The organism is Marivita sp., assembly GCF_048006345.1.
GTDB lineage: Bacteria > Pseudomonadota > Alphaproteobacteria > Rhodobacterales > Rhodobacteraceae > Marivita.
The window spans coordinates 3326721-3384391 of record NZ_CP180351.1 but is presented as its reverse complement, the minus strand read 5'-3'; the positions used below and the strand labels follow the sequence as shown (position 1 = coordinate 3384391).

Annotated in this window: 42 protein-coding genes and 1 pseudogene (2 of these 43 cut by a window edge); 23 read left to right on the top strand and 20 right to left on the bottom strand. The window is 60.6% G+C overall.

Annotated elements, in window-relative coordinates; all coding sequences use genetic code 11:
* From ACMVPR_RS16540 to ACMVPR_RS16500, 9 genes are all read left to right on the top strand, one after another.
* Positions 1-911: the 3' portion of a hypothetical protein gene (locus ACMVPR_RS16540; protein WP_416883777.1), read on the top strand. The gene continues 727 nt to the left of window position 1, outside the view; the window shows 911 of its 1638 coding nt (coding positions 728-1638); the start codon falls outside the window, past its left edge; its stop codon occupies positions 909-911.
* Between the two features lie 70 nt (positions 912-981).
* Positions 982-2661, top strand: a complete 1680-nt coding sequence (locus ACMVPR_RS16535) for a hypothetical protein (RefSeq protein ID WP_416883776.1) — start codon at positions 982-984, stop codon at positions 2659-2661.
* Positions 2662-2789: 128 nt separating this feature from the next.
* Positions 2790-3626 (top strand): glycosyltransferase, encoded by an 837-nt coding sequence (locus ACMVPR_RS16530; RefSeq protein WP_416883775.1) that lies wholly within the window; start codon positions 2790-2792, stop codon positions 3624-3626.
* A 50-nt stretch (positions 3627-3676) separates the two neighbouring features.
* Positions 3677-4984 (top strand): oligosaccharide flippase family protein, encoded by a 1308-nt coding sequence (locus ACMVPR_RS16525; RefSeq protein WP_416883774.1) that lies wholly within the window; start codon positions 3677-3679, stop codon positions 4982-4984.
* A gap of 106 nt (positions 4985-5090) precedes the next feature.
* Positions 5091-11567: an SDR family NAD(P)-dependent oxidoreductase gene (locus ACMVPR_RS16520; protein WP_416883773.1), complete on the top strand. Its 6477-nt coding sequence runs from the start codon at positions 5091-5093 to the stop codon at positions 11565-11567.
* Between the two features lie 5 nt (positions 11568-11572).
* Positions 11573-12592 carry a glycosyltransferase family 2 protein gene (locus tag ACMVPR_RS16515; RefSeq protein ID WP_416883772.1) on the top strand — a complete coding sequence of 340 codons (1020 nt, stop codon included), beginning with the start codon at positions 11573-11575 and terminating at the stop codon, positions 12590-12592.
* Positions 12593-12595: 3 nt separating this feature from the next.
* Positions 12596-17170, top strand: coding sequence for a MupA/Atu3671 family FMN-dependent luciferase-like monooxygenase (locus tag ACMVPR_RS16510; RefSeq protein WP_416883771.1), 4575 nt, complete (start codon positions 12596-12598; stop codon positions 17168-17170).
* Complete coding sequence (locus ACMVPR_RS16505) at positions 17167-18123, top strand: hypothetical protein (RefSeq protein WP_416883770.1); 957 nt, start codon at positions 17167-17169, stop codon at positions 18121-18123. The genes ACMVPR_RS16510 and ACMVPR_RS16505 overlap by 4 nt, the downstream gene beginning before the upstream one ends.
* A 186-nt stretch (positions 18124-18309) precedes the next feature.
* On the top strand, positions 18310-19644 hold the full coding sequence (locus ACMVPR_RS16500; RefSeq protein WP_416883769.1) for a GumC family protein: 1335 nt from the start codon (positions 18310-18312) through the stop codon (positions 19642-19644).
* Positions 19645-19647: 3 nt separating this feature from the next.
* Here the strand turns inward: ACMVPR_RS16500 and ACMVPR_RS16495 are convergent, their stop codons facing one another.
* The 6 genes from ACMVPR_RS16495 to ACMVPR_RS16470 all read right to left on the bottom strand — a co-directional run bounded on the left by ACMVPR_RS16495 (position 19648) and on the right by ACMVPR_RS16470 (position 27331).
* Positions 19648-20808, bottom strand: a complete 1161-nt coding sequence (locus ACMVPR_RS16495) for an exopolysaccharide biosynthesis protein (protein WP_416883768.1) — start codon at positions 20806-20808, stop codon at positions 19648-19650.
* A gap of 135 nt (positions 20809-20943) precedes the next feature.
* Positions 20944-23052 carry an NAD-dependent epimerase/dehydratase family protein gene (locus ACMVPR_RS16490; RefSeq protein WP_416883767.1) on the bottom strand — a complete coding sequence of 703 codons (2109 nt, stop codon included), beginning with the start codon at positions 23050-23052 and terminating at the stop codon, positions 20944-20946.
* A gap of 13 nt (positions 23053-23065) precedes the next feature.
* A complete protein-coding gene (locus tag ACMVPR_RS16485) occupies positions 23066-24034 on the bottom strand; it encodes a glycosyltransferase (protein ID WP_416883766.1) in 969 nt (322 codons plus the stop codon).
* Positions 24031-25287 (bottom strand): glycosyltransferase family 4 protein, encoded by a 1257-nt coding sequence (locus ACMVPR_RS16480; RefSeq protein WP_416883765.1) that lies wholly within the window; start codon positions 25285-25287, stop codon positions 24031-24033. Before ACMVPR_RS16480 ends, ACMVPR_RS16485 begins: the two co-directional genes overlap by 4 nt.
* Positions 25284-26216 carry an NAD-dependent epimerase/dehydratase family protein gene (locus ACMVPR_RS16475; protein WP_416883764.1) on the bottom strand — a complete coding sequence of 311 codons (933 nt, stop codon included), beginning with the start codon at positions 26214-26216 and terminating at the stop codon, positions 25284-25286. The genes ACMVPR_RS16480 and ACMVPR_RS16475 overlap by 4 nt, the downstream gene beginning before the upstream one ends.
* Positions 26204-27331 (bottom strand): Gfo/Idh/MocA family protein, encoded by a 1128-nt coding sequence (locus ACMVPR_RS16470; protein WP_416883763.1) that lies wholly within the window; start codon positions 27329-27331, stop codon positions 26204-26206. Before ACMVPR_RS16470 ends, ACMVPR_RS16475 begins: the two co-directional genes overlap by 13 nt.
* A 265-nt stretch (positions 27332-27596) precedes the next feature.
* On the opposite strand from ACMVPR_RS16470, the gene ACMVPR_RS16465 reads away from it, so the two are divergent.
* Complete coding sequence (locus ACMVPR_RS16465) at positions 27597-28382, top strand: WecB/TagA/CpsF family glycosyltransferase (RefSeq protein ID WP_416883762.1); 786 nt, start codon at positions 27597-27599, stop codon at positions 28380-28382.
* Between the two features lie 6 nt (positions 28383-28388).
* Here ACMVPR_RS16465 and ACMVPR_RS16460 read toward each other — a convergent pair whose 3' ends face one another.
* The 3 genes from ACMVPR_RS16460 to ACMVPR_RS16450 form a co-directional block, all read right to left on the bottom strand.
* Positions 28389-29027 (bottom strand): ATP-binding cassette domain-containing protein, encoded by a 639-nt coding sequence (locus ACMVPR_RS16460; protein ID WP_416883761.1) that lies wholly within the window; start codon positions 29025-29027, stop codon positions 28389-28391.
* Positions 29020-30663 (bottom strand): ABC transporter permease, encoded by a 1644-nt coding sequence (locus ACMVPR_RS16455; RefSeq protein ID WP_416884674.1) that lies wholly within the window; start codon positions 30661-30663, stop codon positions 29020-29022. Before ACMVPR_RS16455 ends, ACMVPR_RS16460 begins: the two co-directional genes overlap by 8 nt.
* Before the next feature lie 82 nt (positions 30664-30745).
* Complete coding sequence (locus ACMVPR_RS16450; protein WP_416883760.1) at positions 30746-31951, bottom strand: ABC transporter substrate-binding protein; 1206 nt, start codon at positions 31949-31951, stop codon at positions 30746-30748.
* A 161-nt stretch (positions 31952-32112) separates the two neighbouring features.
* Between ACMVPR_RS16450 and ACMVPR_RS16445 the strand changes: the two genes are divergently transcribed.
* From ACMVPR_RS16445 to ACMVPR_RS16415, 7 genes are all read left to right on the top strand, one after another.
* Positions 32113-32718: a CDP-alcohol phosphatidyltransferase family protein gene (locus ACMVPR_RS16445; RefSeq protein WP_416883759.1), complete on the top strand. Its 606-nt coding sequence runs from the start codon at positions 32113-32115 to the stop codon at positions 32716-32718.
* A gap of 175 nt (positions 32719-32893) precedes the next feature.
* Positions 32894-34411 (top strand): 2,3-bisphosphoglycerate-independent phosphoglycerate mutase, encoded by a 1518-nt coding sequence (gpmI, locus tag ACMVPR_RS16440; protein WP_416883758.1) that lies wholly within the window; start codon positions 32894-32896, stop codon positions 34409-34411.
* On the top strand, positions 34408-35538 hold the full coding sequence (locus ACMVPR_RS16435) for a murein hydrolase activator EnvC family protein (protein ID WP_416883757.1): 1131 nt from the start codon (positions 34408-34410) through the stop codon (positions 35536-35538). The genes gpmI and ACMVPR_RS16435 overlap by 4 nt, the downstream gene beginning before the upstream one ends.
* Positions 35535-36872 carry a S41 family peptidase gene (locus tag ACMVPR_RS16430; RefSeq protein ID WP_416883756.1) on the top strand — a complete coding sequence of 446 codons (1338 nt, stop codon included), beginning with the start codon at positions 35535-35537 and terminating at the stop codon, positions 36870-36872. The genes ACMVPR_RS16435 and ACMVPR_RS16430 overlap by 4 nt, the downstream gene beginning before the upstream one ends.
* A gap of 54 nt (positions 36873-36926) precedes the next feature.
* Positions 36927-37409, top strand: coding sequence for an RNA pyrophosphohydrolase (locus ACMVPR_RS16425; RefSeq protein WP_292264340.1), 483 nt, complete (start codon positions 36927-36929; stop codon positions 37407-37409).
* Positions 37409-37888 (top strand): hypothetical protein, encoded by a 480-nt coding sequence (locus tag ACMVPR_RS16420; protein ID WP_416883755.1) that lies wholly within the window; start codon positions 37409-37411, stop codon positions 37886-37888. The genes ACMVPR_RS16425 and ACMVPR_RS16420 overlap by 1 nt, the downstream gene beginning before the upstream one ends.
* 27 nt (positions 37889-37915) lie before the next feature.
* Positions 37916-38773: an MBL fold metallo-hydrolase gene (locus tag ACMVPR_RS16415; protein ID WP_416883754.1), complete on the top strand. Its 858-nt coding sequence runs from the start codon at positions 37916-37918 to the stop codon at positions 38771-38773.
* A 13-nt stretch (positions 38774-38786) separates the two neighbouring features.
* Here ACMVPR_RS16415 and ACMVPR_RS16410 read toward each other — a convergent pair whose 3' ends face one another.
* The 3 genes from ACMVPR_RS16410 to ACMVPR_RS16400 are packed head-to-tail and all read right to left on the bottom strand — an operon-like array spanning position 38787 to position 41800.
* Positions 38787-39563: a transglutaminase-like domain-containing protein gene (locus ACMVPR_RS16410; protein WP_416883753.1), complete on the bottom strand. Its 777-nt coding sequence runs from the start codon at positions 39561-39563 to the stop codon at positions 38787-38789.
* A gap of 60 nt (positions 39564-39623) precedes the next feature.
* Positions 39624-40400, bottom strand: a complete 777-nt coding sequence (locus ACMVPR_RS16405) for an NAD(P)H-dependent oxidoreductase (RefSeq protein WP_416883752.1) — start codon at positions 40398-40400, stop codon at positions 39624-39626.
* Between the two features lie 56 nt (positions 40401-40456).
* Positions 40457-41800, bottom strand: coding sequence for a lytic murein transglycosylase (locus tag ACMVPR_RS16400; protein WP_416883751.1), 1344 nt, complete (start codon positions 41798-41800; stop codon positions 40457-40459).
* Between the two features lie 278 nt (positions 41801-42078).
* On the opposite strand from ACMVPR_RS16400, the gene ACMVPR_RS16395 reads away from it, so the two are divergent.
* Positions 42079-43137 (top strand): NAD(P)H-dependent flavin oxidoreductase, encoded by a 1059-nt coding sequence (locus ACMVPR_RS16395; RefSeq protein ID WP_416883750.1) that lies wholly within the window; start codon positions 42079-42081, stop codon positions 43135-43137.
* A 386-nt stretch (positions 43138-43523) separates the two neighbouring features.
* Here ACMVPR_RS16395 and ACMVPR_RS16390 read toward each other — a convergent pair whose 3' ends face one another.
* A complete protein-coding gene (locus ACMVPR_RS16390; RefSeq protein ID WP_416883749.1) occupies positions 43524-44231 on the bottom strand; it encodes a helix-turn-helix transcriptional regulator in 708 nt (235 codons plus the stop codon).
* Positions 44232-44330: 99 nt separating this feature from the next.
* On the opposite strand from ACMVPR_RS16390, the gene ACMVPR_RS16385 reads away from it, so the two are divergent.
* Positions 44331-45053: a glutathione S-transferase family protein gene (locus ACMVPR_RS16385; RefSeq protein ID WP_416883748.1), complete on the top strand. Its 723-nt coding sequence runs from the start codon at positions 44331-44333 to the stop codon at positions 45051-45053.
* Here the strand turns inward: ACMVPR_RS16385 and rnr are convergent.
* Genes rnr through dapE form a run of 3 tightly spaced genes read right to left on the bottom strand, consistent with a single transcriptional unit; the run spans position 45028 to position 48938 of the window.
* Entirely contained in the window at positions 45028-47316 is a 2289-nt protein-coding gene (gene rnr / locus ACMVPR_RS16380) for a ribonuclease R (protein WP_416883747.1), read from the bottom strand. The two genes, ACMVPR_RS16385 and rnr, sit on opposite strands and share 26 nt — an antisense overlap.
* Positions 47317-47364: 48 nt before the next feature.
* Positions 47365-47793 (bottom strand): GNAT family N-acetyltransferase, encoded by a 429-nt coding sequence (locus tag ACMVPR_RS16375; RefSeq protein WP_416883746.1) that lies wholly within the window; start codon positions 47791-47793, stop codon positions 47365-47367.
* The gene (gene dapE / locus ACMVPR_RS16370) at positions 47790-48938 is read right to left on the bottom strand and encodes a succinyl-diaminopimelate desuccinylase (protein WP_416883745.1); all 1149 of its coding nucleotides are present in this window, start codon (positions 48936-48938) and stop codon (positions 47790-47792) included. The genes ACMVPR_RS16375 and dapE overlap by 4 nt, the downstream gene beginning before the upstream one ends.
* A 324-nt stretch (positions 48939-49262) precedes the next feature.
* Here dapE and ACMVPR_RS16365 point away from each other — a divergent pair, with 324 nt between their 5' ends.
* Positions 49263-51860 (top strand): Hint domain-containing protein, encoded by a 2598-nt coding sequence (locus ACMVPR_RS16365; RefSeq protein ID WP_416883744.1) that lies wholly within the window; start codon positions 49263-49265, stop codon positions 51858-51860.
* Here the strand turns inward: ACMVPR_RS16365 and ACMVPR_RS16360 are convergent.
* Complete coding sequence (locus ACMVPR_RS16360; RefSeq protein WP_416883743.1) at positions 51857-52207, bottom strand: hypothetical protein; 351 nt, start codon at positions 52205-52207, stop codon at positions 51857-51859. The two genes, ACMVPR_RS16365 and ACMVPR_RS16360, sit on opposite strands and share 4 nt — an antisense overlap.
* Positions 52208-52320: 113 nt before the next feature.
* Here ACMVPR_RS16360 and ACMVPR_RS16355 point away from each other — a divergent pair, with 113 nt between their 5' ends.
* Positions 52321-52716 (top strand): rhodanese-like domain-containing protein, encoded by a 396-nt coding sequence (locus ACMVPR_RS16355; RefSeq protein WP_416883742.1) that lies wholly within the window; start codon positions 52321-52323, stop codon positions 52714-52716.
* 27 nt (positions 52717-52743) lie between these two features.
* Here ACMVPR_RS16355 and dapD read toward each other — a convergent pair whose 3' ends face one another.
* Positions 52744-53571 carry a 2,3,4,5-tetrahydropyridine-2,6-dicarboxylate N-succinyltransferase gene (dapD, locus tag ACMVPR_RS16350; protein ID WP_292264356.1) on the bottom strand — a complete coding sequence of 276 codons (828 nt, stop codon included), beginning with the start codon at positions 53569-53571 and terminating at the stop codon, positions 52744-52746.
* A 193-nt stretch (positions 53572-53764) separates the two neighbouring features.
* Here dapD and ACMVPR_RS16345 point away from each other — a divergent pair, with 193 nt between their 5' ends.
* Entirely contained in the window at positions 53765-54838 is a 1074-nt protein-coding gene (locus ACMVPR_RS16345; RefSeq protein WP_416883741.1) for a hypothetical protein, read from the top strand.
* Between the two features lie 13 nt (positions 54839-54851).
* Here ACMVPR_RS16345 and ACMVPR_RS16340 read toward each other — a convergent pair.
* Positions 54852-55769: pseudogene (locus ACMVPR_RS16340) on the bottom strand (threonine/serine dehydratase); the annotation flags it as partial.
* Positions 55770-55847: 78 nt separating this feature from the next.
* On the opposite strand from ACMVPR_RS16340, the gene ACMVPR_RS16335 reads away from it, so the two are divergent.
* Positions 55848-56690, top strand: coding sequence for a TIGR00730 family Rossman fold protein (locus ACMVPR_RS16335; RefSeq protein WP_292264358.1), 843 nt, complete (start codon positions 55848-55850; stop codon positions 56688-56690).
* Here the strand turns inward: ACMVPR_RS16335 and ACMVPR_RS16330 are convergent.
* A protein-coding gene (locus ACMVPR_RS16330) for a hypothetical protein (RefSeq protein WP_416883740.1) crosses the window boundary here: on the bottom strand, positions 56638-57671 show its 3' portion. Its footprint extends 1030 nt past the window's final position; 1034 of the gene's 2064 nt are visible here — the last part of the coding sequence; its start codon lies beyond the right edge, outside the window; the stop codon is at positions 56638-56640. The two genes, ACMVPR_RS16335 and ACMVPR_RS16330, sit on opposite strands and share 53 nt — an antisense overlap.

The following is a 57671-nucleotide window of genomic DNA, read 5'->3' as shown; positions in this document are numbered from 1 at the left end:
TTTGGGATCCGGTTGAAGAGGAGCGCCAGAATTGGACGCAATTTGAAGAGATGTTTGATGCAACTGCGGATCCGGGCGCGCTCAGGTTGGGTGACTGCAATCCGTTCGATGACCTGCTGATCGCGGCAATGAAACATGAGGCGGACGTGCCCAACAGCGCCAAGATCGACCTTTTGAATGCCTTTTCGGTTTTGCCCGTTGGACTGCAGCTCCGACTGTATCAAAGGTTGACCTGGCTTGTCGGGGAGTCGGGGGACACCCTCTTTCCCGGACTATCGCGCCATTTTGCTGCCGAATTGGCCATGGCGGAACGTGTGCCTGTCGACCAAGACAAGAGTGGTCCCGATATTGACCCAGACAGACTTGCTGCCATTTCGATCGAATTGCGGGGAACAGATCACGAAAAACAAAGCTGGCAAGCGTCCTTTGCATCTTATCTGGCGCATCAGCGGTATTTCGATGCCCTTCATGACCTTGCCGACGACCCGCCTTTGACTGCACCAGAGCGCAGTCTTGCCGTCTCGGAACTCGTCGATCATTTGGTGACGCATGCCGACAGCATCACTTTTGTTCAGATCGCGCTTGCGGTCTTGCCCGACCTCGACCCAGCGCCGTCCGAAGCAGCACTCAACAGAGTTGCAGATCGCCTTGCGCTGGAAGGGTTCACGTCAGTAGCGCAGACCGCGACAGAGGCATTTCCAGACGCGGTTTTGGGTTCTGCACCCAAACCTGATGATGCGGGGGAGCTTTTGCCAAGCGTGGAGCGCGACACGTCCCCAAGCATTGGACGGGACACGCCAGTTGCGTTGCCGGTGGGAGTCACCGAGAACTTGACAGTTGCCCTTGCGCGTCAAAGGGCCGAGGCCGCGCAAGCGTTGCGCCAGTCGCTTGTCGATACGCTATCGAGGTAGATTTGTCGAAAAACAGAAGAGATATCGAATCAGCTCTGATATTCGGATGTGAACAAGGATCGAGGCGCGCATGTTCAAAAAATCTCTAGCGGTGTTCCTGCTTTTGGCCTGCCTTTCCCTGTTCGGAGGGATCGCTAACGCTCAGGCCGCAACCGGGAAGACTGGAATTGCGTTTGGTTTGAACGGTATTGCCGACTGGTCCACACAACATCCATTTCTTGACGTCATGAAAACCGGGCGACCCTGGATCGGGCATCTGCCGAACCAGTGGGGTGGCGTGGAATTCGAAGACATGATGGCTGACGGTGTTTTTGATGACACCGGCTGGCCGCAACGCATTCCCGAAGGCGTGACACGCTTGGAAAGCCTTGTTCTTACCGATCAACCGCCAGAGGCGCATCACCTGTCCGGACGGTATGTCCTGACCTATGACGGTCAGGGGGATCTGACTGTGACGGGACGGGCGCGTGTGATCAAACGCGAACCTGGGCTTCGCATTTTCAGTTACGCACCTGGCCCTGGCGCGGTTGGAGTCGCGATCGATGCGACTGACCCCGCGGACCCCATCCGGAACATTCGCATTGTCCCCGAAATACACATGGATGCGTTCAAGGCGGGTGCGGTGTTCAATCCAGATTGGTTGGACCGGCTCGAAGGGGTTGCACAACTGCGTTTCATGGACTGGATGTTCACCAACGGCTCACCGATCAAGACGTGGGAGGAGATGCCGAAAGAGACCGATTTTTCATATGTCTGGCGAGGTGTTCCACTCCCTGTGATGATTGACCTTGCCAATCTGATTGGGGCCGATCCCTGGTTCAACATACCGCATCTCGCCGAGGATGATCTGGTCCGGCGTTTTGCGGAATTGGTCAGGGCTGATCTGGATCCCGGCCGTATCGCCTATGTCGAATACTCCAACGAAGTGTGGAACTTTCTTTTTGAACAAGCCCGTTGGTCTGGCGAACAGGCCGAAGCACTGTGGGGCGCCAGCGATGATGGCTGGATGCAGTATTACGGGCTTCGCGCCGCGTCCGTCATGGCGATCTGGACCGATGTGTTCGGCACGGACGCACCACGTCGTTTAAGGCGCGTGGTGACCGTTCAAACCGGCTGGCCAGAGCTGGAACAAGCCATTCTGGTTGGTGCGCGTGCGCAGGAGGAACTGGGGTTCAAACCCGTGGATATGTTCGATGCCTATGCTGTCACCGGGTATTTCGGATATGAACTGGGGGAGCCTGAAACGCTGGAAGACGCCCTTGAAAACGCGGCCGCACAGGCAGAGGCCGATGGAAAGGCGCGTGGGTTGGCGCGTGTGGCTTTGCGCGAATACATTTCCCAAAACCGGTTCAATGGGATGGACGATCTTGCTGCGGAACGGGTTCGCAACGGGTCACTCAAGGAAATGACGGACACCCTATGGCCCTATCACGCCGGTGTTGCAGCACGTTATGGGTTGCAACTCGTGATGTACGAGGGCGGCACTCATGCTGCTGTTCAGTGGGAGGCGGTCGATAACGAACGGCTTGTCGATTTCCTGATCGCCTTCAACTACTCGGAACAGATGGCAGACCTGTATCGGGATGCGTTGGATGCCTGGGCAAGTCTGACGGACAGCCCGTTCAACGCCTTTGTCGACGTTGCAGCGCCGAGCAAGTGGGGAAGCTGGGGTGCGTTGCGACACCTGAATGATGACAATCCGCGGTGGCGCGTGTTGCGGTCAATGGATGCGGTGACAAACGAGAATTAGGGCACGCTTTTCCCGCTATCCTTAAATTTGACAATATCCTATGCAACGTCGCGCCATCCGCAGGTTCCTGGAAGTATAGGAAGTTCCTCGTTATGCCGCCAAACTCACGCGGTCCCACAGCCGAGTCCTTGCCGGTACTCAGTGTCCTGATCCCGGCCTCGAATGAAGAGGCTCTGATCGGTCAGTGCCTTGAAAAGGTCTTGCAGAGCGCTTGGCCCCATGCCGTGCCGTTCGAGACAATTGTGATCTCGAATGGCAGCCGCGACCGGACCGCCGAGACCGCGCTTGAGATGCGACCGCGCTTTGCGGAAAAGGGGCTTGTTCTGCAAGTGCTCGACCGCAAGGAAGGTGGCAAGCTGGGTGCGTTGAATGCTGGTGACCATGTGGCGCGTGCGCCGATCCGAATTTATCTCGATGCCGATGTAGAAGTTTCCGAAGGATTGATCAGCCAGATTTACACAGCGCTTGATACGCCGCAGGCGCGCTATGCCAGCGGCACTCTGATCCTTGCGACGCCAAAAACCTGGGCCACCCGCGCCTATGCCCGCATCTATGCACAGGTGCCATTCATGAAACATGGGGTTCCTGGGGCAGGTGTCTTTGCTGTCAACGCGGCGGGCCGGATGCGGTGGGGCACGTTTCCCAACATCATCTCTGACGACACATTTGTCCGGCTGAGTTTCCTGCCAGAAGAGCGTATTGCCGTCCCGGCGACCTATACCTGGCCGCTGGTCGAGGGGTGGAGCAATCTGGTTCGGGTCCGGCGTCGTCAGAACGCAGGAGTGGATGAAATCCGGGAGTATTATCCCGAATTGCTGCGCAACGATGACAAGCCCGACTTCCCGATCCGCGAAAAGATGAAGCTGGCACTACACGATCCACTGGGATTTGCCGTTTATTCCGGTGTCGCGCTGGTCGTTCGTTTGACCGGCGGCAATGCAAACGGTTGGACCCGGGGACGGTAATGCAAGCGCTGGTATCAAAATTTCGTGGCAGCTCGCTTGACGCGCGCTTTATGCGCAGCTCTGTTTTCACGCTTGGCGGATACGCCATGGCGCAGGTCTTGCGTCTTGCCTCGAACCTGATCCTGACGCGCCTCCTTTTCCCCGAGGCATTCGGCATGATGGCGCTTGTGTCAGTGATCATGCAGGGCCTCGCCATGTTCTCGGATGTTGGGGTCAGCCCGTCGATCATGCAGTCAAAGCGCGGAGATGATCAAAAATTCCTCGACACCGCATGGACGATTCAGGTCATTCGGGGGGTCCTTTTGTGGCTCACAGCCTGTCTCTTGGCGATACCTGTCGCAACTCTCTATGGCGAACCGCTGCTGGCGTGGATCCTGCCTTGTGCGGGGATCACCCTGTTCATTACGGGGTTTAACCCGACCCGGCTTGATAGCGCGAACCGGCATCTGCTGATGGGGCGCTTGACGGGTCTCGACCTTTCTGTCCAGGCGGTGACCGTAGTAATCACCATCGCCCTCGCCTGGTATCTCGAATCCGTCTGGGCGCTTGTCATCAGCGGTATCATCTCGTCTATTCTGGTGCTTACCGCGTACAACGTTTTTCTGCCCGGTCAGCGCAACCGTTTTCAGTGGGAACGCGAAGCGGCGGATGAGCTGATCAGCTTTGGAAAGTGGATATTTCTCAGCACGATCTGCGGTTTTCTCTACATGCAGGGTGACAAGCTGCTGATCGGCAAATTCCTGACGCTTGAGCAATTCGGCATCTACAATATCGGCTTTTTCCTTGCGAGTTTTCCATTGCTGATGGGCAGCATGATGACCCGGAAACTGCTGATCCCGCTCTATCGGGAACGTCCGCCATCCGAGAGCATGGAAAATTTCCGGAGCTTGCAAAAAATGCGGTTTTCGCTGACCGCAGGAATGATGGCACTGACGGGGGGCCTTTCGGTTGCTGGGGTCGTTTTGATCGATATCATGTATGATCCGCGATACCTGATGGCCGGTGCGGTGGTGGTTCTGATCGCGGCAATGCAAATGCCGCAGATCCTGGTGATGACGTATGAACAAGCCGCGCTTGCGTCCGGCGATTCGCGCCGCTTTTTCGTTCTCTCGGCTGCACGCGCCGTCCTGACACTTGGATGTCTCTATGTCGGGCTGCGCTTTGGGGGCTTGTTCGGGGCGCTTATTGGGCAGGGCATCGCAGGATTGGCCGCCTATCCGTTTGTTGTTTGGTTGGCCCGACATGCGCGGGCATGGGATCCGAAACACGATGTCGTCTACGCCTGCGTTGCTGCGGCGATCATCGTCTCGGCCTTGTGGTTCAATTTCGATGCGGTCGCCGAACTCGCGGCGCAATGATGCAGGATAGTGGTTTAACTAAAGAGTAGGGCTGCCATGCGGCTGCACGCCCAACTTTGATCATATTTATGTAATACTGACCGTAAGCTGGGAATAGGGTACGGCCATGACGAAAGAAACAACCGCACCGCATTCGGTCGCGGATGCAAACATCGCCATTGTCGGCATGTCCGCCCACCTGCCAGGGGCGGCATCGCTGGCGGAATACTGGCGAAACTTGCGGGACGGTGTATCGTCGATCCGCCGCTTGACCGATGACGAACTGACCGAGGCAGGAGTGCCGCCGGGCCTGTTGCGGCACCGTGATTACGTGCCATTCGCGGCGCGGCTCAATCAATTCGACCATTTCGATGCAGAATTCTTTGGTCTGTCCCCCAAGGACGCCGCGATCATGGATCCGCAGCACCGCCAGTTTCTGGAATGTGCATGGGAGGCTCTTGAGAACGCGGGGCACATGCCGGATCGCCATGACGGTCGTATTGGGGTGTTCGGCGGCTGTGGCATGGGAAGCTATTTCTACTTCAATCTGTGCTCCAACCCCGATCTGGTCGACAGCACTGGTATGTTTCTGTTGCGCCATACGGGCAACGACAAGGACTTCCTGACCACCCGTGTCAGCCACATCTTCGATCTGGACGGACCGTCGGTCAGCGTGCAGACGGCGTGTTCGACGTCATTGGTGGCGACGCATTATGCCTGCCAGTCGCTTCTCAATGGCGAATGCGACATCGCTTTGGCGGGTGGGGTGACCATCGAACTGCCGCAGGGTCAGGGGTATCTTTACAAGGAAAACGAAATCCTCTCGCCGGACGGCCAGTGCCATGCATTCGACCATCGGGCACAGGGCACTGTATTTGGCTCGGGCGCGGGGGTTGTGGTGTTGCGCCGCTTGTCTGATGCGCTGGCGGATGGCGACCATATCTGGGCGGTCATCAAGGGCAGCGCAGTCAACAATGACGGTGCGGCCAAAGCGGGCTATCTGGCCCCCTCGGTGGAGGGACAGGCTGACGCCATTGCAGAGGCACACGCCATCGCGGGCGTGACAGCCGACAGCATCGACTATGTCGAATGCCATGGCACAGGCACCTATCTTGGTGATCCGATTGAGGTGGCTGCCCTGACGCAGGCCTTTCACGCCACAAGCGACAAGGTCGGGCATTGCCGGATCGGATCGGTCAAGACGAATATCGGGCATCTTGATACCGCGGCCGGCGTGGCCAGCCTGATCAAAGCGTCGATGGCCTTGCATCATCACCAGATGCCGCCCAGCCTTGGGTTTGAAAAACCGAACCCGACCATTGATTTTGAACACTCGCCGTTCCGGGTCAACGACCGCCTGACAGATTGGCCCAGGGGCGATCACCCCCGCCGCGCCGGTGTGAACTCTTTGGGTGTCGGCGGCACAAATGCGCATGTGGTGCTTGAGGAAGCGCCCGAAGCGCAGCAATCCGAAGCCAGCGACTGGCCGTTCCAGATCCTGACTGTTTCTGGTCGCACCAAGGCGGCCCTTGACGCGAACACTGCGCGTCTGGCCGCGCATCTGCGGGCCAATCCGGAACAGGCACTTGCGGATGTTGCGTGGACGCTGAAGAAAGGCCGCCGCGCCTTTGAAAAGCGCCGCGTCGTTGTGGCGCGAGACCACCTTGAGGCGGCGATGCTGCTGGAGCAAACCGACCCGCGCCGCTTTCATTCGCATGACGCCTTGTCGCGGCCTGATGTGGTGTTCCTGTTCCCCGGCGGCGGTGCGCAATACGCCGGTATGGCGCGCGATCTTTACGAGACTGAGCCGGTCTTTGCGGAATGGATGGATCGCGGATTGGACCATCTGGAAACGCTCGAATCGCGAGACATCCGGGCATTGTGGCTGCCTGAACCGGGGCATGAGGCGCAGGCCAATCAGACCCTGCGGCAACCGTCGTTGCAATTGCCGCTCATCATGATCGTCGAATACGCGCTTGCACAGCTTTGGATGAGCTGGGGTATCCAGCCGACCGCTGTGGCCGGGCACTCCATGGGGGAAAACACGGCGGCCTGTGTCGCCGGGGTGATGTCCTTTAAAGATTGCATCGGCCTTGTGCACCTGCGCGGCACACTGTTCGACACGGTCGAAAAGGGTGGCATGCTGTCGGTTGCGCTTCCTGCTTCAGAGCTGAAACCATTGCTGGGCGATGCGCTTGATCTTGGAGCCGTCAACAGCCCGGGGCTCAGCGTCGCGTCAGGACCCAGCGCCGCTTTGATGACGCTGGAAACGGAACTCAAGCGCCGGGACATCGACTTTCAGCGCATCCCGATCGACATCGCGGCGCATTCCCGGATGCTGGACCCGATCCTTGATCGGTTCCGGGCCTACCTGCAGAAGATCACTCTGAATCCGCCACAAATCGCGATCACATCGAACGGCAGCGGCGAGATGATGACCGAGGCCGAGGCGACCAGTCCAGATTACTGGGTGTCGCATCTGCGTGGCACAGTGCAGTTCGCCAAATGTCTTGATACTCTGTCCAACCGGCAAAATCGGATATTCCTCGAAGTGGGACCGGGCAAGGCCCTGTCTGCCTTGGCGCGGCAATGCGAAGGTATTCAAGCAAATCAGGTTCTCTCCAGCCTGCGTCATCCGGACGAAGAAATCGAAGACGATCGCCACATGCTCGAAGTGCTGGGCCGCATCTGGGCTTTGGGCGGGGATTTCGATTGGGATCAATTCTGGGGTGAGGCACGGCGCAACCGAGTGCCCTTGCCCACATACGCCTTCCAGCGAACCCGCTATTTCATCGAACCGGGGCAGCCACAGACACAGTCCGTGTCGAGCTTCCTGACCCGGATCGACGGTGTCGAGAATTGGGGTTGGAAAACGGCGTGGCGGCCAAAATACGCCGCTGCACCTTTGGACGTGCGCAGCGAACTGGCCAGCGCGGACCTGCAAAGCTGGCTTGTGTTCATGGACGATTCCGGCGTTGCCTCGGCAGCAGCAAAACGCTTGCGCGCCGCGGGCCATTCCATTGTCGAGGTCTGGCCGGGCGACAGTTTTGCGCGGCTTGATGATACCACCTACGTGCTGGCCCCCGAACGGGGCCGCGAAGGGTATGATCTGCTCTTCCGCGATATGATGTCCCGTGGTCTGGTGCCCAGCCGCATCGCGCATTTCTGGGGCGTCACCAAGGACACCAGCCATCGCCCCGGGTCCAGCTTCTTTCACCGCATGCAGGAGCACGGCTTCTATTCGTTGATGTTCATCGCTCAGGCGATTGCCGACGATACATTACCGAAACCAACACAGATCACCGTGTTCACGAACGGCGCGGCCTCGTTCGGAGATGAAAAACTGGTCTCGCCGGAAAAGGCGATCATCGCCGGACCGGTTCGCGTGATCCCGCGCGAGGTGCCCGGGCTTGCCGTGTCCTCGGTCGATCTGGTTCTTCCCGTCAAACCGACAAAGTCCTTGTTCAGGCGGATCGCTGATGAAGAAGGGACGCGCCGCGCGTGGGAGGAACTGACCGACCAGATCATCGAAGAGATGATCGCCGATCCCGCCTCTGTGAACGCCGTGTTCCGATCCGGGCGTCGCTATGAACAGACGCTTCACAAGACGGCACTGAAACCCGCCAATGACACGTCCATCCGGCCCGGTGGGACATACCTGATCACCGGTGGATTTGGCGGCATCGGGCTGACGGTTGCCAAGGCGCTGGCGGCGCAGAAATGCCGGCTGATCCTGACTGCCCGGGGCGACATGCCCAAGCGCGATGTCTGGGATCGGTATCTCGAGCGCCATGCGCCTCAGGACAAACTGTCCCGTCGCATTCGCGCCGTTCAGGAGCTCGAAGCGCTTGGCGCCATCGTCCATGCGCATGCGGCCGATATCTGCAACCTGCCCGATATGACGGTTGTCGTCGAAGACACCATCGCTCGGTATGGCCGTATCGACGGCGTCATCCATGCAGCCGGGGTGATGGAGGATGCGCCCCTTCTGGCAAAATCGACGGGGTCCATCGAAAAGGTGTTCTCGTCCAAGATTTACGGCACCAAGGTGCTGGATCAATTGTTCCCTGACGGCTCGACGGATTTCATCGTGTTGTTTTCGTCGTCTTCGACGCAAACCTCGCCGGCCGGTCAGATCGATTATGTTGCGGCGAACGAATACCTTAATGCCTACGCGCAGTCCCGGCTCGGCGACACGACCCGTGTTCTTGCGATCAATTGGGGCATCTGGGCCGAAGTCGGTATGGCGGCGACCACCCTCGCTGACCGTATCGGCGACACCGACCCCATTACCTTTACGCCGGTGGATTTGCCATTACTGGACAAGACGGGCTTTGATCCGTCGGGGCATCGCATTTTCGAAGCGCGGTACACCAGTGAAGATTGGTTTATCGACCAACACCGCACGAAACAGGGCGACGCGCTTTTCCCCGGTGCCGGTTATCTGACCCTTGCGTCAAAAGCGCTGCGTGGACAGGGCGAGAACAGCAGCTTTGCCATCCGCAACATGACCTTTCTCAGACCCTTGCATGTGCCCGAGGGGGGGCACCGTGATATCCGCATTCGGTTGTCCCGGCGGGATGACGGGTATCACATGGACGTGTTGGGCAGTTGCACGCTGGACGGACGAAACGGCTTCACGCCAATTGTCACCGCGGATCTGTCCCTTGTTCCCGAGGCGCAGCCAAAACCCATCGACCTGTCTGCCATTCGCGCGCGTTGCGGTGCTCCGCGCACAGCAAGCACAGGCAACAAGCTTGCGGCTGCGCAGGAAACGCAGTTGTCCTTTGGACCGCGTTGGAAGGTTCTGGACAGTTGCGCCTATGGAAAGGGCGAAGGCATTGCCGATCTTTCGCTCAATGCAGCGGCATCGGGTGACACGGACCTGCACTTGCACCCCGGTTTGCTGGATATCGCGACAGGCTGGGCGATGGAACTGATCGACGGATATCGCGCGGACAAGCTGTGGGTGCCAGTGTCATATGACAATGTGCGCGTCTATCATCGCTTGCCCGAACGTGTTGTCAGCTGGGTTCGCTCGTCCGGGAGCAACCGCAACGCGGATGAAACCGCATCCTTCGACATCACGATCGCCATGCCCGACGGAACGGTTTGCATCGAGATCCAGGATTTTTCGATCAAGCGCCTGTCAGACATGTCCGCCCTCTCGGCGCCGGTCAAAGTCAGTGCGTCAGAGTTCGAGCCTGCTGATTTCAGCAAATCGAAGCAGCCGCTGTCTCCGGCTGAGGAACGCTTCCAGCATAACCTGTCGCAAGGTATCCTGCCTGAAGCAGGGGCAGACGCTTTCCTTCGCGCGCTCGGTCGGACAGAGCCGCAGATCTTCGTATCGTCTTTGGACATGGATGCGCTGATCGAACAGGCCGGAATCACCACCGATGCGAAATCCGATGCGCAGAAATTCGACCGTCCGCAACTGAGCGGCGATTACGTTGCGCCGGAAACCGAAATCGAGCGAACGCTGGTCGGGATTTGGGAAGACCTGTTGGGCGTTCAGAATGTCGGCGTCGAAGACAGCTTTTTCGACCTTGGGGGCCATTCGCTGATTGCGGTGCGTCTGTTTGCAAAGGTCCGAAAGACCTACAGCGTCGATTTCCCAATCTCGATCCTGTTCGAGGCACCGAACATTCGAGCCTGTGCGTCCCTCATCAAAGAGCGGACGGGCATCACCGACACCACCCAGAAGAGCGACGCGAAACCCAAACCCAAGACGCGTCGTTTCAAGCATATCGTTGCGATGCATGATGGCGAGGGTGGTCCGAAGTCACCGTTCTTCCTTGTCGCTGGCATGTTCGGCAATGTGCTGAACCTGCGGCACCTTGCACAGCTTTTGGGATCGGACAGACCGTTCTACGGTCTTCAGGCTCGAGGGCTCTACGGGGACGAAACCCCGCATATGTCCATCAAGGACGCAGCGCGCGACTATATCGCCGAAATGAAGCAGGTGCAGCCGGAAGGCCCATACTATGTCGGCGGCTTCTCTGGCGGCGGGATCACCGCATACGAGATCGCGCACCAGCTTCAGGCCATGGGTGACGAAGTGGCACTGATTGTGCTGCTCGATACGCCTTTGCCGCAAAGGCGGCCTTTGGCCCGCACCGATCGTCTGCTGATCCAGATGCAGGAAACCCGCCGCAAAGGCCTTGCCTATCCCTATGTCTGGCTGCGCAATCGCATCCGCTGGGAAATCGAGAAACGCAAGACGACGGTGGAAACGCGGGCCGCGCACAGCTTCCACAATGCCGAGATTGAACAGGCCTTCCTGCAGGCGGTTGCCACCTATGAGGTCAAGCCGTGGTCGGGTCGCATCGCCCTGTTCAGACCGCCATTGGTCGGCACATGGACGGTATCGGGCGGTAAGCTTGTGAACCACGAACGGGCATATCTCTTTGATGACAACGATTGGGGACAACACACCCCGCAGATCGAAGTATTCGAAGTGCCCGGCGACCACGACAGCATGGTCCTTGAACCAAACGTGCGGGTTCTTGCCAGCTATTTGCGTAACGTCATTACCACGACCGAAGCCAGCCTTGGTGGCAAGGGTCGGGTGTTTTCATTCAAAGCCACCGAGGCAGCGGAGTAACCTGCATGACGGACATCGTTGTCGTTGTTCTTAACTACAAGACACCGGATCTGGCCGTGCTTGCCGCACAGTCGGCCGCCGCAGCCATGGCTGACTGTGGGGGCGCGATTGTACTTGTCGACAACGACTCTCCCGATAGCTCATTCCAGCGCATGATCGACGCGACCCGATCCGTGGAATGGCCCGCGCATCTTGATGTTCAGGTGTTGCAATCTGGTCGGAACGCCGGCTTCGGCGCAGGCAACAATTTCGGGATTCATGCTGGTCTCGAAATCTGCCCGACGGCGGAATTCATTTACATCCTGAACCCGGATGCCCAAGTCGAGCCAAACGCGATTTCGGCGCTGGTGGACTATATGAACGACCATCCCAAAGTGGCCATCGTCGGCAGCTGGGTCTATGGCGAAGACGGCGCAGATCATTGCAGCGCGTTTCGCTTTCCCGGTCTTGCATCAGAGTTCGAGTCCTCTGTGCGTCTTGGCCCTGTCACGCGTCTGTTGAAAAAGCACGTCTTGCCGTTGCACATCCCCGAAACTTCTGGCCCCGTCGGATGGATCCTCGGTGCGTCGATGTTGGTTCGGAGAAGTGCGCTGAACGAAATAGGCCTCTTTGACGAGACGTTCTTTCTGTATTTCGAGGAAACCGACCTGTGTCTGCGCGCCCACCGCGCAGGACACGAGGTGCATTTTGTCCGCGAAAGCCGTGTCTGCCACATCGGCTCAGTGTCGACCGGCATGGGCACTTGGCAGCGCACTCCGTCCTATTGGTACCAAAGCCGTTGGTATTACTTCAGCAAGAACCACAGCCGGGCCTATGCCATCAGCGCGACGGCCCTGATGGTTCTGGGGACGGTCCTGTGGCGTTTGCGGCGGACCATCGAAGGCAAACCCAAACCAGGGGCGAAGCACTTTCTCCGGGATATGGTCGTACATGACCTGCGGGCGTTGCTGCGTCCGACACCAGATGCGTCCATCCGTGCCATCGGTCTGCCCTCCGAGACTTCCTTACAGACAAGCGTTGATTGATCCATGACCCATTTTGACTGCATCGTTATTGGCGACGAAAGCCTGACACTCCACTGTGCAGAGACATTGGTCTCGCAGGGGCACAGGCTGGTTGCGTTGGTGACGGACGACAAGGACCTGTCAAAATGGGCCAAGACCCGAAATCTTCGCTGCGAACCCCACGGTCCTGATATATCCAACCGGCTTGCCGGAACTGAGGTTGATTGGGTTCTCAGCATTGCAAATCTCAAGATTTTGCCAAGGGACATTCTGTCACTCGGTCGCAAAGGCGCGGTCAATTTCCATGACGGACCCTTGCCGAAGCGCGCCGGGCTGAACGCGCCCGTTTGGGCTTTGATGGAGGGTGAAAACACCCACGGGATCACGTGGCACCTCATCGATGATGGCGTGGACACAGGCGATATCCTCGTTCAGCGCGAGATCGAGATTTCGCCCCATGACACGGCACTGTCCCTCAACACCAAGTGTTATGAAGCCGGGTTGACCAGCTTTCCGGATCTGCTGAAGGAACTGACTGAAGGTCTGCCCGGACGTCGCGTGCAGGACGTGGCCCAGCGCAGCTACCACGCCCTGACAGATCGCCCTGAAGCGAACGGCATTCTTCGGTTCGACGACACGTCGGGCAAGGCCATGCGGTTGATTCAGGCGCTTGACCATGGCTCTTACTGGAACCCACTCTGCACGCCTAAACTGCTCATCGGGGAAGTGATCCTCAATATCGGTCACGCCGCCCAGACCGAAAGCAGGGCGGCCCCTGGAACTGTCATTGCCGTTGACGAGGCCAGCCTGACGGTCGCCTTTGCGGACGGTGCGTTGCGTTTGTCTGGATTGACTGCCGTCGATGGAAAACCGGTTGTTGCGACAGATCACGCCAAAGTCGGAGAAGTTCTTCCGTCCCTGTCCGATACTGACCGTGCCGCGATCTCCGAACGGATGCGCCCGGTGGCCAAAGCTGAAGGCCGTTTGAGGCGCGCGCTTTCCAGTGCGGTCCCGCTTTCGCTGCCCTTCAGTCGTACAGAGAAGACAGCGATCACAACGTACGATACGTCGATCCCGCAAGCCCAATTCGCTCCTGCGCTTCGGCGTCTTGCAGAGCGCCTTTCGCCTGCCGCCGGGACGGTGATTGCGCTGTCCAACGCGACACTTATGGAAAGCAGCCGGTTCGGGTTGATCAGCCCATGGGTTCCGGTCGCTGTGGACGCACTTGATGATGGGGTGCCGACTGTCGAAGCAGGCTTTGCTACCGACCTGCCCCGGCGCGATCCGCGGCTCTCCTCGGTGAGGACTCCCGCACTTGGAATTGCGTTGAAGTCCGGGCCGATCCCCGGCGCTGCGATCACCTTTGACCTGACCGGCGCTTCCGTTGCCGCACATGTGGACGAAGGCAGGATCGCGCCGGATTTTGCTGCGGTTCTGATCCGCCGGCTGGAATGGATTGCAGAGAACCTGACAACGGGCAGCGCACAGGCAGACACTGTGGGGTTGCCGCCAGATGAACTGCACGCCATCCTGTCCACGTTCAATGCAACGTCGGTCCCTTCACATGGACCGACGACCATGCATGCCGCATTCGAAGCCCAAGTCGCCCGCACGCCTGATGCCATCGCCCTCGTGTTCGAGAACAGCGAGATCACCTTTTCCACGTTGAACGAACACGCCAATCGCGTCGCGCATACGTTGCGGGGTATCGGTGTCCGTCCCGACACGATGGTCGGCCTGCATTGCAAGCGCGGTCCCGACCTTGTCGCTGGGGCGCTGGGCATTCTCAAGGCCGGGGGTGCTTATCTGCCGCTTGATCCTGACTACCCGCAGGACCGTCTGGCGCATTACCTCAGCGACAGCAACGCGACCGTTGTCATCACCGAGCACGCACTCCGCGACGAGCTACCCAAGACGGACGCAGAGATCCTTGTGATCGACCGTGACCCCCGACTTGCATCCGCCCCGACGCAAGACCCGGACCCGGTCGCTACACCCGAGAATCTGGCATATGTGATTTACACCTCAGGCTCGACCGGGTTGCCCAAAGGGGTGATGGTCGAACATCGCAACGTGATCAACTTCTACGCCGGCATGGATGCCGTTGTTTCGGATCGCGACCGTGCGGCGTGGTTGGCGGTCACCAGCCTGAGTTTCGATATCTCGGTCCTTGAACTCTTTTACACGATGGCGCGTGGCATCAAGGTCGTACTGCCAAGCACCAGTCAGCGTGGCATCATCTCTGGCGGTGCTGCGCGCAAGCGCGGTGATGGGATGGATTTCTCCATCTATTACTGGGGCAACGACGATGGTGTCGGACGGGACAAGTACCGCCTGCTTCTTGAAGGCGCGAAATTTGCGGATGAAAACGGCTTCTGCGCGGTCTGGACGCCGGAACGCCACTTCCATGCGTTTGGTGGCCCCTATCCGAACCCGTCGGTCACTGGCGCTGCCGTTGCGGGTGTGACCAAGAATATCGGCGTCCGTGCAGGTAGCTGTGTTGCGCCACTCCACCATCCGGCCCGCATCGCCGAGGAATGGGCCGTCATCGACAACCTGACCAATGGCCGGGCAGGTCTTGCTATCGCCAGCGGTTGGCAGCCTGACGATTTTGTCCTGCGTCCTGAAAACACGCCCCCGGACAACAAACCCGCGATGTTCGACGCGATAGACAAGGTGCGCAAACTCTGGCGTGGCGAAGCTGTGGCCTTCCCGCGCAAGGACGGTCAGATGCACGAGGTCGTCACGCAACCGCGCCCGGTGTCAAAGGAATTGCCCATCTGGGTGACCACGGCAGGCAATCCCGAGACATGGCGCGAGGCAGGCGCGAACGGGGCCAATGTTCTGACGCACCTTTTGGGCCAATCCATCGACGAGGTGGCTGACAAGATCACACTCTATCGCCACGCGCTGCGCGCAGCAGGGAACAACCCGGATGACTTTACCGTCACTCTGATGCTCCACACCTGTCTGGCCGAGACTCGGGATCAGGCTCGTGAAATCGCGCGCGAACCGATGAAAGACTACCTGCGCTCGGCGGCTGGTCTGATCAAGCAATACGCTTGGGCGTTCCCGGCCTTCAAGAAACCTGAGGGTGTGAAAAACGCCTTTGAACTGAACCTGGGTGATCTGAGCGAAGATGACCTCGAAGGCATCCTGGATTTCGCGTTTGAGCGGTACTTCAACGACTCCGGTCTGTTCGGCACCATCGACGATGCCTTGGCCCGCGTTGAACAGCTCACGGCAATCGGCGTTTCGGAAATTGCGTGTCTGATCGACTATGGCATCGAAACCGATCAGGTGCTGGCGGGTCTCAGACCTCTGGCCGAGGTCGTGCGCCAATCTGCGCCGTCGCTTGATCACGAAGACACCGACTTCTCGATTGCCGCAATGTTGGCACGTCACAAGGTGACCCACATGCAATGCACCCCGTCCATGGCGCGGATGATTGCGATGGATGATGATGCGCGCGCGAACCTGCGCGGTCTCAAACACCTCTTCCTCGGTGGTGAGGCCCTTCCCGGTGCATTGGTTGCAGACCTCGCCAAAGCCAGCGAGGCGACCATCACGAACATGTACGGTCCAACGGAAACGACGATCTGGTCGTCGTCTGAAGTTGCCACTTCTGACGAGGCGACTGTCAATATCGGACGTCCGATCGCCAACACCCAGCTTTACGTTCTCGACGACGCGTTGAATCCGGTCGGGATCGGCGAAGAGGGCGAGCTTTGGATCGGCGGCGACGGTGTGACCCGTGGGTATTGGCAGCGCGAAGAGATGACCGCAGACCGGTTCCGCGGCAACCCGTTTGCGCCGGGTCGGATGTACCGCACCGGCGATCTGGTCCAGCGCCGTCCTGACGGGCGGTTGAACTTCCTCGGACGTGCCGACACCCAGGTCAAATTGCGCGGCTTCCGGATTGAACTGGGTGAGATTGAAAGCGCAATTCAGGCCTTCCCGGGGATCACCAATGCCGTTGTGCTGGCCCGCGAAGACACACCCGGCGATGTGCGTCTGGTGGCCTATGTCACCGCCACCACCGAGGTTGACACCAAGAGCCTGCGCACAAGCCTTATGGCCCGTTTGCCCGATTACATGGTGCCAGCACATGTGATGACGCTGGATGCCTTCCCGGTCACGCCAAACCAGAAGATCGACCGCAAGGCGTTGCCAGCACCAACCGTCATTGATGTGCGCCCCAGGCAAAAAGTGGCAGCGCCCGTTCCGTCCTCGGGACAGGCGGACGAGGCGCTACGCTTGCGCATCGCCGCGATCTGGACCGAGGTGCTGGGCGTTCAGTCGATTCAGCCCGAAGACAACTTCTTCGATCTTGGGGGTCATTCACTCTTGGCGGTTCAGATGCACCGCAGCTTGCGCGACCGGTTGGACGTGGCCAAGCTGTCGATCACCGACATTTTCCAGTTTCCGACCCTGTCGGCTTTGGCGGATCGCGTGGCCAAGCTGGGCGGAACCGAGCAGCCTGCCCGTGGTCCGGCCGATGTCACACCGATGGCACGACCGGAACAAGCGGATCGCGCCCAGATCCGTGCCGATGCAATGGCCCGACGCCGCGAAATGCGGGCTCGGCGGCAAGCGTGACCACGTCCGGCACCAAATTGATCATCGCAGGATTGGCCGCGCTGGCCTGCGGATTTGCTGCGTGGTCCTATCTTGGCGGCCCCCGAGCCCTGACCTCCGAAGAACTGGCAGCACGGTACGAGGCCCCTTTGCCGCCGCCCAATGGGTCTTTGACGGTGTTTCATCTTGGACACTCGCTTGTCGGCCGGGACATGCCCGCGATGCTGGCGCAACTGGCACAGCACGACTATGCCTCGCAACTTGGATGGGGCACGCCGCTCAAGGCACATTGGGAACCTGATGAACCGATCCAGGGATTTGACGTCGAGAACGCGCATGATCATTTCCGCGATGCGAAAGAAGCACTGGCCAGCGGCGACTACACTGCCTTCGTCTTGACCGAGATGGTCGAAGTCGAGGCGGCCATCGAGTATTTCGATGCTCCGGTCTATCTCGAGAAATGGGTCTCTGCAGCGCGTGATGGCAACCCGGACATCCGCGTGTTTCTCTACGAAACATGGCATGACCTCACCGACCCGCAAGGCTGGCTGACGCGGCTTGATACGGACCCGGAGCGGTACTGGGAAGGCATATTGCTCGCGCAAGCCATGGCCGCCAACCCAGACGACGGCCCGATCCACGTGATCCCGGCAGGTCGCGTGATGGCCGAGCTTGTTCGAAGGATCGAAGCGGGATCCGGTGTTGACGGCATCACGTCACGCGAAGACTTTTTTGCGCGACTGGACGATGGTTCGATTGATCCGATCCACATCAACGATCTGGGCGCTTATCTTGTCGCGCTCACCCATTATGCAGTTCTGTATCAACGCTCGCCGGTGGGTCTGCCAGCGCAGTTGGATCGCGCCGATGGGACCCCGGCAATCGCACCAGGGCCGGACTTGGCGGACCTCATGCAGCAGACCGTTTGGGATGTGGTGTCGGCCTTGCCGATCACCGGGATTCCGCAGAACTGAGCGTAAGTTTCATGCGGCGCGCCGCGAGGAAACCCGGCAGAACAGAAACGCGTTGTTTCCATATCTTTCGTTTTTAGCTGTCGCAATTCTGCCTTGATTTGGCTAAATTATGTCTTGTCCAAGGCAGCCTGCCACAGGTTGACTCGACTTGGACAAGGCGGGGGCCTTGGTACTGGAGCTGAAGGCTTGCTGTATTTTCAGTCGTTCGAAGAGGTGTTCTCTGCGCTCAAGCGGCGCATGGGGCTTATTATCCTGATCACCTTTATCGGGTGCGTGATTTCGCTTGTCGTCGCTTTGTCGAAGATTCCAGTCTACAACGCCATCGCGGTCGTACAGATCGAAGACGCGCAGGTTGCAGGTACCAACACAAGTGTCGGTGCCATGATCGACAACCGCGCCAGCCTTGATGCGCTCCGCACTGTGCGGCTGATCGAACAGCGCGTGATGTCCCGTGGATCACTGGTCGAGATCATGGACAAATATGATCTGTTCACCGACATCCCGAATATGACGCTGGCAATGCGTCTTGATGCAATGCGTCGCTCCGTGACCATTGAGCCGATTGGCGGGGGCGAGCCTTGGCAACCCGTGCAGTCCGTGTCCGGTATGGTCATCACAGCCAATCTCAGCGATCCGCAAAAAGCTGCGGACGTGGCGAACGAAATTCTGGCGCGCGTCATGCAGGAGGCCCGCACCCGCAGCGTTGGTCGTGCCGAGACCGAGCTTGAGTTCTTCAACATCGAAGAGGCCCGCATCCGCGAAGAAATCGCCGCGTCCGAAAACGTGATTGCGCAATTCAAGTCCGCGAATGCCGAAGTGCTGCCCGCCAACATCACCGTTTTGCAGGGCGAATTGACAACGCTGAACGCCTCTCTCCTGAACTTGCGTCAACAAATTCTCAGCCTCGAATCCAACTCCGCCCGGACGCGTCCCGAAGCGCTTGAGCGTGAGGTCAGCTTGCTGCAGGACCAGATCAACCTGATCGAAAGACGCACGGCACAGATCAACGGTTTGCTGGTGCGCGCGCCCGCGGTTGATCGCGAGTTGGCGTCGCTGCAGCGCGAGCTGACCCAGCTCAACGAGCAGTTCACTGTCATCTCCCGCCGCAAGGCAGATGCCCAGATGAGCCAGAGCCTTGAGGAACAGCGCCAGCTTGCGCGTTTCGAAGTGCTTGAACCTGCAATTGTCCCGGTGTTCCCGGTGTCGCGCAGCAAGCGCTCCATCGCGATGATGGGTGGTGTGGCAAGTGTCATGTTGGCTGTTGGCGTTGCGTTCGTTCTTGAAATGTTGAACCCGCCGATCCGCAACGCCGCTCAGATGGAGCGCGTGCTGGGGATTCGTCCTGTGATTTCGGTGCCTGTTTTGGAAACCGGAAAACCGATGCCGACCAAGACAAAGCGCAAAGGCTGGAAGATCGTTCTGGGGATCGTGATCGCATTGCTCTTGGGCTTGATCGGTCTCGTGGCCAAACCCATTGCGGCCTTGACCGGGTTCAACCTGTCGCCGCGCAACGCGCAGTAACGATCAATACGGGTAATCGCTGCTCTCGACGTGTTCCGCCTTGTTCAGGACCACGCCAAGCAGCGGAATCCCGTCACCAAGGCGGCGTTCGGTTTCCTTGATGTCATTCGCCTTGGTCATTCCACCCGCTGCAACGATCAGCAACGCGTCAATATGCGGGCGCATCGCGATCACATCGTCGTTCAGAAGGGCAGGCGGCAAATCGAACAGCATAACATTCGGTTTGAACTGCCGTTCGATCTCGTCCAACACTGCACGTGTCGACGGATCCTGAAGCAATTCCGCAGCATAGGGTTCCACGATCCCATTGAACCCGATGGCCACATGCGATCCGGCGGCAATCGAGTTGGGTGCGAAGCCCTGAAGATGCGCCTCGGGAGAGATGTCCCCGCGCAGCATGTCGCCAATCGCACCGGTGTCAGACACGCCGAAAATCTTGTGCAGGCTTGGGCTGCGCATATCCAGATCAAGCAAAACGGTGCGGCAGTTTTCCTGCCGTGACAGGCTGATCGCCAAGTTTGCTGCGGTAAAGGTCTTGCCGCAATCCTTGGTCGGAGAAGTGATTGCAACGCGCTTCCACCCGTTTTCGGACAAGGCCTGCAACATCCGCGTGCGCAAGATGTCGAACCGCGTGTGCGACGGATCCTGACGTAGCGCGGTGATCACGTTCCGCTCGGCCAGGCGCTGCGGATCAAGCTGGAACCGGTCAATGGCTTTCCAAGACGCTTCCGGGTCAAACACAGGCGCTGGAGTTGGTTTCGGCTCCGGCGGGCGGGCCAGAACCAACGGTGTCTTTGGCTTCGCGGCGCGTTCTATCTGGGCCAGTTTGGCTTGCTCGGCGTCGCGTTTTTTCTGCGCCTCAAGCTCTGCTTGGCGGGCTTGACGTTTCGCTTCCAATTCGGCGTCCCGTGCCGCCTTGGCCTGGCGGGCTTGCTCCTCCGCTGCCTTTGCGGCGCGCGCGCGCTCTGCCTCACGTTCGGCCTCGCGCAGTCGCTTGGCCTCAAGCTCTGCCTTGCGCTGCAACAGCGCTTCTTTTTCAGCGATCAGCGCTTCAAGCTCTTCAAGCGTGTGATCGACCGGCTGTTCCGCGATGCGCTGTGGCTGTTCGACAACCGCCACCGCCCCGCGCCGTTTGCGGCGTTGGAACTTTGGCTGTTCTGTCATGTCTCAGCCTCTTTGCGCGGCATCGATTTTTCCGGTCCTGTTTCGACGCGACCTAAGCCGCGTTCTCGATCTGTGACAGTGCATTCTGTCAAGAATACGTCCGATTTGAGGGGATTGTTTATCAAATGAAGGCGATCAGAACCCGAACAGATTGGCTTTCCCGATCGCCTCTTCGATGAAACGGGCCTTATCCTGTTCCGGTTTCCACCCCAATTCCGTCTTCGGTTTGGTGTTCACGAAGGGCGAAAGATGCGCCCGGCTTTTCCAATCCGCAAGCGAAGGCCGGGTCAACCCACGCCGCCGCAACGCATAGACCTTCAGCACATGCTTGACCGCATCCGCCGCCCAGAACAGCGTCAGGTTCCCGGTACTGACCCTGATCTTCGCACCCAAGGATTTGTGGATCGCATCGAAATATCCTTTGCCAGACAGCATCGGTTCTCCGATCAGGTTGTAGCTTTGCCCAACCGCATTCGGGTGTTCGCCCATCAGGATCAAACCCTCGGCCACATCGTCGATCAGGACGAAGGGCAGGATGTTCAACCCATTGCCCCAGATGCGCACAGCGCCCGCGCCATGCCAGCGCCCAATGCCCCAATGCTGCAAAGGTCCGCCATGACCGACCACGATACCCGGACGCGCGATGACCAAGGGCAATCCATCCCGTCGGTGCATCTCCATCAGCCGTTTTTCGCATTCCGCTTTGGACCGCGCGTACATGTTTCGGTCGCTCATATCGTCCGGGAAGGCCAGGTCTTCGGTGATCTTCTGCTCCGGGGAGGACATGTCATAGCTGGCAATCGTACCTGTATAGACCAACCGCTTGACCCCGGCTTCCTGACAGGCTTCGGCGATGCGAACGGCCACACCAACATCATGCTCCAGCGCCTCGTCCCACGTGCCTTCCAGTGACCGGGCCAGATTGTAGACGACGTCGATGCCTTGCATCGCCTCGACCAGCGCCGCCTTGTCGTAGAGCGAGACTCCGACCGTTTCGACCTCGTGCGGCAGGTCAGGGAAGGGGCCGAACCGACCCCGGCTGAGAACGCGCACATCCTGCCCTTTGGCCACAAGCGCGCGGGTCAGCGCACGACCGATGAACCCGGTCCCGCCAATCACCATCGCAGTCGGCTTCGGATCGCGAGTTTTTGCTTTGGGCGGGGCGGCTTTCAACTGATCTGCCGGGATGAGCGCCAACGCCTGATCCAGCGCTGTCATCACCTTGACTGCGCTCTCGCCCGAGAAGCGCGCATCCGGCGCTTTGTCGGTGCGCAACGCGTCATAGATCGCCGCATCCATCCCCTGAAAGCTCAGCGCATAGGGGGATTTGCGGTTCAAGGAAACCACCTGAGTGAACGTATTGCCAAGCCCTTCGCGCAGGTGCTGCCAAGACAGGTCCAACTGCCGCCGCAGCGGGTTCAGCACCAGATCGGACGCATTCTCGCGTTCGACCACCAGCGTATCCGCAGCGAAGTCCAGCCGCGCCCGACCGGACGATCCACGCAGGGTCAAAGACCGGTCGTCAATCGTTTCAACCATGGAAATGGTCAGTGTCACATCCACATCCCCGGCCTGCGCCATGATCCGCCACGCCTGATGGCGGGTGTCGTCCCCCGGCAGATCAACGGGTTTGGACAGATGGACGGACTGGATGTCCGGCACCCCGAAGAGATCGACAATGAACCCCATCAGGTGCGGCCCAAGCTCCAGCAGCAGGTTCTTTGGCTCGCGCAGCAACCAGATGCCGAACGGTCCCGACCGCAACGGTGCAAGCGGCAGACACCAATGTACCTCGGCCACGGACACGCGTCCCAATTCCCCACGCGCCAACATACCCTTGAGCCGGTCATAAGAAGGCAGGCCCATGAAGTTGTGACCGGCATGGAAGCGCACACCGTGTTCCTGTGCGACTGCCTCGATCTCGGCGGTCTCGGCCGCTGAGGTTGCCACCGGCTTTTCCACCAGCACGTGCAGCCCGGCCTTGAGGCACTGGATCGCCAGCGGGTGATGCAGATGCGGCGGCGTCAGGATATGAACCGCATCGCAGACCTTGGCCTCGATCAGGTCGGCCACGTCCCCAAAGGCCCGCACGCCAAGCCCCTCGGCCAAGCCCTTGGCTGTAGCCTCGGACGGATCACAAACAGCAGTGATCTCGACCCCATCGGTCGCCCGCAATGCATCCGCGTGCCAGCTTGCGATATACCCGGCCCCGATCAGACCAACGCGAATTTTCGAAGACGCCATCCGTCTTTACCTCTTACTTGTATTCGATGATGCGCATCTGCGCATTGTTCAGGCGCCGCCAGTGAAAGCGGATCATGCCGATGACATTCGGAAACTTGGACAAGGTGAGGTACACCGCATGCGCGCGCGCCTCCTCATTCGGCAAACCTTCGGCGACCAAGCCACGCGTGGTTTTCCAATAGGACAGTGCGTAAAGACCGAAAATCAGAACCGGCATCGCGGGCGAAGACAGCGTTCCGACCACGGCGACAATCGGCAGGATCAACCCATAGACCCAGCCGCGCTGCCGTTCGCGCACGAAATAGTCGGGGTGCAAGTGCCCCACCTGCGCAAACCCATGCCCGGTGCGTTCGGCCCGTTTCCACCATTGGCTAAACCGCATCATGTTGGCATCATGTCCCGCCATCGGCTCGGCAATGCGCACCAGCCGCCAACCCGCCTTGCGCAGCCGCGTGCAGAACTCATCGTCCTCGGCGGCGATCACGCTGGGATTGAACCCCCCCACATCTTCAAAGGCTTCGACACGCACCATCATGTTGCCGGGGCAGGTGAGGATCTCACCCGCCGGACGTGACCACTCGACGTCGAACATCTGGTTGAACACACTCGCATCGCGCCGCATCTCGCGCTGCTGGCCGGTGACCAGCGCAAGATCGTTTTTGGACCGCAACCTTGCCTCGGCCTTGTCAAGCCAGCCATCGGCCATGATGCAATCACCATCAAGGAACTGCACCACATCGGGTGGATCGTCCTGCGCAATCAATGCCGCGAACCCTTCGTTGCGCGCACGGGCGGCGGTGAAGGGTACGGACATATCGAGCTTGACCACGACGGCCCCTGCCTTTTCCGCATTGGCCACGCTCTGGTCCGTGGAAGCACTGTCTACATAAACCATCCGCCGTGCCTGCGGAGCGACCGAGGCCAGCGACCGGACCAGTTTCTGCCCCTCGTTTCGCCCGATCAGAACGACATCCACACTCATGACATTGCCTCTTCTGACGGTCGCAAGTGCGGCACGGGACGGCCTTCGCCATAAGCGACGATCAGCTCAGACAACCAGCGCGCTTCCTGTGCCGCGTCATATTCCGCGACCACCTTTGCGCGTCCCGCAGCACCGTAGGCCTTACGCAGGCCCGCATCCGACAGCAACGCATCCAGCGCCTCGGCAAAGGCGTCTACATCGCCCGGCGGCACGAGGCGGCCGCTCACGCCATCTTCGACCAACTCGGGAACCCCGGCGATGCGCGTGGTCAAGACGGGGACCTGCGATGCCATCGCTTCCATCAGCACGACGGGCACGCCCTCGGCAAAGCTGGGTAGGACGAAGACATCCGTTTGTGCCAGTTCCTCGGCCACTTCGGCCTGCGATTTGTATCCCAGAAAGACAATGCGATCCTGCAAGCCTCGCTTGGCGACCTCGGCTTCCAACGCCTTGCGGTCCGGTCCGTCACCGACAAGACGCAGGGTGAGGTCCGGGTAGGTCGTGGCCAATCGCGCCACGGCGTCGATCAGGATCGGCACGCCTTTGACGCCGGCCAATCGCCCGACAAAGAGCGCCCGCAAGCCGGTTCGAAGCGGCTTGGGCGCGTACCGGGATGGGTCCACGCCACAATGAACGATGTGCAGCTTGTGCCAGTGTTGCGTGTCCGCAAAGCACATGAGTTGCGACCGACAGAAATGGCTGATGCACGACACAAAGGCTGCTCGAGCAGCCTTTTCGTCGATCCGCCAATGGTGCGGCTCGAAAAAGATGTCTGGCCCGTGGATCGTAAAGCTCCACCGCAGCCCTGACAGTTCCCCCGCCAGCATCGCCACCGTGCAGGACGCTTTGGCGATGTGATTGTGCAGATGGGTCACGCCTTCGTCTACCAGCTTGGCGGCCAGCACTCCGGTCTCGACGAAATAGATCAGGTTGTAGATCCGCCCCTTGATGCCTTTCGGTGCGGTTCGCCACGCCAAACCGAGCGCCGACAGGTAGCGCCCCGGCGTTTTCATCCACCGCCAATGTGCCTTCAGCGTGGTTTTCGGATTGCGCACCGCGTCCAACACCTTGAACGTGTTCGCATGTTCCTCGCGCTGTTCCGGGCCGACGAGGTGTTCCGCGCCGGTTGTGCGCATCGAACACGTTAGAACGTCGTGCCCCAGCGCGCGCAGATTGGCGACCTCGCGCTGGATGAACGTGTCGCTCGCGCGGGGGTATTCGCCGGTCAGATAAGCGATCTTTGGCAGGGTCATGTCGCAGCCTCCCACGCAGGAGAGGGGTCTGGCAGAGTGATCCCCGAAGGCAGGTCGAATTTGTAAGTCATGGGCATCAGCCGTTGCCTCAGGACCGGTGCGCGCAACAGGCCGGGCAGACGGGGCGCTATGGGTTGAAGCATCTGCGCGATGGCCCACAGAAGTCCGAGAGGAAGCGGTAGAACCAGTTTCGGCCAGCCGCTTTCTTGAAGCTTTGCAATCACTTGCCCTCGCGTCGGCAAAGAGGGATCAACCAGTGTGATCGTGTCCCGAAGCCGATGCGCAGTCGCTTGCACAAGCGCTGCGGCGCATCTTTGGACATGACACATCGGCAATGGATCGCCAGACGCAGCGCGGAACAAAGCCGGTCCTGCACCAACACCCAAATGCGCATTCCAGAGGCGGTCTGCATCGTACACGATGCCCGGCCGTACCACCGTCACAGAGTCAATACCGGCCTTTGAAACAAGGCTCTCTTGCTGGGCCTTCGCATCCGAATAGGCATCGCGCGCGGTATCTGTGGTCACAAGCGGCGTTGTGTCGGTCAGCGCTGCGCCAATCGCCACTTTGGACGTGTCATACACCGCCAGCGAACTGGCCAGCGTGAGGTGAGCGATACCGGCCTTCTTCATGGCTGCGATCAAGTGTTTGGTGCCCGCAAGTGTCAATCGCGCGTGATCCTCTGCCTTGCCCGACATGGCGGCGGCGAGGTGGATGACAGCGTCGCATCCGGCCATGGCTGTGGCAAGGTCGGCGATCCTGTCCCGTACGGTCAGGTCTGTTGAAACGTACGTTACACCCGTACGGTTCGTCCCAACGCGCCTCTGCACCGCCACAACCTCCAGCCCCGCGTCCAGCGCAGCGTCGACAGTGGCGCGCCCGATGAAGCCCGTCGCGCCGGTGATGAGAACCCTTTTCACTGCGCCCATGGCATCGGCTCCATCGGATCACAGCGGGTGGTCATGGCTTGTGCGCCGGACGTTTCGCCCGCGTTCTGCATTGCCAGCGTGACCTCGGTCATGTGCAAGGCAAAGTCGTTCGACAGGCGGGACGGACGACCTTCGCGGAGCGCGTCCAGCATTTCTGAAGGCCCGAGCATGAAGTTCATCGCGGCCGCCCCCCAGCGTTTGACCTTGGGATGGGTCGGCTGGCCGAGCTTGATGGTTTTCGGGAAGGGCGATTCCATCAGGCGGCGGCGGATCGTCATGCGTTTGGCAAAAGTGACCTTGGCGGAATTGTCCCACGCCGCCTTGCAGGCCAGAACGCCGCCATCGCCGATGATGCGGATCTGGTGATCATGTGGGGCCACGATGGAGCAGGTGAGCCGGGTCATCGGCCCGTCTTCAAAAAACAGCGTGGCAACCGACAGGTCCGGCGCATATGGCCCGGTGCCTTCCTTGCCGGGAATGGTCTCAGCCGACGCCGCCACCACGGTGCGCACCGATCCAAACCACGAGATCAGCCAGCCAAGGTAGTAACCCGCGTGTTCGAGCGTACAGCCAACGCGGAATTCATCCTCGAACGGCCACGGTGCGCCGGATTCGGAGATCCATTTCTTGTAGGCGGCCTGCGGAACAAACCCGTCGTCCAGTTCGGCGTAGATGGCGCGAGGAGTTCCGGCGACGCCATTGCGCAGCGCATGACCCAAGGTTTGCGCGGCCTCACCCAAGACGCTGCAGGGGGCGGACGCCAGCATCAACCCGGCGGCTTCCGCCTGCGCATGCAAGGCCTTGGCGTCCTCGACCGTCATGGCAAGCGGCTTTTCGGAATAGGTGTGGCATCCGGCTGCAAGGCTGGCAGAGTTCACTTCGAAATGCGCAGACGGATTGGTGAGGTTGAGCACCACGCCATCGCGCGGGTGTTGGTCCAGCAATGCGTCCATCGACGCCACAGAGGGCACGTTCCAGAATGAGCAGAACTGCGCCAGACGTTCGGCGTTCTTGTCGTAGACTCCGGCCACGGTGATCCCGTCCATCGCCTGAAGCGACCGCATATAAAGATCGGCCACAAAGCCACAGCCGATGATCGAGACAGTCCCGTTCATGCCGCGACCCAATGGCAGGTGCGACCGTAGGCCGAGGCTCGGACGATACGGAATCGGTTACAGTTCACGGGCTGCTCATGTGCTTCTGTGCGTCTTTTCGCAGGGCTTAGACCATCCAATCATGGTCATATTTCGACAAACGTCGGGTTTCTCGTGTGTCTTAGGATAATTTTTGCCGGAATGTCTTGATTTTGCGGCGCTGTGGCCGCGATTTGGCCGCATGATGCATGTAGACATCCCCGAATTGACGAATGAGGAGGCGCTTATGCGCTTTTGGGGCGAGGCCTTTGACGTGACTGTCAACGTACCCGATTGGGTCGCTCTCGAGCGGCACATCTCTTCGCGTCTGCGCGTTGGTGAAGGGTTTTCACTGGCGACGATCAATTTGGACCATTTGGTAAAATTGCGTCAGGATCAACGCTTTCGCGATGCCTACGCTGCGCAGGACCTGGTGGTGGCCGACGGCAATCCCATTGTCTGGATGTCAAAACTGGCCGGACGCCCGGTGTCGTTGATCCCCGGCTCTGATGCGATTCTGCCACTGGTGCGGATCGCTGCGGCGCATCGCAAGACGCTCGCTTTGGTGGGAAGCACGGATGAGACACTCGCTGCGGCGAAGGCGTATCTCGAACGTGAAGTGCCCGGCACGCAAATTGTCGCAGCGATTGCGCCTCCGATGGGATTCGACCCGATGGGTGCTTCTGCCGATGTGGTTCTGGATGCGTTGGCCAAAGCAAAGGCAGACATTGCCTTCCTCGCCCTTGGCGCTCCCAAGCAGGAATTGTTTGCCGCCTACGGACGCGACAAGTTGCGAAATGTTGGCTTTATCTCAATCGGTGCGGGGCTGGATTTCTTTTCTGGTGCACAAGTGCGCGCGCCCGCTTGGGTGCGGGCGATTGCGATGGAATGGCTGTGGCGCGCGTTGTCTCAACCGGCCCGGCTGATCCCGCGCTATGCGAAGTGCTTTGCGATCCTGCCGTCGGAAATCGCCCACGCTTTGAAGCTGCGCTACGGGTCTGTTTCCACCCGGCCCGCGCCGGAAGGTGAATAGACCCGGCTAGTCCAACCGATGAACGCGGCCGCCCGCTGCTTCGGCATCGGCATGATCATGTGTGACCAGAAGCACCGGCAACCCTTTGGCCCGCGCCTGATCGAACACCAGCGAACGCACCTGATCGCGCCGTTCGGTGTCGAGCCGCGAGAACGGTTCGTCCAGCAACAACGCCTTCGGCGCAGACAGCAGCATCCGCATCAGCGCGACACGCGCTTTCTGACCGCCGGACAATGTTTCGGGGTCACGGTCGGAAAACCCGCCAAGCCCGATATCTTCAAGAGCCGCCGCAATCTGTCGGCCGCGCTCGATCCGGCATTTGACCGAAGCGCGCAATCCGAAGGCAAGGTTTTCGCCCACCGACAGATGTGGGAAAAGCAATTCGTCCTGAAACAGGATACCCACGTGCCGCTGCTCTGGCGCGAGGTTGGTGATGTCGGTGTCGTTCAGAACAACCCGCCCCTTGGCCTCGAATGCCGGGTCAAGCGTGCCTATGATGTAAGACAGCAGCGTGGATTTGCCCGAACCGCTGGGACCCATCACGGTCAACACCTCACCGGGGGCGACGTGATCCGAGATATCGACCAGCGTCCGCCCATCCCGGCGGATCATCACATGGTCAAGAGTCAGACCGGGATCAGGCATGACGCAGCCCCTTGCGATTGCGCCAGATGATGGCGGGAACAAACAGAGCCAGCGCAAAGGGCAACAGCGCCAGCGCGGTCTGGCTGAGCGCATAAACCGAAATCACTCGCCGGTCACCCCCGGAGGCCAATGCCACGGCTTCGGTCGTCAGGGTTTGCACGCGCCCCGCACCTGCCAAGAGGGTCGGCAGGAATTGCCCGATCGACACGGCAAAGCCCACGGCGGCGGCAGTCAGGATCGGTCGAAGCAGCATCGGCAAGCGCACCCGCCAGAGCACACCGTCGCACCCCGCACCCAAGGCCCGCGCGACATGGCCGTAGCGTGCGTCCCACGCGCGGAAAGGATCGGCCAGTGACAGGAACACATAGGGCAGGACGAAGATGATATGCACGGCGATCACTGCAGTGCGGTTGCCGTCGATGCCAGTGTAAATCGCCAAGGTTTGCAACCCTGTCAGAAAGGCGATCTGGGGCACGATCAGCGGGACATATAGCAGCCACAGCGCCCGGCTTCCCGGCCTCAGCCCGTGGCGTTCTTCGGCTTCAAGACAGGCGATGGTCAGCAACAGGGCGACCAAGGTTGCCACCGACGCGATGATCAGGGTTTCGCTGAGTATGGGCCATAGGTTCATCGCATGACGCATCCATGTCTTGGCCGTAAACGCACCCGGCAGCAGATCCGGAAAGCTCCAAAGCCCGGCAAAGGACCACACCAGCAGGCCCAGAATGCCGAAGACGATGGCGCTGGCGCTCAGGATCGCGGCGGTCAGGGACACCGCTTTGAAACTGCGTGTGGCACCACCCCGGCGTCCCGACGCCACCCAACCGCGTCCCAGATGACCAACCCCGATTTCACCCAAGCGCCACAGGATCAATGCGCCAACCACCAAGGTGAGTTGCCACACGGCGGCGGCTGACCCGAGAAAGCGTTGCGACAGGTCGGGGTCGTTCATCCAGCGCAGGATCTGAACCGCAAGCGTCGGGGGCGTGGTCGGCCCAAGGATCAGGGACACATCCACCACGGTCATTGAAAACGCGAGCACCGCAAAGACGGGCAGCCTGATCTGCGCATAGACGCGCGGGAAAACCGTCTTGAACCACGCCGTAACCGGCGCATAGCCGAGGGCCAGAGCGGTATCGCGGGCCTGGCTGGTGCGGATCTGGGTCAGGGCCGCCAGCGTCATCAGCAGCAGGAACGGCACTTCCTTGACCACCAGTCCGGCAATCAGGGACAGGCCATAGGGATCTTGCAGGATCAACAGATCGGGCGGTCTGTCCCATCCCGTCAGCCATGGCGAGGTGGCGCGCGCGATCCAGCCGGATGGGGCGATCAGGAACGCCAGCCCAAAGGCTGCCGCTGCATGGGGCACGGACAGCAGCGGCGACAGCATCCGTTCGATGATGCGAAACGCACGGGAACCGCTCCACGCGGCACAGATCAGGGCGACAAGCAGCAGCGACAGCCCCGTTGCCACAATCCCGGTGGTGACGCTCAGAACGCTGGCGCGGGTGATGCCGGGCCAATCGAACAGCATGGTAAAGGCGTTGAGGCTGATCCCGTCACCGCCCAATGCGGGCATGTAGCCAAAGGCCGGCGCAACCGTGCCCAGCAATCCGGCCACCACGGGACCAACCATGATGGCAAGGGTCAGAAGCGGGGCCCATGGCAGAAACCGGGCCCGCGCCGAGGACGTGTCGCAGCCTGCGCTCACGCCACGCCTATTGCGCGACGCCGTACCGGTCGGTCCAGTCTTCCTCGAGTTTGACCATCCAGCTTGGATGCGGCTCTGACAGGGTCGCGCCCAGCTCTGCCGGGGGCAGCGTGGCAATGCCCAGTTCCAGCGCATCGAACCGCGCACGATCCTCACCGGACAGGTTCGCCAGATCAAGTACGGTGCCAAGGCCCCACACTTCGGGATCCTGCATCATCGCCTGCGCTTCGGGTGACATCATGAAATTGGCCACCACCATCGCACCCGCCTTGGCGTTGGCATTATAGGGAATGGCGACAAAGCTGGCATTGCCGATGCTGCCTGCATCCATCACGAAGGTCCGCACCGTATCCTGCAACTGACCATTGGCAATCGCGTTGCTCGCCTCGTTCGGGTTGAAGCTGATCGCAAGGTCGATCTCGCCATCGGCCATCAACTGGATCTGGCGGGATTCGTTCTGCGGATAGGCGCGGCCCGACCGCCAGAGCGTCGGTGTCAGACCGTCCATAAAGGTCCAGAAGTCGGCGGTTGCCGCATCATAATCGGCCTCTTCCACTGGTGATTGCAGGACAGAGGCATCCGGCACGAATTCGATCAGGGCTTGCTTCAGGAAAGTGGAGCCAAGGAAGTTCGGCGGCTGCGGATAGGTGAAACGCCCCGGATTGGCAGCGGCATAGGCGGCAAGGGCCTCCATGGTGGTCGGAGGTGTCTCAAGCCGTGCGGTGTCATAATAGAACACCACCTGCGCCATGCCCCACGGTGCCTCAAGCCCGTCGGTCGGCACGGTGAAGTCCGACACCACCGCCGGTTTGCCCGCCACATCCACATTCGCCCAGCTCGGGGTCTGTTCAACCCACGGTCCGAACAACAGGTCCTGACGCTTCATGGCGGCAAAGTTTTCGCCGTTGATCCAGATCATGTCGACGGCCCCGCCTTCATCTTTGCCAGCGGTCTTTTCCGCCAGCACGCGACTCACCGCATCGGCGGTGTCCGACAGCTTCACATGCTCCAGCGTGACGCCATACTCCTCGTTCACCCTGTCGCCGATCCACGTGATAAAACTGTTGATCGTGTCCGACCCGCCCCATGCGTTCCAATACACCGTTTGACCGCGTGCCTCTTCAGTGACGGCAGTCCAATTTGACGGGTCCGGCTCTGCCTGAGCGGCGAAGGCGGTGACAGTGGCAAGCGTGGCAGCAAGTATGGTGCGCATGAAGTCTGGTCCTTGGTCCTGTGGGCAGCGCCCGGGTATCTGGCGTTAAAACCAGCACTACCCTGTTCCGGTCAAATGACAAACAGGTGTGCAAGATTTCAGTGTACCCATGAGGATTGGCCCGGTATGGCGGTTTTCGACCTGTTTTTCGAGGCTGACCGATGATCGACGCTGCCATATTGCCGCTAGTCAAACGCGCCATTGACCGCCCGGCCAGGGCGCTTGTCGCGCGGGGGATCAGTGCGGACCAGATCACCATTGTGGGCTTCGGGATCGGTCTGATCGGAGTTCTGTCGCTGTGGATGGGGCTGTTCTGGGTTGCGCTGGTGTGCCTTGCCCTTAACCGGCTCGCCGATGGTCTGGATGGTGCGGTTGCGCGTCTGACGACCCCCTCCGACCGCGGCGCGTTCCTCGATATCGCGCTCGACTTCATGTTCTACGGCCTCTTTCCGCTTGGCTTTGCGCTGCATGATCCAGCCGCAAACGCGCTGCCCGCCGCCGTGCTGATCTGCAGCTTCATCGCCACCGGATCAAGCTTTCTCGCCTTCTCCATCATCGCGGAAAAACGCGGGATCACGTCCGACGCGTACCCAACGAAAGGCATCTACTATCTCGGCGGCCTGACCGAAGGCACCGAGACCATCGCACTCTTCGTCGCCATGTGCCTGTTTCCGGTAGCCTTCCCGTGGCTCGCCTACGCCTTCGCCGCGCTCTGCGCGGTCACCACTCTGACCCGCTGGATGGCGGGGTGGCGGATGTTCGGTTAGTGTGCGCCTGATCTTCTTCTTCTCTTTCCAAATATGCCGGGGGTCTGGGGGCAGAGCCCCCAGCTGATCGGACCGCGTCAGCGGTTCGATCACACAGCCAATGCGCCCTCTCCACATCCCGGGCCACCTCTGCTAAACCGCGTTCAAGACCGAGCCGAGCAGAAAGGCCCAGCACATGACCACCCCGAAACCTGTCGTTCTGACGATCCTCGACGGCTGGGGCCTGCGTGACGATCCAACGGCGAATGCGCCAAAACTGGCCAATACGCCGACGATGGATCATCTCATGGCGACCTGCCCGCATGCGACGCTGATCACCCATGGCCCTGATGTGGGCCTGCCCAGCGGACAGATGGGCAATTCCGAGGTGGGGCACACGAATATCGGCGCGGGCCGGGTGGTGGCGATGGACCTCGGCCAGATCGACCTTGCCATCGAAGACGGCAGCTTTTTCGAGAATGCCGCGATCCGTGATTTTGCCAAGGCAGTCAAGGATGCCGGCGGCCGGGCGCATATCATGGGTGTGGTCTCGGATGGCGGGGTGCATGGGCATATCAGCCACATCAAGGCGGCGGTGAAAGCGTTGACGGATCAGGGCGTCGAGGTGGTTCTGCACGCCATCACCGACGGGCGCGACGTGGCGCCGACCTCGGCAAAGGGGTTTGTCGACGATCTTGACGCCAGTCTGCCAAAGGGTGCCAGCATCGGAACCGTCATTGGGCGCTACTTTGCCATGGATCGCGACACCCGTTGGGATCGCGTGGAACGGGCCTATAATGCGATGATCCTCGGGCAGGGGAACAATGCGGGCACGGCGGTCCAAGCCGTTTCGGACGCATACGCCAAAGACCAGAACGACGAATTCATCGAACCCTGTGTGATCGGGGACTACACCGGCCTGAATACAGGCGACGGTTTTTTCTGCCTCAACTTCCGCGCCGACCGGGCGCGCGAAATCCTTGCCGCCATCGGCGATCCGGACTTTGACGGGTTCAAGCGGGACAAGCCCGCGCTGTCCGGTCTTCTGGGCATGGTGGACTATTCCAAGGCGCACAATGCCTACATGACGACTGCCTATCCGAAGCAGGAAATCAGGAACACGCTGGGCGAATGGGTTGCCAAGCACGGTCGCAAACAGTTCCGCCTGGCGGAGACCGAGAAATATCCGCATGTGACCTTCTTCCTGAATGGCGGGCAGGAGACACCGGAAGAGGGCGAAGACCGCTACATGCCCAAAAGCCCCAACGTGGCGACCTATGACCTGCAACCCGAAATGTCGGCGGACGAAGTGACCGAGAAATTCGTGGCCGCCGTCGAGGCAGGGTATGACCTGATCGTCACCAATTACGCCAACCCGGACATGGTCGGTCACACCGGCGATCTGGAGGCCGCGATCAAGGCCTGCGAGGCGGTGGATGCCGGTCTGGGCAAGGTGCTGGCCGCCGTAGAAAAGGCCGGTGGCGCGATGATCGTGACAGCCGACCACGGCAATTGCGAAACAATGGTCGATCCTGAAACCGGCGGGCCGCACACCGCGCATACGACGAACCTTGTGCCTGTGGTGCTTTACGGTGGGCCAGAGGGCGCCACGCTCGCCGATGGGCGGCTGGCCGATCTGGCGCCGACCCTGCTGGCGCTGATGGGGCTGCCGCAACCTGACGAGATGACCGGGAAAAGCCTGATCCGCACATGAGGCACCTTGCGCTTCTTTTCTGCCTGATTGGCGTGCCCCTCTCGGCCCAGACCCCGGCCGACGCTGCGCGCAACGCGATGGTGCAGTTGGAAGATGCAACAGCCCAGCTTGATGCAGCCGAGTCCGCGCGGGATCGGGTGCGGGCCCTGACCGAGGCCGTACACGCGTTCGAGACAGGGCTGGCCGCAATGCGCGATGGGCTGCGGGCGGCGTCGATCCGCGAAACCGAATTGCGCCGCGATCTTGATGCGCGCGATACCGAGGTCAGACGCCTGCTTGCGGCGCTGTCGGCGATTGGCCCGGGTGCGGGACCGCAGAACTTTGTGCATCCCGATGGCCCTATCGGGACCGCGCGGGCAGGACTGTTGATGGCGTCGATCACGCCCGCACTCACCGCTGCGGCATCAGACCTGCGCGCAGATGTGGAAGAGGCAACCGCCCTTCGCCAGTTGCAGCAGGACGCTGCGAATACGCTGCAAAATGGACTGGCCGATATTCAGGCGGCCCGCACCGCGTTAAGTCAGGCGATGGCCGACCGCACCGATTTGCCACGCAAATTCACCGAAGACCCGGTCAAAACCGCGCTGCTGATCGCGGCTTCTGAAACGCTGGACGGGTTTGCGGCCGGGTTGAGCCAAATCTCGGAAGACGAGGCTGATCTTGATCTGCCCGCCGCCAGCAATCGCAAGGGCCGGTTGCCGCTGCCGGTCACGGGCGAGATCCTGCGCCGGGCGGGTGAGACCGATGCAGCGGGTGTGACGCGACCGGGTGTGCTGATCGCGACCCGGCCTCGCGCACTTGTGACAACACCGGCTGCGGCGACGATCCGCTACAGGGGTCCGCTCTTGGATTACGGGCTGGTCAGTATTCTTGAACCGGAACCCGATATTCTATTCGTGTTTGCGGGGCTCGAAACCGTGTTCGGAGAGACCGGACAGGTGCTTCCCGAGGGCAGCCCGGTCGGTTTGATGGGCGGTCCGGCGGGCGAAACCAACGATATTCAATCACCATCCGGTGAAAGGGCTGGCGAAGCGCTGTCCGAAACGCTCTATATAGAAGTCAGATTGGGCGACACGCCAGAGGACCCCCTCGGGTGGTTCACACAGGATAAGGGAAGGACCGAATGAAAAAAGTAGTCATGGCGGCCATGGGCGGCACACTCGCAGGCATCGTGGCCACGACGCAATTCGTGGGTCCGCTGATCGCGCAGGAAAGCGCCCGCACCACAAACGTGTACGAACAGCTGGACCTGTTCGGTGACATTTTCGAACGCATCCGTGCGCAATATGTCGAAGAGGTGGATGCCGGTGATCTGATCGAAGCGGCCATTGACGGCATGCTGACCTCGCTGGATCCCCATTCCAGCTACCTGTCGCCCGACGATGCCGCAGACATGCGGGTGCAGACGCGTGGGGAATTCGGTGGTCTTGGGATCGAAGTCACCCAGGAAGAAGGCTTTGTGAAGGTCGTATCGCCCATCGACGGCACCCCTGCCGAGGAAGCCGGGATCGAAGCGGGCGACTTCATCACGCATGTGGATGGTGCGTCTGTATTGGGTCTGACGCTGGATGAAGCGGTCGACATGATGCGCGGGCCGGTCGGCTCCGAGATCATCATCACGGTGGTGCGCGAAGGCGAGGCAGAACCGTTCGACGTGTCGATCATTCGCGACACGATCAAACTGACGGCCGTTCGTACCCGCTTGCAAGGTGATGCGGTGGTCCTGCGTGTGACCACGTTCAACGACCAGACCTACGCCAACCTCGAAGAAGGCTTGGCCGAACAGGTCGAAGCGGCGGGTGGCATGGACAATGTCGAAGGCATCGTGCTCGACCTGCGCAACAACCCCGGTGGTTTGCTCAATCAGGCGATCCGCGTCAGCGATGCGTTCCTCGAAAAGGGCGAAATCGTCAGCACCCGTGGCCGCAACCCCGAGGATGGCGACCGTTACAATGCTACACCGGGCGATCTGGCGCAGGGCAAGCCGATTGTCGTTCTGATCAATGGCGGTTCTGCGTCGGCGTCCGAAATCGTGGCCGGTGCACTTCAGGATCACCGCCGCGCCATCGTCGTGGGCACCAAGTCCTTCGGCAAAGGCTCGGTTCAGACGGTGATGCCGCTGCGGGGTGACGGTGCGATGCGTCTGACCACGGCACGGTATTACACGCCGTCGGGTCGGTCGATTCAGGCGCTGGGCGTGTCGCCGGACATCGTTGTGGCCCAGCCGCGCCGCCCCGAAGCCAGTGCTGAGGACGAGGAGACAAACGCATTGAGCCGGTCCGAAGCCGACCTGCGCGGCAGCCTCGACAATGACAGTCTGACCGAGGACGAGATCCAGCAGATCGAAGCTGACCGCGCCAAGGCCGAAGCTGCTGCAGCACTGCGTGAAGAGGATTACCAGCTGGCCTATGCCATCGACATCCTCAAGGGCCTGACCGCGCTGCAGCCGTCGAAAGAGTAAGACCACATCGCGGCGCAGGGTGTTCCTGCGCCGCACATTTACAAAGGCCCCAGCATGACCCCCGAACAGATTGCCAAGCTGCCCTACCGTCCCTGTGTCGGCGTGATGCTGGTCAATCGTGAGGGAAAGGTCTTTGTCGGCCAGCGGCTCGACAACCCCGGCCCGGCTTGGCAAATGCCGCAGGGTGGGGTGGACAAGGGCGAAAGCCCGCGTGACGCGGCGCTGCGCGAGCTGTGGGAAGAAACCGGGGTTCTGGCCTCGCTCGTCAAGGTCGAGGCCGAGACCAAGGACTGGATACCCTACGATCTGCCGCATGATCTTGTCGGCAAGCTCTGGAAGGGGCGGTATCGCGGTCAGGAGCAGAAATGGTTCCTGATGCGCTTTAACGGCACCGACGATCAGGTCGATATCGCGACCGAGCATCAGGAATTCAGCCGGTGGCAGTGGATGGCGCCGGATCAGCTCATCAACAACATCGTGCCGTTCAAGCGGCATGTCTACGAACGGGTGCTGGCGGCCTTCAAGGACCACCTGTGATGCGGCTGGGCGTTGTCCTTGCGGGCCTGATGGCACTCGCGCAACCTGCCCATGCGCTGAGTTGCGCACCGCCGGACATCGCCCGCGACTTTCAGCAGGCCGCGCAATCCGACGACGCCTATATCATCGTCAAAGGCGATCTGTTCTTCGATGAGGCCAAGCTGCCTGACCGCACCGATCTACGCACTTCCCGCAAACGTGACACGACAGATATCGAAGGCTGGCTGGCCGGATACTCCCTCACCAAGTACGGGTTCACCAAGCGGTTCGAACGCGACGTGATTCTGCGGGTGTCCTGCCTTGGCCCTTGGTGCGGCGGAACCGCGAAAGGCGAGCATCTGGCGTTCCTCAAACAGGAAAAGCTCCAATGGGTTGCGCAGATCAGCCCGTGTCCCGGTATGACCTATGCGTCACCGACCGCCGAACAGGAGCAGAAGGCGCTGTCCTGTTTCCGCGGCGAAGACTGTAGGGCAGACTGATAAGATCAGTTCGAATGGGAACAGGCGATGCTTTGTAAAATCGGTGAGGTCGAAGTCTGGAGACTGCTCGACCTGCATGGTCCCTTCATGGCGCCCGATGCGCTTTTCCCGACTGCGGGGCCCGATGTTGCCGAGGTTATGGAGAGCCATGTACCCGGCTCGATCTGCAAAACCACCGGCTGCCTGATCCTGCCGATTCAAGGGTTCCTGCTGGTCACTCCGACCCATCGGATTCTCGTCGACAGCTGCATTGGCAATGACAAAACCGTTCCCGCCTTTCCAGACTGGCACCAGCGGTCAGACGGGCGGTTCTTGGCATCGCTCCATACGGCGGGTCTGACCGTCGATGACATCGACTACGTATTGTGCACGCACCTGCACACCGACCATGTGGGTTGGAACACGCGGCTCGAGGATGGTCGTTGGGTTCCCACGTTTCCCAATGCGCGTTACCTCATACCCGCCGCCGACGCAGCGTTCCACAAGGACCGGATGAGCGATCTTTACACCGAAAGCGTCTTGCCCGTGATCGCCGCTGGTCAGGCCGAGATGGTGCAGACGGGGCATATGCTTGGCGAACACGTGACCCTTGTCCCGACGCCGGGGCATACACCGGGTCATGTCTCGGTTCAAATCCGGAGCGGCAACCGCGAAGCGATCATCACCGGGGATGCGCTGCATTCTGCGGCTCAGTGCTGGCATCCGGAATGGCATTTCAAGTTTGATGCAGATGCAGAACAGGCCGTCGAGTCCCGCCGCTTTCTGCTGCAAACGGCGGCTGAGGCAGAGTGCCTTGTGCTTGGCAGCCATTTCTCCCTTCCCTCGGTGGGGCGGGTGTTCGCCGAAAAGGACGCGTTTCGCTGGACCGATCTGTCAGAGCTTTGATGGCCCTGCGAGACTAGGCCTCTGTCACAGACACGCTCTGCGCAACAAACTCCGCCTGACCAAATATGTTGAGGAACGCCACGTTGGCTGCATCCGCACCGACACCGATCCGTGCAATGTCGGCTGACGTCCCCATGCCTGTGGGATCGACAAGGTGCCAGCCGCCGTCCAGATATACCTCTGCCACCGCATGGAAATCAGGCGGGGTCACACCCGGCGCAAAGACGCTGGCAAAGCGCGCGGGGATTGTCGCGGCGCGGGCCAATGTCACCAGCACATGCGCATAATCGCGGCAGATGCCCTGCCGCTGAACAAAGCTGTCCAGGGCGGTGGTCTGCGCGTTGCTGACGCCCGGCACATACTGGAACGACCGCTCGATCCAGTCGCGCATCGCGGTGATCTGTGCGCCGCCTGAAAGATGCCCGAACTCCGCTGCAACGAAGGTCTGGAACTCGTCCGAAGGGCAGTAACGGGAGGGCATCAGGTATCGCACCGTATCACCGGGCAACCGATGCGGAGGCACCGCGTCAAGCAGGCTGAGATCCATAGACGCGCGGTCGATCCGGACTTCTGCGCGATAATCGCACCGGAAAAGACCGTCGGCCCGCAGCCAGATGCGATCGCCCACTCCTTCGTCGGCAGCGACGCGGGCGAAATCGCTGACATCGGAAAAGTCGATTTGCGCATTTTGGACAGGCTGATCCGGCAGATGTGCGGCCTCGATTTGCAGCAGCAGGTCAGTGGGTCTGGACAACTGGTATTCCAGATGCACGTCGATGTTCAGGATCAAGGGCGCTCTCCCATTGGGCTCTACGCCCTTTAGGCCCGCGCTGTGTCTTGCACAAACACTCTATTCGTCAAACGCGGCCCTGTGACGAATAAACGGCGTGATCGAGGCTCTGTCGCTGCGCAACTGACCCGTTTCGTCGAAATCATCATCCCTATTGAAACGCAGTCTGGGCCGCGTGGAAAACCCGGCCATGATGTCTGTTTGTGCATCCAGCGTTGCGGTCAGGCGGTTGACCAACTGCGTTTCGCGGTCGCCCCTGTGATAGCCATGCACACCATGCACCACGACAGGCTCCAGCACGTCGAACCCCAAGTAGCGCAGGGTATAAGCGGTGGGCCACAACAGAAGGCGAATATCGCCTTCCTTCCCGTTATAAGCGCTTTCAGCAGCGTTCGACCCGGTGGTTACACACATCAGTGCTTGTTTGTCCCGGCACACGCCCCTGTCGAACCGGGCGTCGACATCATGCAGCGCACCATGCTGGAATGCGCGGTCGAACCAGCCTTTCAGGATGGCGGGTGGAGCGAACCACCAAAGCGGGAAGTGCAGGACCATCCGGTCGGCTTGCTTGATCTTGTCGACCTCTGCCCGCACGTCTTTCGGAGTTGATCCGGCATCGGCCGCCCCTTCCTGCGCCTTGAGCGGGTCAAAGGGCGTGTCCTCGGGCCAATCCCCATAGTGTGCCGCCCGTTCCACAGGATCGAACCCCATCTGGCACAGGTCCGACCGTAGAACCGTGTCACCCTGCGCCAAGGCTGCCGCCTCGGTCGCATCCGACCATGCGCCATTGAACGAGCGCCTGTCGGGATGCGCGAGGACGATCAGGGTTGTTGGCATATCTCGGGCCTTTCGCCGAAGGGGCAGGGGATCACACCACCGTTTCGGAGCTCAGCCTAGCGCAGTTTCTTGAGGATGTTCAAAGAGGCGTATCCATCGGGGATATCGCCAATGGACGTTTGGAACGCCCGCACGGCGTTGATGGTCAGCGGCCCGATCTTTCCGTCGATCTTCTGGGTGTCGAAGCCTTTGGCGGTCAGAAGACGCTGCATTTCGATCCGCTCGTCAAAAGTCAGCGCGCGGTCCTCGCGCGGCCAGTCCGAGCGGATCGGCCCCGCGCCGGTGATGCGGTCGCTCAGATGCCCAACCCCGATCACATAGGCATCCGCGGTGTTGTATGTCTCGATCACGTCGAAGTTCTTGAAGATCAGGAACGCCGCGCCTTTCGCGCCTGCGGGCAAGAGAACCGAGGCAGACCCATGATCCGGGACCGCTTTGCCATCGAGATCCACGATCCCGATCTGCGCCCATTCCGACGGCATGCGCAGAATGTCCCGATTGGCGAGCGTGTAATCAAAGCCTTGCGGGATGCGCACCTCGACGCCCCAAGGGGCGCCTTTGATCCAGCCGTTCTTCGCAAGGTAATTCGCGGTTGACGCCAGCGCGTCGGCGGGATCGTCCGACCAGATGTCGCGCTTGCCATCGCCGTCGAAATCCACCGCAAGCGATTGGTACGAGGTCGGGATGAACTGCGTATGCCCCATCGCCCCGGCCCAGCTGCCTTTGAAATTCGCAAGGCGCACATCACCACTTTGCAGAATCTTCAGGGCTTCGATCAGTTGCTCCTCGAAGAAATCGCTGCGCCGCGCGTCATAGGCCAAAGTGGCCAGAGACCCGATCACCGGGTTCGACCCCCGGAAGGTGCCATAGGCCGATTCCAGTCCCCAGATCGCGACGATCACATCCTTGTCGACGCCGTATTGTGCTTCGATCCGGTCCAGCAACGCGCCGTGTTTACGCAGCGCCGCCTTGCCATTGTTGACCCGCGCGTCAGACGCGGCACTGTCAAGGTAATCCCAGATCGTCTTGGTAAATTCCGACTGGTTGCGGTCACGGCGGATCACGTCGGCATCGTATTGCACACCGGCGAAGGCGCGGTCGAACACATCGGCCGAAATGCCCTGCCGCAGGGCGCGGACGCGGAAGCCTTTGATCCAGTCCTCGAACCCGGATTGGGTTGCGGCGGAAACAAGCACTTCGGGTGTCGACGTCACCGCGGGCCGCAAGGCCGGGCGCAGGGAATTGCGCGGTGCGGTGACCGACACCAGAGACACGGCGCTGCGGCTGACTTCGCTGTCGGTGGAGGATCGGCTGACGGGACGGGTGGTGTCGTCGCCCGTCTGTGCCGGGGCCATGGACCCCGTCAGTGCCAATACCGAGGCGATCACCAGATACCGCATGTCTTCAACCCCTGCTGCTCGTGTCCGTTTGCCGGACTTTGCTCAATCCTAGCGCGACTCGGGCTTTTTGCGAAGGGATCAAAAGCGCACCAAGCGGTCTCCTGCCGTCGCACGGAGGTGTTCTGGATCGAAACGGAAGATGGTCTTGTCGAGCTGCTCGGCAGGACGATATGAGCATGCGCTCCAAGCGCGCCAATGTCCGCTGTTGAGGGGCGGCGATTTCTGATAGTCTCATAAACGATCGGGACATGTGACACCAATCAACGCAGGAGCGTTCGATGCCATCCAATTCGTTAAGTCGCGTCGCAGCTTTTTGCGAGGACCACGACCTCCGACTGCCCATTCTTCTGGCGCCGATGGCAGGGGCGTGTCCCGTTTCACTCTCCGTAGCGGTTGCGAATGGCGGTGGAATGGGTGCTTGTGGTTGCTTGATGATGGAGCCCAAAGAGATATCCGACTGGGCGCAACAGATGCGATCCGGTTCAAATGGCGCGTTTCAACTCAATATCTGGATACCCGATCCTGACCCTGTGCGCGACGCAGACCACAAAGCGACGATACGGGAGTTTCTGGGGCGATGGGGCCCGGAAGTCTCTGCCGAAGAGGCAGAAGCCCCCCATTTGGATTTCGATGCACAATGTGAAGCGATGCTGGCGGCCGTTCCACCTGTAATCTCTTCCATTATGGGGGTCTACCCCGCCCCTTTCGTGGCACGCATGAAAGAGCGTGGGGTGAAATGGTTTGCAACTGTGACTTCGGTCACTGAGGCTTTGGCAGCAGAAGCAGCTGGCGCGGATGTCATTATTGCGCAGGGTTTCGAAGCTGGCGGTCATCGAGGGTCGTTCAGCGCCGAAGATGCATCGCGGTCAATGATCGGGCTTTTTTCCCTCCTTCCTGCGGTTATCGATGTCGTCAACGTGCCTGTTGTGGCCACGGGTGGCATTGCTGATGCACGTGGGATCGCGGCGGCGCTTATTCTCGGTGCATCTGCGGTGCAGATCGGAACTGGACTGTTGCGTACGCCGGAAGCCGAAATCGCTCCTGCTTGGGCTGACGCCATCGGTGCCGCCTTACCCGAAGACACCGTTCCCACACGCGCATTTTCGGGGCGTTTGGGGCGATCGATTCGCACCGCATATACAGAGGCTGCCGAAGCAGGGCCGAAACCCGCGCCCTATCCCATACAGCGAAACATCACAAAAGCGATGCGGTCTGCCGCGATCGACATCGACCGAATGCAGGCCTGGGCCGGTCAGTCTGCTGGTCTGGCACGCGCCGAACCGGCAAACGAACTGATCGCTAATCTATGGAGTGATGCAAAAGAACTGTTGCACTAGCAAACCAAAGCCAAACTGGTCCATCTACGGCAGCAGATCCGAACATCTGCCATTCGCAAGTCGGGAAATTTAGATCGAACCCAAGTCTAACCTGACATTCAACACAGTGCCCAAAACGCACGTTTGGCAAACCTTGAAATGGTCACACACGGCGCGCTTGAGACCGTATGATCACCTGTTCCGGCGCCGCGGCTGACTTCGCTGTCGGCGGAGGATCGGCTGACGGGACGGGTGGTTTCGTCGCCCGTCTGTGCCGGGGCAATGGACCCCGTCAGTGTCAATACCGAGGAGATCACCAGATACCGCATGTCTTCAACCTCTGCTGCTCGTGTCCGTTTGCCGGACTTTTCTCAACCCTAGCGCGACTCGGGCTTTTTGCGAAGGGATCAAAAGCGCACCAAGCGGTCTCCTGCCGCTTCATTCAGATTGTCGAGGTAGGTCTTGAGCAACGGCACCCGTCCTGGGCGGAACGAACGGTCGGTCACGTGCAGGTCTGACATGCGATCCAACCGGAATGCCCGGTAATCATCGCGTGTGAGGCACCACGCCAGCAGACAATGCGATTGATCGAACAACATGATGCTCAGCGGTTTCACCTCGCGTTGGGTGGATGCGCCGTTTTTGTCAGTATAGGCAAAGCCGACGATCCGCTCGTCCCAACAGGCCTCGCGCAAAGTGCCTGAATCAATTGCCGGCAGGGCAGGCGGATGGAACCGGTGCGCCACCAGAACCGAATGGCGCAGCCGGTGCGCCTGCCGCTCTGGCAGTCGCGCGCGCAGCTTGGTCAGGGCGCTCCGGGCCGCGTCGGCCAGTGCCGGGTCACCCACAGCGGCCACCTCGCGGAGCCCGAGCACAAGCGCTTCCAGTTCGTCATCCTTGAAACCGAGCGGAGGCAGATGCGCGTCTTCGATCAGGGTGTAGCCAAACCCCGCTTCCCCGTCGATCACGGCGCCAAGTTCGCGCAGCGTGTCGATGTCGCGGTAGAGCGTCCGCGGGGACACGCTGGTCGCATCAGCCAACTGCGCCGCTGTCACAGGGGCGGGCAGATTGCGCAGGGCTTGCATCAATTGGAACAGGCGATGGGTGCGGCTCATATCCCGAGCTTTCTACTATGCCAAACTTTCTACAGCATGCTGACAAAAACTGACAGTGTGCCGCGCTACTTCTGAAGCAGCACTGACTTGGAGACACACATGCTCACACTCATCACCTATCCAGAAGGCTTTGACGAACCCAGCCTCAGCCCGTTCTGCGTCAAGTCCATGATCCAGTTGGACATGTCGGGCGAAGACTGGCGGCCCGAATACGCAAACACGCCCTCAGAGGCCCCGATTGGCCGTTTGCCTGCTCTGCGCACACCGGAAGGCGTGATACCGGAAAGCGGGTTCATCCAGACCTATCTGGAAAAGCGCGGTGCGGATTTCTATCCCGGACTGTCGTCCAAGGACCGGGTGCTGGGTCATGCCCTGATCCGCATGATCGAGGAACATTTGCGCGTCGCAGTGGCGCATGATCGGTGGTTGGATGATCGCTGCTGGGCCAAGCTGGTGCCCGTTGCCTTTGGCAGTATTCCGTCTCCGATGCGCCCCTTCATCGCCAATATAGTCCGGCGGCAGGTGCGGAATGGCCTGAAAGGGCAGGGTTTTGCCCGAATGACAGAGGACCAGCGCATGCAATGCGTGACCCCGGACCTTGACTGTCTGACCGACCTGCTTTGGGACAAAAGCTTCCTGCTGGCCGATCATCCGACAGCCCCCGACACAATTGCGGTGCCGGTGCTCAGCATGTTGGCCGGGTTGCCCGCAGATACCGCGATCCGTCGCGCTGTGCGGGGCAATGAAACGCTGATGGGGTATATCCAGCGCGGACGCGCTGCACTCTATCCGAAATTCACCCGTTCCGCCGCTGCCGCGTGACCTTGCGTTTGGTCTTGGCGTCTTTCTTCTTCGCCTTGGCCACTTTGCGTTTCGGCCCACCCTTGCCCTTGGGGCGTGTTCGGTGCCCCATGCGGCCCTTGCCTGACCCGCCGGGCAGTTCGGCATTCTGCAATGTCAGCAGCTCCAAAGCGATGCCCCCGGTCACGGGCGCTGCTTCGACCAGTTTGACAGTCACGCGCTGGCCAAGGCCGATCATCACGCCGGTGTCGGACCCCATCAGCGTTCCGGCATCGGCGTCGAAATGGAAGTATTCGCTGCCCAGGGACCGGATCGGGATCAAACCATCGGCCCCGGTTTCGTCCAGCTTCACGAAGACGCCAAAGCGCGCGATGCCGCTGATCCGCCCGGCGAATTCCGCGCCGATGCGATCAGACAGGAAGGCCGCGAGATAGCGGTCCGTGGTGTCGCGTTCGGCCATCATGGACCGACGCTCCGTGTCGCTGATGTGCTGCGCGGTGGCTTCCAGTCGCTCGATATCCTCGGGCGTCAGGCCGTCATCGCCCCAGCCATGCGCCTTGATCAGGGCGCGGTGCACGATCAGGTCGGAATAGCGCCGGATGGGCGATGTGAAATGCGCGTAGTTCTGAAGCGCGAGGCCGAAATGCCCGAAATTCTCGGGGTTGTAATAGGCCTGCGTCATGGACCGCAGCGTGGCGAGGTTGATCATTTCCGCCTCGTCCGATCCAGCGGCGTCATGCAGCAGGCGGTTGAGTTGCGAGGTCTTGAGCACCTGGCCCTTGGCCAGCGTCAGCCCCGCCGCCTCGGCGGTTTCACGCAAGCTTTCCATCTTCTCGGGCGGCGGTTCTTCGTGCACGCGGAAGAGAAGCGGCGTGCGTTTGGCGATCAGGGTTTCGGCAGCGCAGACATTGGCGAGCACCATGAATTCTTCGATCAGTCGGTGTGCGTCGAGCCGTTCTGCAAAGTTGACCGACTGCACTGTGCCATCCTCGGCCAGAACGATCTTGCGTTCGGGCAGGTCGAGGTCGAGCGGCTGACGCCGGTTCCGCGCCTCGCGCAGCGCGGCATAGGCGGCGTAAAGCGGGCGGATCACGTCGTCCATCAAGGGCGCCGTCTTGTCGTTCGGTGTGCCGTCCATCGCGTCTTGCACAGTGCGATAATCGAGCGACGCGACCGACCGCATCAGCCCGCGCTGAAAGCTGTGGCTGAGCTTGTTGCCATGCGCGTCGATCACCATGCGCACCGCAACACAAGCCCGCGGCACCCCTTCGTGCAGCGAACACAGATCGCCAGACAGACGGTCGGGCAACATCGGCACCACGCGGTCTGGGAAATAGCTGGAATTGCCGCGCTTGCGCGCCTCTTGGTCGAGCGCAGATCCAGAGGTCACGTAATGCGCCACATCCGCGATGGCGACCCAGATCACGTGGCCGCCCTCGTTCTTCGGATCATCGTCTGGATAGGCGAGGCAGGCATCGTCGCGGTCGCGTGCATCTATCGGATCGATGGTGATCAGCGGCATGTCCCGCATGTCGGTCCGACCCGAAAGGCCAGCCGGTTTCATCGCGTCCGCCTCGACGATCACATCGTCGGGGAAACTGTCGGGGATGCCGTGCTGGTGAATCGCGATCAGCGACACCGCGCGCGGTGCGCTTGGGTCACCCAGCCGTTCGATGATCCGCGCGCGCGGCAGGCCCATGCGGCCCGCTGGCCCGGCCTGTTCCGCCTCGACCAATTCGCCATCCTTGGCCCCGCCCGTCGCGTCTGGCGCAACCATCCATTCCTTGTCCGACCCTTTGTCGATCGGCTTGATCCGCCCGCCTTCCGAGGATTTGGCAAAGATGCCCACAACCTTGCGCGGGTTCGAGCCGATGCGGCGGATGAGCCGCGCCTCGTAATTGTGGTCTTCTTCATGCACCACCTGCAGGCGCGCAAGGATGCGGTCCCCTTCGCCCAAAGCCGGGTCCGAGGCGCGCGGGATCACGAGGATGATCGGTTCTACCCCTTCGCCGTGCCATTCCAACGCACGGGCATAGAGATCGCCGTCCGGCGTCGGTGCCTTCACCTGCAACACGCTCACGGGCGGCAAACGATCCGGGTCGCGGTAGGTCTTCTTGCGCTTTTCAAGATGACCTTCGGCCTCCAGCTCTTTCAGCAGGCGCTTGAGGTCGATCCGCGCGGCACCTTTGATGCCAAAAGCCTTGGCAATGTCGCGTTTCGCGGTGAGGGTCGGGTTGGCGGCGATCCAGTCGAGGATGTCCGCCTTGCTCGGCAGTTTGCTCATGTGCATCAGGTAGCACGGGCAATCTGGCGCGTCATGGCGAAAGTCGCGTCAGGTGTCGAAGCGCAGCTCCATCATCCGATGGTCGATCCCTGCATCGTCGAACACTGCACCATAGGCGGTGAAGCCCAGCTTTTCATAGAACCCCAAAGCGTCGATCTGCGCACCAAGGGCGGCGCGGGCGATGCCGGGCATGTCGCGCAGGATTTCCAGAGTCTCGCACATCAGGGTTGAGCCAATCCCGTTGTGGCGACGATCACGCAAAACACAGACGCGCCCAATCTTGCCAGTGTCGCCGTTGATTACGATCCGGGCCGCGCCAACCGGCGAGCCGTTGTCTGTTGCCAGCAAGTGGATCGCAGTGGCGTCAAGTTCGTCACGCTCCAACTCGACAGGAACTTTCTGCTCCTGAACGAACACGTCGTACCGAACCGCATAACAGTCGGTCGGGTCCGCGACCCTCGAGACGGTCACGGTCATTGTGCAAAATAGTCCTGAAGGATGCGGGTGTAGATCGCCTTAAGCTGGTGAATCTGCGCCACCTCGACCCGTTCATCGACCGCGTGCATGGTTTTGCCGACAAGGCCGAATTCGACCACCGGGCAGTGGTTCTTGACGAACCGCGCGTCCGAAGTACCGCCGGTCGTGGACAGCTCTGGCGCTACGCCGGTTTCCGCCGCAACGGCCTTGGCCACCAGATCGGACAGAGGCCCCGGCGGGGTCAGGAACGCTTCGCCAGAGATCTTGATCTTCACCTCGGTCTTGGTGCCGAATTCGGCATCCACCTTGGCCGCCTCGTCGCGCAGCCAGTAGGACAGGCCCTCACCCGTATGGATGTCATTGAACCGGATGTTGATGCAGGCGCGTGTCTCGGCGGGGATCACGTTGGTTGCCGCATTGCCTGTGTCGATGGTCACCACCGCCAGTGTCGACGCATCGAAATGGTCGGTGCCCTGATCCAACTCGTGCGAGGCCAGCCGGTCCATCAGACGCGCGATGGCGGGCATCGGGTTTAGGGCGCGGTGCGGATAGGCGGAATGGCCCTGTTTGCCAGTCACCGTGAACCACGCATTCATCGACCCGCGTCGCCCGATTTTCATCATCTGACCCATGTGATCCGGGCTGGTGGGTTCGCCGACCAGACACACGCTCATCTGCTCATCATGGGTTTCCATCCAGTCGAGCAACGCCATCGTGCCGTCAATCGCATCGCCCTCCTCGTCGCCTGTAATGGTCAGGATCACCGCGCCGTCCGGGGGTGTGTCGCGGACGAAATCCACCGCAGCGGCAGCAAAGGCAGCGACGCCCGATTTCATGTCGGTGGACCCGCGCCCGTACAGCATTCCGTCTTTGATCTCGGCCCCGAAGGGCGGCATCGTCCACGCGTCCGGATTGCCCAGCGGCACGACATCGGTGTGCCCGTTGAAGCCAAACGTCCGGGCATGGCCCTTGTCGCCCCAACGGGCAAACAGGTTGGACACCCCACCCCGATCGACGCGGGTGCATGTGAACCCGGCACCCTCCAGCAAATCTTGCAGCAAGACCAGCGCGCCACCTTCTTCGGGCGTTACCGAGGGGCAGCGCACAAGCGCTGCGGTCAGGTCTACGGGATCGGTCGGTGTCATCGGATTTGCCCTCTGTTCAGTGCCTGACCTTGGCTAACGTCAACTGCCGGCAGAGGCAAATGTGACGAAAAGGACTCAATTGCCGCCTGTCCTTTTGGTGTCGACGCTATCGAAAGGATGACACATCACTCTCTTTCGTATTAGCTATTGAGCAACAAAGATAAAAATGGCTCGAGGCAGAGCAGCAGTCAGTCCACGGGGTCGGCACGGTGAAAACATCGGTCGATCAGTCATCCGTGTCTGGAACATGCCTTGGGTCTCATCGAGGCAAAAATGGCAACAGGCGCCGAGCTTACATACAATACAGGTGCCAGCGCGCTTGCGATGGCAAACGCAATCTTTGGATCGGGCGCAACAGTTGTGGGCGCCAGCTACAGCGGTGACAGTCGGTCTTCCGCGATCTACAGCAATGGCGATGCATTGGCACCGGGTGTCACACCGTCGGATTCTGGCGTCATCCTGTCGACTGGACAGGTCAGGGCGTTCACACAAAGCGGGGGTGATCCTAACCGCAGCGGTTCCACAACAACGAGCAGCGGCGGCCAGAACAACAACCCGGATTTCAACGCGGCCGCCGGGACCAACACATACGACGCCAGTTACCTCGACATCGACTTCATCCCCGAAAATGACGTTATGACGATGCGCTTCGTCTTTTCGTCCGAGGAATACCCGGAATTCACGAACTCCATCTATCAGGATTTCGTCGGCGTTTGGATCAACGGTCAACAGGTCGACATCGTTGCCGGCGACGGGGATGTTGACCCGGCGAACCTCAACACGACCGCGAACGTCAACCTGTTCAAGGACAACACGGGCGACGACTACAACACCGAAATGGACGGGTTTACCGTTACCCTGACGATGACAATGCTGGTCAATCCCGGCGAGGTGAATTCGATCCGCATCGGGATCGCCGATGTGGGCGATGCGAACTACGACTCGAACCTTTTGATCGCCGCGGACTCGGTTCAGACCGAACTTGTTGCACGGTCCGACATCGTCAGCATGTTCACGAACCGGACCAAGGTTCTCGACGTACTCGACAATGACATCAACCTGACCGGCGGTGTGATGTTCATTACGCATATCAATGGCATCGCCGTCAGCGCGGGTGACAGCGTCACGCTGGGCACCGGTCAGGTCGTCACGCTGAACGCTGATGGCACGCTGTCGGTGACCTCGGATGGCGATTTCGAAACTGTCAACTTCACCTATGATGTCGCAAGCAGCACTGGTGAAATCGACACCGGTTTTGTCACGATCGCAACGGTGCCCTGTTTCGTGGCAGGCACGCTGATCGAAACAGAGCTTGGTCCCCGTCGTGTCGAAGACCTGCGCCCGGATGATCTGGTCTGGACGATGGATCACGGCTTGCAACCGCTGCGCTGGAGCGGCCAGCGCACTGTCGCGGCCGTTGGCGCGTTTGCACCTGTGCGTGTGGCGGCAAGAACATTCGGCAACCACGGGGCATTGATGCTGTCGCCCCAGCACCGCATTCTGGTGCGCGATCCTTTGGCGGATCTGGTGTTCGGTACACCCGAAGTGCTTGTCGCCGCCAAGCATCTGGTCAACGGGCGCACCGTACAGACCGTAGAGGGCGGCACCGTCACCTATGTGCATCTGCTGTTCGATCAGCACGAGATCATCCTGTCCAACGGTTTGGCGACCGAAAGCTTCTTGCCCGGCCCTCAAACGCTCGACGCCTTTGAAGAGGACATCATCGAAGAGATCGTGAGTTCTCTTTCCCGAACTCGATCCCGAAACAGGCCAGGGCTATGGCGTTGCAGCCCGCCAGATCCTCAAGAAACACGAAGCGCAGATGTTGTTCGGAGCCGCCGCATGAGTTGGTTTGCGCTTTTGGATTGCGAAAAGCGCGCGCCATGGCTGCGCGAAGAGGTTGAGGACATCCTTGACCGACGACCTCGCGCCTGTGTTCCACAAGGGTCGATCGTTCTGGAAACCCGACTGTCCCCGGATGGACGCCCCCAGACACTTCTCAGCTACAAGCGTGAAGGCACCCAGGTTTGCAGCTTTTCGCTGATGTCCACGCCTCACGGCAGCCTTGTCCTGGTCATTGCCCAAGGCGAAGACGTGGTACACGAGGTGGTTGAACGCGGTCGCGAGGCGCGGACCGATACGTTGCAGGTGACGATCAGCTGGGACGTAGAAAAACAACTCGGGCGCATGGTCGTCGCACGCCCTGAAACCGAACATGTCCTGATCCGGCACTTCGTCATGAAACGCGCCCCGTTGCTGGCCGACCTCGTCGCACTGGCCCACCCCAAGGGCCTGACAGACATCGACCCAGATGTGATTTTCGTGGCGTTGTCGACGGACATTGAACCCGTCGGCCCCATGCCGACGCTGGCGCCATCTGTCCCCATCGAAACGGCGCAAGGTGTGCGTCTGGCCATGACGCTGCAACAGGGCGACGTGGTGCGTTCGGCAAATGGCAAGCTGGTTCCGGTGCTGCATGCTGTATCGCGCACTGTCCCGGCGCTGGGCTCGTTCCGTCCGGTGCGCTTGCGGGCGCCCTATTTCGGGCTGACGCAGGATGTGGTGGTGTCGCGGCACCAGCGTCTCTTGGTCAGCGGTCCCGAGGTCGAATACCTGTTTGGCCGCGAACAAGTGCTGATCCCCGCCTCCGCTCTGGTCAATGGCTATGCTGGTCACTTCGAACCGGCTCCGCGCTTTGTCACCTATCATCAGGTGCTCTTGCCGCATCATGACGCGGTTCGAATTCCGGATGCCGCCTTGGAAACCCTCTATATCGGTCGGATGCGCCGCGACAAGGCGCTGCTCTCGGCTTCGGTGCTCAGCGACCTGTCCCGCGCGATTCTGCCCGAGCATCACCGCGCCGGGTATCAGGTGCTGCGCGCCTTCGAGGCGATCACACTGGCTGAGGCACGCGCCGCCTAATCGCGGTCTTCATCGCCGAAAAAGGGCGTGACCTGCGCGACGATCACCGCGTTTTCGTCCAGCGCCTTTTGCATCAGTTCGATCTCGTCGGGTTCGATCTCGTGGCCCTGTTCCTTGCGCTCTTCCAGCGTGCCGTAGCCTGTCACATCCAGCGGCGCCATGTCCGCCTGTTTCAGGATCGCCACGGTTTCGCGCACCGCTTCGGCTTCGTCGACGCCGGACGCGTAGCACATCAGCGCCGCCCCCGTGGCCCCTTTGGGCAGGCCATCGCCAGACTTGCGACCGACCTCGACCACAAGGGTGTAAACCGCATGCGGTTTTTTGGGTTTCTTTGGGGTATCGCTCATTCTGCGGCCTGTCTGATCAATGTGCCCCGCATCTGCCATGAAACCCGCTGCGCGTCGAGGGTTGTTGCCGCGCCATTGCTGGTCATACTGCCGGGCAAACAGGGAGGGACGATATGAAATCGGTCAAAGACATGGTGGCAGCCGCGAACGAAGTGGTCGATCACGCGCCTGCATCCGAGATGATGGAGCTGCACGGCCAAGACGGGGTGACTTTTGTCGATCTGCGCGATCCGCGCGAGTTGGAACGTGAAGGCATGATCCCAGGTGCGTTCCACTGCCCGCGCGGCATGCTGGAATTCTGGATCGACCCGGACAGCCCCTACGCCAAACCGCAGTTCCAGACCGGCAATCGGTTCGTGTTTTATTGCGCGTCAGGCTGGCGATCCGCCCTCTCTGCGAAAGTCGCGCAGGAGATGGGGCTTGAGAATGTCAGCCACATCACCGACGGGTTCGGGGGCTGGAAAAAGGCGGGCGGCCCTGTTGGTGAGAAGCCCGCCAAGACAACGTAGGGTGCGTGCTGGCACGCACCGCCAGGTTCAATCGCGCAGCAGCTCGTTGATGCCGGTCTTGGACCGCGTCCGCTCGTCCACCCGCTTCACGATCACTGCACAATAGAGGTTGATGCCGTTCTTCGACGGCATCGACCCGGCCACCACGACCGAGTAGGGCGGCACTTCGCCATACATCACTTCGCCGGTTTCGCGGTCGACGATCTTGGTCGACTGGCCGATGAAGACGCCCATGCCCAGAACCGAACCTTCGCGCACGATGCAGCCCTCGACCACTTCGGAACGGGCACCGATAAAGCAGTTGTCTTCGATGATGGTCGGACCGGCCTGCATCGGCTCCAGCACGCCGCCAATACCCACGCCACCCGACAGATGCACGTTCTTTCCGATCTGCGCGCAGGATCCCACGGTCGCCCATGTGTCGACCATGGTTCCCGAGTCAACATAGGCCCCAAGGTTCACGAAAGACGGCATCAGCACCACACCCGGCGCGATATAGGCCGACTTGCGCACCACACAGTTCGGCACCGCGCGGAAGCCTGCCGTGCGCCACTCGGTGTCGCCCCAACCCTTGAACTTGCTGTCGACCTTGTCCCACCAGCCGCCGCCCTGCGGGCCGCCGTCCTGCTGTTCCATGTCCTTGATGCGGAAGCCAAGCAGCACGGCCTTCTTGGCCCACTGGTTCACATGCCAGCTGCCATCCTCCTGCTTTTCAGCAACCCGCAGAGACCCGCTGTCCAGCGCGTTCAGCGTGTCCTCGATCGCTTCGCGGGTTTCCCCGCCGGTGGACGGTGTGATCGTATCGCGCGCGTCCCACGCGGCTTCGATGGCTGTTTCCAGGCTGGTGATGTCCATGATGGCCTCCTCGCTGTTCGGTCGATGCTCCTTACGCAATCGCAGGGCTGGGGGCAACGACGCGTTTTGATCAGCCGAAGTACGGCTCAGCACGACAGTTTGAGGACAAGAAAGAGTTGCGCTGTTCTAAAGCCGCGATAATCTGATTTCATATTTTTCAGATATTTTGAATGACCATTTTGGGGGAAAAATCATGAGTATGGTGCATCTGACCTGTTCCGTCGGCTTGGGCGGCGTGAATCTTCCCACCGACCTTAAGGAAGTCCGCTTCCTTCTCGATTTGCATATTTTCGGCAATTCCAAGTTTCGCGAGCATTGTGGCGCAGCGGGACTCCTGGCCGCGGATGGCATGTCTCTGATGCCAGACCCCGATCCGGCCTCCGCCGCCATCACCGGCAGCGCGGTAGCGCAGTTTCAGAACAAGGTCATGTGGTGGGTGCTTGAACGATGCGACGGACGGGTCGATACCAAGGGCAATACGTGGACGGCGCTGACGGGTGCCGTGGGTCCGGGCAACATCAATCCTGTCGATTCCGGTCCGGTTATGAATCCAATTAAGGACGCATTGGGCAATGCCGCCTTCCAGCCGTATAATCAGGGCGCCTATGAATCGGAAAAGCTGGGCTACCAACGCGACGGCAAGGATGTATCCATCGCGCAGGAGGGCTGTTTCCTGTGTGTGCTGACCATGGCGGCAACGGGCATTGGCCGTCCTACATCGTCTTGGCCCAAAGGCATACTCGCCAAGGATCTCACACCGATCCACGCCAACAAGATCGCCAAGGACAACAACTGCTATTCCAAAGATGGTCTGAACCCGTTCACCCTTGCACCACTGCTCGGTATGAGCATCGAACGATTTGGGGCCGGTCAATGGGACAAACCTTTGCCCGCCAACCCGACCGACCACGCCGAAGGACATATCGCGGCAGGCGGCGTCGTTGCGGCGCATGTCGATTACAAGGACAAACATTCCGACAAGTCGCTTGGCGATCACTGGGTATTGGTGACAAACAAGGCCTCTGGATCAGGTCTGCATCACTTCGACGCCATTGATCCGTCGGGTGGTGTCTGGATGGGCATGAGCAAGAACAGCGCTGCATGTATGCGCGATACGGATCTGTTGACAGAGTGGCTTGCCGATCCGTCAAAAGACTATCACCGAGCCTATCTGTTCGGCATCCCTTCGCCAAAGTCCACCGTCGAGCGGCAGGGGTTTCAGAGCAATTACCGAATGGTGCGGTACTGCCTGCTGTCATCCTGCTGACAGGTGCTGCGGTTCACCGAAGTGCAATCTCCGGCTCTGGCGCGATGTTCCCACCACAGACCAGAACCGCAACGCGTTCGCTGGGCGCCGGAACGTAAGCCCCTGACATCAGCGCGGCGAGAGCGGTTGCCCCTGCCGGTTCAACCAATTGACGATGCGCGTGCCAAAGGGCCTTTTGCGCCTCGATGATCGCGCCATCAGGAACACGCACGCTTTCGACACCGCCATCCTTGGCCAGATCAAAACAGATGCGTCCGATCCGCCGCGCACCCAGCGCATTCGCCGCGACACCCGACACCGCAACATCGACCGGCGCGCCCGCCTCAAGCGCCGCGTGCAGCGCGCACGAGGTCATCGGCTCGACCGCGACAACCTTGCGTCTGCCGCCCAGCCACGCCAGCGCTCCGGCAATCAGCCCTCCGCCCCCCACCGCAATCAGCACAGTGTCCGCATCCAGACCTTGCCGTTCCCATTCGGACATCACCGTGCCCTGACCAGAGACGGTCAGCGGTGCGTCATAGGCGTGGATCTGCATCGCGCCGCTTTCCGATGCTTCGCGTTCGGCCAGTTCAAGCGCGTTAGCATATTCACCAGGCACAACAGTCAGTTCGGCCCCCGTGCGCTGGATCAACCCGATCTTGGCCGGACCTGCGATCTCGGGCACAAAAATCCGCGCCCTGTGCCCCAACTGGCTGGCCGCAAACGCCACCGCTGCGCCGTGATTGCCCCCGGATGCGGCCACCACACCGGCTTCCGGCACATCCGCCGCCAGCAGCGTATTGAACGCACCCCGGCATTTGAAACTGCCGGTATGCTGCATCTGCTCGAGCTTGAGCGCGATGTCCCGGCCGAAGGCCGCACTGCGCAGCACGGGCGTTTCCACGATATGGCCGGTGATCCGCGCTTCTGCCGCTTTGATGTCGTCCTGCCATTGCTTGGCGTCGCCTCTCTGGTCACTTTGAGCCGGACGCTATAGGTCTGACAGCAGGCGAACAAGGAAGTGATCCACATGAAAGACCATCGCAACAGCCCGTTTCGTGATGCTGGCCTTGACCGCAGCGCGGCCCGGCATGTGCCGGACACGGCTCAGACGCGTTCCCCGGCGTACAGGCTGGCTTTTGCGGATGATGAATTCCTGTGCCGCGAAGAACTGCGCCCGGTGCGGTTGCAGCTTGAACTTCTCAAGCCGCAGCTGATGCTCGACGAACACCAGATCGAAAGCACGGTCGTTCTGTTTGGAGGGGCCCGCATCCCGCGCCCGGCCGAAGCAGACAAGGCGCGCACCAAAACCTTGGCGGACCTGTCGCATTTCTACGAAGAGGCGCGCAGCTTTGCCCGGCTGATGACCCGCAAATCCATCGACAGCCAAGGCCGCGAATTCGTCGTTGTCACTGGCGGTGGCCCCGGCGTAATGGAGGCCGGAAATCGCGGCGCGGCTGAGGAGGGTGGCAAGTCCATCGGCCTCAACATCGTGCTGCCGCACGAACAGGCCCCGAACGAATACGTCACGCCCGAACTGTGCTTCAACTTCCACTACTTCGCGATCCGCAAGATGCACTTCCTGATGCGCGCCCGTGCGATCTGCGTCTTTCCCGGCGGGTTCGGCACCTTGGACGAGATGTTCGAATCCCTCACCCTGATCCAGACGGGCCGCATGCAGCGCGTGCCGTTCCTGCTGTTTGGCCGGGCTTTCTGGGAGAAGATCATCAATTGGGACGCGTTGGCCGACGCGGGCACGATCAGCCCGGAAGACCTCGATCTGTTCCGCTTTGTCGAAACCGCCGAAGAGGCGGCCGGGATCATCGAGAATTGGGCTCCCGCGCCCGCCCGGTCGGATATTCCCGGTCGCTGACCGCGACCATCCCCGGCGGCATCGAGAACAGCCGAAACCCGACCGGTTCCCACAGCAGCGTCCAAACGCGCTGATCTGTGAAGTAGTGGCTGTGTCCGCCGTCACCGACACAAAGGTCATTGCCCGGCGGGATGCCCGTCGTACCGATCGTCTGACCGACATAGTCCTTTGTCCGGTAAAGATTGTGCCAGACCAAGTCTTCCGAAATGTCCCTGCGCGTCAGCGGATAATTCTCGGGGAAATATTCCTCGTAGATATGCGAAATCGGTGACCCCATCGTGATCAGGCGAATCCGCCTCGGCAGCGTGGGGTCTGTTGCGGCCAACCCCGGCATCAAACGCTGCAAGGATCGCGCGGTGACCACCGTTCCCTGTGAATGGCTGATCACCGTGATCCTGTCGGGGGCCAGCGCGTTCAGCATGAACAGGAACACCCGGTCGAACCGCGCTTCGATCAGCGCACGGCGGGGGTAATTCCCTTCTCGCTGATCCGGGGGCGCTGTCCATTTGCATTCGGCCCGGACCAGATACACGATCACATCCCGCGCCACACCCAGTGCCGCCGCAACCGTTTCGTTGAAATTGTAGATCAACAGCGCCACCCCAAGCGCGATGGTGATCGACAGGGTGCGGAACGGCGCAAAGGGATTGGCGGTCTGCGAGTTTCCAGAGATGTCGCCGCCAAGGATCAGGATCAGGACCAGCGCCACTGGAAAAATCACGAGGATCACCCGCACCCAGATGTTCACGATCACCCGTGCGCCCGCAAAATAGGCCAGCACTGCGGCTGCAATCGTCAACAGCATGAAGGCCACCGAAATCGCCAGCGTTCCCACCGCTTGCTCCATGTGCAGGCACAGAAGACCAAAGGCGGTCTGCCCATCGCTGGTCATCTGGGCAAGGGACGGAGCATCCCCAAGCGACGCAATCAGCGCTGCGCAATTGGCATGTGTGCGGTCGAACTGACCCAGAAGCTGTTGCA

Excerpts from the sequence above, each read along its gene's own strand:
- ACMVPR_RS16470 (WP_416883763.1), bottom strand. The coding sequence starts at position 27,331 with ATGAACGGGACTGTCTCGATCATCGGCTGTGGCTTTGTGGCCGATCTT.
- ACMVPR_RS16480 (WP_416883765.1), bottom strand. The coding sequence starts at position 25,287 with ATGACCCTGCCAAAGATCGCTTATCTGACCGGCGAATACCCCCGCGCG.
- ACMVPR_RS16495 (WP_416883768.1), bottom strand. The coding sequence starts at position 20,808 with ATGACAGAACAGCCAAAGTTCCAACGCCGCAAACGGCGCGGGGCGGTG.
- ACMVPR_RS16455 (WP_416884674.1), bottom strand. The coding sequence starts at position 30,663 with ATGGTTGGTCCCGTGGTGGCCGGATTGCTGGGCACGGTTGCGCCGGCC.
- dapE (WP_416883745.1), bottom strand. The coding sequence starts at position 48,938 with ATGACACCGACCGATCCCGTAGACCTGACCGCAGCGCTTGTGCGCTGC.
- ACMVPR_RS16465 (WP_416883762.1), top strand. The coding sequence starts at position 27,597 with ATGCGCTTTTGGGGCGAGGCCTTTGACGTGACTGTCAACGTACCCGAT.
- ACMVPR_RS16510 (WP_416883771.1), top strand. The coding sequence starts at position 12,596 with ATGACCCATTTTGACTGCATCGTTATTGGCGACGAAAGCCTGACACTC.
- dapD (WP_292264356.1), bottom strand. The coding sequence starts at position 53,571 with ATGGACATCACCAGCCTGGAAACAGCCATCGAAGCCGCGTGGGACGCG.
- rnr (WP_416883747.1), bottom strand. The coding sequence starts at position 47,316 with ATGAGCAAACTGCCGAGCAAGGCGGACATCCTCGACTGGATCGCCGCC.
- ACMVPR_RS16520 (WP_416883773.1), top strand. The coding sequence starts at position 5,091 with ATGACGAAAGAAACAACCGCACCGCATTCGGTCGCGGATGCAAACATC.
- ACMVPR_RS16400 (WP_416883751.1), bottom strand. The coding sequence starts at position 41,800 with ATGCGGTATCTGGTGATCGCCTCGGTATTGGCACTGACGGGGTCCATG.
- ACMVPR_RS16360 (WP_416883743.1), bottom strand. The coding sequence starts at position 52,207 with ATGAGCGATACCCCAAAGAAACCCAAAAAACCGCATGCGGTTTACACC.
- ACMVPR_RS16435 (WP_416883757.1), top strand. The coding sequence starts at position 34,408 with ATGAGGCACCTTGCGCTTCTTTTCTGCCTGATTGGCGTGCCCCTCTCG.
- ACMVPR_RS16345 (WP_416883741.1), top strand. The coding sequence starts at position 53,765 with ATGAGTATGGTGCATCTGACCTGTTCCGTCGGCTTGGGCGGCGTGAAT.
- ACMVPR_RS16420 (WP_416883755.1), top strand. The coding sequence starts at position 37,409 with ATGCGGCTGGGCGTTGTCCTTGCGGGCCTGATGGCACTCGCGCAACCT.
- ACMVPR_RS16475 (WP_416883764.1), bottom strand. The coding sequence starts at position 26,216 with ATGGGCGCAGTGAAAAGGGTTCTCATCACCGGCGCGACGGGCTTCATC.
- ACMVPR_RS16415 (WP_416883754.1), top strand. The coding sequence starts at position 37,916 with ATGCTTTGTAAAATCGGTGAGGTCGAAGTCTGGAGACTGCTCGACCTG.
- ACMVPR_RS16355 (WP_416883742.1), top strand. The coding sequence starts at position 52,321 with ATGAAATCGGTCAAAGACATGGTGGCAGCCGCGAACGAAGTGGTCGAT.
- ACMVPR_RS16525 (WP_416883774.1), top strand. The coding sequence starts at position 3,677 with ATGCGCAGCTCTGTTTTCACGCTTGGCGGATACGCCATGGCGCAGGTC.
- ACMVPR_RS16395 (WP_416883750.1), top strand. The coding sequence starts at position 42,079 with ATGCCATCCAATTCGTTAAGTCGCGTCGCAGCTTTTTGCGAGGACCAC.
- ACMVPR_RS16430 (WP_416883756.1), top strand. The coding sequence starts at position 35,535 with ATGAAAAAAGTAGTCATGGCGGCCATGGGCGGCACACTCGCAGGCATC.
- ACMVPR_RS16485 (WP_416883766.1), bottom strand. The coding sequence starts at position 24,034 with ATGAGTGTGGATGTCGTTCTGATCGGGCGAAACGAGGGGCAGAAACTG.
- ACMVPR_RS16375 (WP_416883746.1), bottom strand. The coding sequence starts at position 47,793 with ATGACCGTGACCGTCTCGAGGGTCGCGGACCCGACCGACTGTTATGCG.
- ACMVPR_RS16365 (WP_416883744.1), top strand. The coding sequence starts at position 49,263 with ATGGCAAACGCAATCTTTGGATCGGGCGCAACAGTTGTGGGCGCCAGC.
- ACMVPR_RS16490 (WP_416883767.1), bottom strand. The coding sequence starts at position 23,052 with ATGGCGTCTTCGAAAATTCGCGTTGGTCTGATCGGGGCCGGGTATATC.
- ACMVPR_RS16385 (WP_416883748.1), top strand. The coding sequence starts at position 44,331 with ATGCTCACACTCATCACCTATCCAGAAGGCTTTGACGAACCCAGCCTC.
- ACMVPR_RS16405 (WP_416883752.1), bottom strand. The coding sequence starts at position 40,400 with ATGCCAACAACCCTGATCGTCCTCGCGCATCCCGACAGGCGCTCGTTC.
- ACMVPR_RS16450 (WP_416883760.1), bottom strand. The coding sequence starts at position 31,951 with ATGCGCACCATACTTGCTGCCACGCTTGCCACTGTCACCGCCTTCGCC.
- ACMVPR_RS16460 (WP_416883761.1), bottom strand. The coding sequence starts at position 29,027 with ATGCCTGATCCCGGTCTGACTCTTGACCATGTGATGATCCGCCGGGAT.
- ACMVPR_RS16425 (WP_292264340.1), top strand. The coding sequence starts at position 36,927 with ATGACCCCCGAACAGATTGCCAAGCTGCCCTACCGTCCCTGTGTCGGC.
- gpmI (WP_416883758.1), top strand. The coding sequence starts at position 32,894 with ATGACCACCCCGAAACCTGTCGTTCTGACGATCCTCGACGGCTGGGGC.
- ACMVPR_RS16335 (WP_292264358.1), top strand. The coding sequence starts at position 55,848 with ATGAAAGACCATCGCAACAGCCCGTTTCGTGATGCTGGCCTTGACCGC.
- ACMVPR_RS16535 (WP_416883776.1), top strand. The coding sequence starts at position 982 with ATGTTCAAAAAATCTCTAGCGGTGTTCCTGCTTTTGGCCTGCCTTTCC.
- ACMVPR_RS16515 (WP_416883772.1), top strand. The coding sequence starts at position 11,573 with ATGACGGACATCGTTGTCGTTGTTCTTAACTACAAGACACCGGATCTG.
- ACMVPR_RS16390 (WP_416883749.1), bottom strand. The coding sequence starts at position 44,231 with ATGAGCCGCACCCATCGCCTGTTCCAATTGATGCAAGCCCTGCGCAAT.
- ACMVPR_RS16445 (WP_416883759.1), top strand. The coding sequence starts at position 32,113 with ATGATCGACGCTGCCATATTGCCGCTAGTCAAACGCGCCATTGACCGC.